Origin of the sequence: Halorubrum sp. Atlit-28R, assembly GCF_003665955.1 — an archaeon.
In the GTDB taxonomy this organism is placed as follows: Archaea; Halobacteriota; Halobacteria; order Halobacteriales; family Haloferacaceae; genus Halorubrum; species Halorubrum tropicale.
Window position 1 is genome coordinate 333267 of the sequence record NZ_QPLS01000002.1, and the last position, 55930, is coordinate 389196.

Consider the following 55930-nt stretch of genomic DNA (forward strand, 5'->3'; position numbering starts at 1 on the left):
CGATCTATCAGACTCTCCTCGACGAACTCATCGAGATGCCACGCATTCGGAAAGCGATCTGGCAAGAAACTCTATGGTAGTACTGTGGGCAAGCTTATCGTTGAGTTTCTCAAGACTCGCTCGACAACCAAGTCTTCGATTGGACTCACGAACGACTCGGCTTCGTTTCTGGCGGCAACCGGGCATTCGAGTATCTGTGAATGGTTTGAGTTCACAGTCCTCAATAATACGCTCTTGTGAAGTAGATTGTTGATAGCGGGAGCTGTGGCTGAAAGTCGAATAGAGCAAGCGAACCGCGCTAGCGGTGCCCGACATGGATTTGAGATGTCCAGCATTATCGTAGTTGACTTTACACCGGTAGGCAGGGTGGGCTCAGTCGCAGGTTACGGTGGTTTCGATAGGTCCATGACACCCACCAGCGGATGCCGTTTAGCCAATACTCCGACGATATCAGCGCCGACCGGTTCCACCCTGCCGACGCACAGGTATTAGTGAGACGACTCCGAGGCGTTCACATGGGGTCGTATGATCAAATAGTCCTCCTTGATAGCAGTGGCTGTTCATCATCCGTCCCGCGAGTAGCAACCGTCATCGAGGAAGTCGCCGGAAACGTCGAGCAACTAGCGTCAGACACCGCGGATCCCAGTGTCCGCCGCCGTGTCGATACGCCTGCGTCTGGCGAAATCGAGGTGACGAAACCGCGGTACTCGGATTCGATCAGGATAATCGGACGGTTCGACGAGGAGCTCGTACTGCCGATGGCCGGCTACGCTATCGCGGCGTTCGAAGCCATGGATCTTGAATACGCGGTCGTTGGGGACTGTGATCACGAGCAGTTCGAGCGCTCGCCGACGGTTGAGCAGGTACTCAAATTCGGCAATCTGCAGCTCATTTCCAAGCAGATCGTCGACGACATCGGCCGAGAGATACTTCGGCGAGCGCCTGTCTGCGCTCTCGATGACCGGTCCGACGGCAGTATCTACCTTTACGATCCGCCGGTCGTTCCGCGGGAAACCCGACTCACAGCACTCGACGCGGTCGCCGGCGAATTCGACGCGAGCGTCGATGCCGCAGGCCGCGGCGTCCGTGAGGGGTGTCGGGAGACGTCGTCGGAGTTCGCGACGCAGTTGGATGCGCTGGACGGGTGGAACCCCGTACTCGCGGCGAAAATATTAGCTAGAGACGGCGAGGCAGCTGTCGAGTGGCTCGCCGACGGATTGAACGCCGACTCGCCGCACGTCGAGGCGAGTGCGCTCCGAACGCTGTCACTGCTTCGGCACGGATCGGGAATCGGGGAGTTTCACGTCGCCAAGAAGCGTGTCGCCGAGTCGCGGGGGTACAATCGGGATAAGGCTATCCTCGCAGCGGGGCGGGCGGTCGGTCACCCAGGACTCAATGTCCCACCGACACCCATCGTCGACCGGCTTACCCACTCTCGTCCGGAAGTCCGGGCGGCGGCGGCGTGGTGCCTCACGGGCCCCGAGGCGCTCGCACATCGGGAGAAGGTCCTCGAACTCCGTGCCGACGACGAGCGGGTTCGAGCGGGTTTAGTGGTCGCCCTCGCGAAGGCGCGCGGATTTGAGGAACTCAGTGCCGAGGATCTCCTTCGTGAAGACGATGCGTGGATCGTCCGTGCGACCGCCGCGTGGGCACTCGGGGTCTACCGATCGCACCGGACCGCCATCCGACCCCTCGGGGTGGCACTGAAAGACGACCCACACCCGTACGTCCGAGCAGCTGCGGCCGATGCGCTCGAAACCTACGCGGGGGTGTACGACGTCTCGCGCGAGAAGCTCGGAACCGTCGCGCGGCGTGTGTTCGAGACAGACTCCGATGAACGAGTCGTGGCGGCGGCCCTGCGGATGGGGAAGTACGGACTTACTGTCGAGGATATCGCGTGTCTCGCCGTCGATAGCGGATGGATCGTCGCCCGAGAGGTCGCACGAACGCTCTCGGGCGGGGCGCGGACGGTACGGAGGAACGACGAGGCGGACGCCGATCAGTTTCGGACGAACGTCCGTGCGGCGGTCGACACGCTCGTTCAGCTCCTCGATCACGACCGGAAGGACGTTCGGAAGGCAGCCAGGAACTGTCTGACCGTCGGAATGACGAGGGATCTCGCGATCGAACTTGCTTCCTATCTCGACACCGACTCAGAAATCCAGCGGCGGGGAATCGCGCGGGCTGTCTCGTCTGCGTGGGGCGTCGAAAGGCCGGCCGCTTGGTGAGAGGTTATCGGTTTGAGAGGCCGTCCACAGAGATGAACGAGGACTGCAGAGACAGTGGTTTCAAACCTGCCACACTCACCCTCTGGCTCTTGCGCACCGATTCTATCACTTCTTATTAATTTCAGCAGCACCTCATTTCTGATTGCGGTCGGATCGACGGTAGACACCTCCCCCCGAAGCCCCAGCCACGAGGGCTCGGGCACCTTGCTGCGCGCCTCACTTGGTCGCGACCGCTCCCTTGTTACGGTGCTTACTGCGGCGTGCTTCGCCCTCACGGCTGCCCCTTTGAGCCCCGCCCCGCATCACACAGCACCCCACGCCTCCTCAGCCTCCTCGCTGGCACCCTCCGCTTCGCTCCGGGAGCCAGCGACTCCCTCGGGCGTGCGATCGCCGGCGCTACGCGCCGGCTGTCAAAGGGACCTTCGGTCCCTCGCTACTCGCGCCCTGCGGGCGCTCGTCGGCACGCGCCACCGCGGGACCGTTTATAAAGACGTGACCTCGTCAGGCGTCCGACTCAAATCCGTTCAGAACTCGAAGCCGACCGCGTCGTCGCTCGGTCGGAGCGGGCTCTTCGGATACGGCGGCTCGGCGTCGGGGTCGTTGTAGGCTCGCGGCGCCACGTCGTTCGGCGCGTCGGGGTAACACAGCGCGGCGAGCGTCTGGATCGCGGTGCGGCCGCTCGCGAGTTCGAACTGCCCGCCGCCGTACAGCTGGATCCCCTCCTCCTCGCAGTGGGCGATCGTCTCGAACAGCGATTCGAGCGTGCCGAACCGAGAGGGCTTAATGTTACACCAGCCGGGCTCGACAGGGAGGGATTCGAGGCTCTCGACGCCGTCGATCGGGTAGTCGAACGAGAGCCGGTCCGCCTGCGGCTGGACGAGCGCGCTCGTCGCGGGCGTGAACGCCGGGTCCTCCACCACCGCGGCCGGGAACGCCGCGAACACGTCGCGGTACAGCTCCGGGTCGGGCTCGACGTCCACCTCGGTCCCCTCGTACCAGCCCTTCAGATCGAGGACGCGCACGGCGTCGGTCTCCCGCAGCGTCTCGAAGGCCGACTCCGGCCACTCCGGCGTGGGGTCGAGCTTGAACTCCAACCCCGGGTCTCGCGCGAGCAGCGCCTCGACGCGGTCGGTCGAGGGCGGGTCGCCGAGCCGCGTCGAGACGACGAAGCGGACCGGTTCGGGGTCGACGCCGAGGCGCTCACCGAGCGACTCCCCGTGCTGTCTGAGGGCCAAGTCGAGCGCCGCGCTCTCGACCGCCCACCGGCGGTAGTTGCGGGACGTCTCGTTTGCGGGCTCGTGGCCGTAGAAGAGGTCGATCTCGTCGAGTCGGTCGGACAGCGCGTCGATCGTCCACTCCCCCTCGATGTCGATCGGGTCGGTGCCGGCGAGGGCGTCGTGGTCGGCGGTCTCGTAGGTGACGTCTTCCCCCCTGCCGACGACGCCGTCGCCGGAGAGCCGGTACTCCGTCGTCGTCCGCTCGAAGCCGCTCGTCGTGTTCGCCACGTGTCGTCGCCGCGAGACCGACTCGATCGTGACCGTCAGGTCCGCGATCCGCTCGTAGTGGCTCATACCCCCGTGGAGGTCGGCTGTCCACTTAAATCGGTGAGCGCGGGCGGGCTCGACGCTCCCCCCGCCGGGGTTACGACCCGGAGTCGCTCGCGCGGCCTCGCAGCGTCGCGATCCGAGTTCCGAGCGTCCAGAACAGCGGGATCACGGTGAGGACGACCGCGCCGGCGGCCGCGACCTGGAGGACGGTCGTCGTGAACCACGGCGCGCCGTCGGCGTACGGCAGCGAGGTGTGGGTCACCTCGCCGATCACGGGCACGAAGTAGTCCATCAGCAGGTCGGTTGTGTACCACGCGGTCGCGACCGCGACCGCCTTCAGCGGGAAGTCGGTGATCCGGTGGAGGACGAACGCCTGGACCACCATCGCGAGGTGGCTGAAGAACAGGAAGGCGTACAGCGCCGGACCGTTGACCGCGAGGAACTCCGGCCAGAAGACGACGAGGACGTACGGGGTCCACAGCCCGAGCTTGACGTTCCCGAAGAACGCCAGCGCGGCGAGCGTGTCGCTCGACCGCCCGAGCGCCCACGCGCCGAGCGCGATCGCGATGAGCAGCGTCGCGCCCGGGCTGTCCGGGATGAACAGCCACATCTCGGTCGGGAGAGCGCGGAACTGGAATCGGTAGTACCAGAAGCCGAACGCGGTGCCGACGAGGTTGATGGCGACGATGACCCACGCGAACCGGAAGGCGACGTCCTCCAGTCGTTGCGGGAGCGGCGCGACCCACCGCGGAAGCGACTCGCGGTCCGGCGGGTCGCGACCGAGCGCGCCGACGATGTCCATACCGCCGGCTCGGCCCGGGCGGGCAAAGTCGTGGCGGTCGCGGCGGGCGCGACCGGCGCACCCGATCGGTGTCGCGAGACCAGATCGAGCGCAGACCGAGCGCGATGCGAGCGCGCCGCGAGCTCCCGTCAGACCCCGACCGCGACGAAAAGGGCTATGGGCGCCCGGCGGAAAGGCGGGGGTATGCGCCCGCGAACGCTGCTCGCGCTGCTCCTCGTCGTCCCTCTCGTGGACGCGCTGTTCCTGATCGTGGTCGCGACGCGGCTCGGGTGGCCGGTGACGGTCGCCTTGGTCGTGTTGACGGCCGTCCTCGGGATGCTCCTGCTCCGCGCCGAGGGGCGAGCGACCCTCGCGCGCCTCCAACGGAAGGTCGCGCAGGGGAAGCCGCCGACCGACGAACTGCTCGACGGCGGGCTGCTCATCGCCGCGGGCGCGTTCCTGCTCACGCCGGGGCTCGTCACCGACGCGGTCGGCTTCCTGTTCGCGCTCCCGCTCTCTCGGGTACCGATACGCGTGGCCCTGAAGAAGTACGTCGTCGTCCCCTACATCGAACGCGAGACGGACGGCTTCCTCTCGGGCAACGTCTACATCGGCGGCTTCCCGAACGACGGCGACGGCGGCTTCACGATGGGCGGTAGCGGGTTTCCCGGTGGCGGCCCGGACGGGTTCGACGGCGGCGACGGCCCCGATACCGACGGAAGTGTCGGGGGGAACGCTGACGCCGGCGGCGGGTCGGCGGACGACGACGTTGTCGACGTGGATTTCACCGTCGAAGAGGAGGAGCGGAAGGGAACCGACTGACGACGTGGAGGTCGTGAGGGTCCGTCAAACCGCCACACGGCGGGCGGCTCACGAAAGGAAACCCTTAAAATCCTACCCGCGCAACGATTGGATGCGCTCACCTGGGCCAATAGCTCAGTCAGGTTGAGCGCTCGGCTGATAACCGGGAGGTCCACGGTTCAAATCCGTGTTGGCCCACCTGCTTCGCGAGCGGTCTTTGGCCGCTCGGTATTGGTGGGCTGGGACTCCCCAGCCACCCAATTTCGGTCTTCTACACCTAGAGAGGCACCGGTAGCGTGTCTTATCAGGGTTGGAATTCTGCTGAGGGGTATCGCATCCACGGCCTCCGAGTGCCGACCGATACCGCGATCGGCCCCCGCGATCAATCATTTGTACACCGCCCGTGAGAGAGGGGTATGGAGCAGCTGACGTGTTACGACTGTGGGGAGACGTATCCGTTCGGAGACGTGACCCGGTGTCGCTGCGGCGAGCCGCTCTGGTTCGAGACCGACGCGGCGGCGTTCGACTGGCCCGACGCGAGCGACGGTTCGCTCGGTCGAGACGCGCTCTGGCGATACGAGTCCGTCCTCCCCGCGACGACGCCGACCGGGCTCGCCGCCGCCGCGGGCGGGACGCCGCTGTTCCGTGCGCCGTCGATCGAATCGACGGACGGCCCTCGGGTCCACCTCAAGGTGGAGGGCGTCAATCCGACGGGGAGCTTCAAGGACCGCGGAACGGCCGTCGGTATCAGTCGTGTCGACGGACCGGTCGGAACGGTCTCGCACGGCAACATGGCGTTGAGCGTCGCCGCCCACGCCGCCGCGGCGGACCGGGAGGCGGTCATCCTCGTGGCCGAGGACACCCCGGACTCCCGGCTCGCGATGATCGCCCAACACGACCCGCACCTGTTCCGGGTCCACGGGGAGTACGGGCGGCTCTACCACGACACCCTCGAACACGACCTCGGCGCCGCGTTTCTCAACTCGGACGCCCCGCTCCGGGTGGCCGGACAGAAGACGGTCGCGTACGAGATCTGCGAGGCGTTCGCCCCCGACGCACCCGACGCGATCGTCTTACCGGTCAGCAGCGGCGGGCAGGCGAGCGGGGTCTGGAAGGCGCTCAGGGAACTGGACGCGGCGGGGCTTCTCACGGCGACGCCGCGGATCTACCTCGCGCAGACCGCACGTTGCGACCCGATCGCGCAGGCGTACCGTCGCGGGGCGTCGCGCGTCGAGCCGGTCACGGGCGAGCCGACGGCGGCCGTCTCGATCAACAACGCAGACCCGCCGAGCGGAAACCGGGCGCTGGCCGCCGTCGCGGAGACGGACGGCGGCGTCGTCTCCGTCCCCGAGGAGGCGATGCTCGCCGAAACGGACCGCCTCGCGGCCGACGCCGGCGTCTCGGTCGAGCCGTCTTGCGCCGTGGCCACGGCCGCCGTGCGGGACCTCGCCGCGGCCGGCGAGTTCGGTCCCGGCGACGACGTCGCCGTGATACTGACCGGGTCGGGGTACAAGTACGGGGAGACCGAGCCCGACACCTCGTCGGTTCGGGAGATCGACCGATCGGATGTCCCGGGCGCGGTCCGCGACGCGGTGTCGTAACCCGTCGGGCGCCGGCCTCGCTCCGTTGCCGCCGCCTCGTCGGTGGGTTCGGCGAGGCTCCCGCCGGCCCCGATCAAGCGGTCAAGGAGCAGCGCTCGGTCGTGGTGACCGCGGCGTCGACGAGGGGAGCCCGCGTCGGGAGTGCCGGAAGCTTACGATCGGTCGAAGGGAACGGATTCGGGAGCGACGATCGGAAGACGGGTGACACGCGCGGGCCGTGTGCGGGGAGTGAGAGCGGCAGCGGCGAGGCGGACCCACGCCGTGTATCCCGCGAAATCCCGGAACGAACCCGACCATAGGCGTTTACACGCAGCTCTCCGTCGGCGGGGCATGAATCCGTTCGACGACGGCGGCGTCTGCGAAAGTGGCTACGGGTTCCGCGTGCCCGACCGGACCGACCCCGGTGTCGCCCGGTGTCACGCGTTCGGCACCCGCGAACTGGCGCCCACCTGACCGCTCGACGGGGGGCACGGCGGCGCTGAGGGCCACTACGCTTATGCGAACCGAGTGAGTCGGTACCAACGATCATGAAGAAGCTGATCAACGACCCGGACGACGTCGTCGACGAGATGCTGGACGGCATGACGGCGGCGTATCCCGACCGCCTGCGACGCCTGCCGGACACGCAGGTGCTCGTCCGCGACGATGGGCCGATCGACGGGAAGGTAGCGCTGGTGACAGGGGGCGGCAGCGGCCACGAGCCGACCCATGCGGGGTACGTCGGCGACGGAATGCTGGACGGCGCGGCCGCGGGCGACGTGTTCTCCTCGCCGACGGCCGACGAGTTCGAGGAACTGATCGGCGCCTGCGACGCGGGCGACGGCGTCCTCGCGATCATCAAGAACTACGAGGGCGACGTGATGAACTTCGAGACCGCCATCGAGCTCGCGGAGATGGAGGGGATCGAGGTCGAGAGCGTCGTGGTGAACGACGACGTGGCAGTCGAGGACTCGCTGTACACCTCCGGGCGTCGCGGCGTCTGCGGAACGATCCTCGTCCACAAGGCCGCCGGCGCGAAGGCCGCGCAGGGCGCCGACCTGAGCGAGGTCAAGCGCGTCGCCGAGAAGGTGGTCGACAACGTCGGCACGATGGGCACCGCGCTCACCTCGTGTGTCACCCCGGAGAAGGGCGAGCCCACCTTCGATCTCGGCGACGACGAGATCGAACTCGGCATCGGGATCCACGGCGAGCCGGGCACGGAGCGCACGGACGTGATGTCGGCAGACGAGATCACCGAGCACCTGACCGAGGCGGTCCTCGACGACCTCGGCCTCGACGAGGGACAGGAGGTGCTCACGGTCGTCAACGGGATGGGCGCCACCCCGCAGATGGAGCTGTTCGTCGTCAACCGACGCCTCCAGGAGCTGCTCGGGGAGCACGGGCTGGAGACCTACGACGCGTGGGTCGGCGACTACATGACCTCGCTGGACATGGCCGGCGCGTCGATCACGGTGTGCGCGGTCGACGCCGAACTGAAGGAGCTGTTCGACGCGCCGGCCGACACCCCGGCGCTGACGGTGAAATGAGCGACGACGGGGCGGCGGTCGTCGCGGCCGTCGAGGCCGTCGCCGAGCGCATCGAGGCCGAGCGCGACCACCTCACGCAGCTGGACTCCGCGATCGGCGACGCCGACCACGGCGGGAACATGGCGCGCGGCTGGGCCCGGGCGGCCGACGCCGCGCGCGACCTCGACGACCCGGACGCCGAGACCGTCGCGAAGACGGTCGGCAAGACGCTGATGGCCGAGGTCGGCGGCGCCTCGGGTCCGCTGTTCGGCGGGTCGCTCGTGTTCGCGGCGGGCGAACTCGACGGGGGTATCAGCCCCGAGACGGCGGTCGCGTTCGCCGAGACGTACCTGGAGAAGGTCGAGGACCGCGGCGACGCGCGCGTCGGCGACCAGACGATGGTGGACGCTCTGACGCCCGCGGTCCACACGTTCAAGAAGTCGATCGAGGCCGACGACCTGCCGCCGATCGAGGCGCTCGCGAAGGCGGTCGACGCCGCCGAGCGCGGCGTCGCGTTCACCGTTCCGATCCGGGCGCGGAAGGGGCGCGCCTCCTACCTCGGCTGGCGCTCGGTCGGGCACCAGGACCCGGGGGCGACCAGCACCTTGTTCATCCTCGAAGAGCTGCTCGCGGTCGCCGCCGACCGGCTCGGCGTCGACGCCCTGGAGCCCGACGCCGCCTCGCCGACGATCCCGGACGAGGACCCCGACGACGCGGGGGTCTCGGAGGGCGACTGATGGTCGGGATCGTCGTCGTCTCGCACAGCGAGCGCGCCGCCGAGGGGATCGCCGAGATCGCCGCCGAGATGGCTGGCGACACCCGGATCGAACCGGTCGGCGGCGACGGGAAGGGCGGGATCGGCACCGTCCCCGACGCGATCGAAACGGCGATCGACGCCGCGGCCGGTTCCGAGGACGGGAGCGACGCGGTCGGGGGCGAGGAAGACGGAGGCGACGCGGACGGCGTCGTCGTCCTCGTCGACCTGGGCAGCGCGGTGATGAACGCGGACGTCGCGGTCGAGATGAGCGACGCGGAGGCCGTCATCGCGGACGCGCCCGTCCTCGAAGGCGCCGTCAACGCGGCGGTCGCGGCGACCGACCCCTCGGCCACGGTCGAGTCCGTGCGCGAGCAGGCGGAGTCCGCCCGGGACATCGAGAAGCTGTAGGGGCGGAGCCGGCCCGTTTTTCCGATTCGGCTACGCGTCGCGCTCGCCGAGCCCGAGCGCGTCCAGCACCTCGCCGCGCGTCTCGCAGGCGAGCGCCTCGTTCGCGAGGGACGCCGCGGCGTCGGCGTCGACCTCGCGGACGCGCGCCTTCACCTCGGACACCGTCACGGCGCTCATGCTGAGCTCGTCGAAGCCGAGCCCGACGAGGAGTTCCGTCAGCGCCGGGTCGCCGGCCATCTCGCCGCACATCCCGACCCAGGCGTCGCTCCCCTCCGCGGCCGCCGTCGTGCGGTCGAGCGCGCGCAGCACCGCCGGGTGGAGCGGGTCGTGGTACTCGGCGACGGCATCGTTGCCGCGGTCGGCCGCCATCACGTACTGCGCGAGGTCGTTCGTCCCGACGCTCAGGAAGTCCAGCCGCTCCGCGAGCGCGTCGGCGAGGAACGCCGCCGCGGGCGTCTCGATCATCGCACCCAGTTCGGGGACCACGTGGGCGACGCCCTCGTCGGCGAGGTCGGCCGCGACCGACTCGACGGCGTCGACCGCGCGCTCGACCTCCTCGACGCGCGTGACGAGCGGGAACATGACGGCGAGCCCGTCGCCGTCCTCGGTCGCCGCGGCGCGGAGCAGCGCGCGGAGCTGCGTCTCGAAGAGGTCCGCGTGCTCGTCGAGCGACAGCCGGACCCCGCGCCGCCCGAGGAACGGGTTCGGCTCGTCGGGGAGGTCGAGGTACGGAATCGGCTTGTCGCCGCCGACGTCGAGCGTTCGGACGACGACGCGGTCGTCCGGGAACGCCGACAGCGCGGCGGTCACGGCCTCGTACTGCTCGTCCTCGGTCGGGGGCGCCTCGCGGTCGACGAAGAGGAACTCGGTCCGGAACAGCCCGACCCCGTCCGCGCCGCGCTCGGCGGCCGGCGCCAGTTCGACCTCGCCGCCCACGTTCGCGGCGACCGCAATCGGCCGGCCGTCGGCGGTCGCGACGCGTTCGGGGATCGCGTCCGGACCGGACTCCCGCACCGCGTCGCGGCGGGCCTCGTCGGGATCGACGACGACCTCGCCGGCCTCGCCGTCGACGAGGACCGTCTCCCCCTCTGCGACCGATTCGAGGCTCTCGCCGACGCCGACGACCGCGGGGACCGCGAGCGACCGCGCGATGATCGCGGCGTGGGAGGTACGACCCCCCTCGACCGTCGCGATCCCGGCGACCGCCTCGGGGTCGAGCGCTGCGGTGTCGCTCGGCGTGAGCCGCTCCGCGAGCAGGACCGTCCCGTCGGGGAGGGCAGCGAGGTCCGCGGCGGCGGTCGACACCCCCCCGTCTCCGGCGAGGAGCGCGCGGAGCAGCCGGTCGCGGACGTCGCGCAGGTCGTCGGCGCGCTCGGCCATCCGCCCCTCCATCCCCTCGAACTGCGCGACGGCCTCGTCGAACCGGTCCGCGACGGCGTGTTCCGCGGGCGTCCCCTCGCGGATCGCGGCCTCGACGTCCTCGATTATCGTCGGGTCGTCGAGGAACTCCTCGTGGGCCTCGAACACCGCGGCCTCCTCCTCGCCGACGCGCTCGGCCGTCCGGTCGCGGGCGTCGCGGAGGTCTCCCCGCACGGCGTCGCGGGCCGCCTCGTACCGGTCCAGTTCCGCCTCGGCGTCGACTGCGTCCGGGTCCGGGCGGTCGGGGAGCGACAGGTTGGCGTCGGGGCGGTACCAGCGCGCCGCGCCGACCCCCGCACGCGGCGTGCTGCCGACGCCGGCGAGCGTCCTCACGGGGCGTCCTCCGCCTCGCCGCTGTGCGTCTCTCCCTCGTCGGTCCCCGACTCGTCCGCCTCCTCGACCGGACTCGTGAGCAGGTCGCAGACGGCGTCGAGTGCGGCCTCGGCGTCGGGCCCCTCGGCGACCACGCGGACCGACTCGCCGTGCCCGACGTTCAGCCCGCTGACGGAGAGCATGCTGTCGGCGCGGACGAGGTCTCCGTCGCCGTCGTCGGCGCGACCGATCGACACGTCGGCGTCGAATCGGTTCGCCGTCTGTACCAGCTTCGAGGCGGGTCGCGCGTGGAGGCCGGCCTCTGGTTCGACCGTGACGGTCCGTTCCATGCGGTCCGGTTGGGCCCCGGCGGGTAATAGCTGATCGGGGCGGCAGGGCCTCGACGACGCGGAGCGGCTACGGCGCCGCCTGCTTCGTCGAGACCAGTTCGATCACGTCGCGGTGGGAGAGCGCGCGGTCGGTCCCGACCTGTCGGCCGCTCCGGCAGTCGGTGCCGTGGAGGAGCCCCTCGCCGATGTCCGAGTGGATGTGGTACGCGAAGTCCTCCGTCGTGGAGCCCTCGGGGAGGATGAAGCAGTCGCGGAAGACCCCCTTCTCGTCTTTGCTCCCGTTGGCGGAGCCGGGGAAGACCGCGATACAGCCCAGCACGTCGAAGACGGCGGCTTCGAGCGCGCCCTGGACGCCCGTGCCGTCGTACTCGCCGACGAACTCGCCGATCCGATCGAGCCCGGCCGCCTGCTCGCCGGAGACGTCGCCGACGATCTCGAACTCGTCCGCGCCGGGCGTGTAGTTGACGACGCCCGCCTCGTCGGCGTTCTTCAGCGCCTTCTCGGCGTGAGCGCTCGCGGGGACGAAGGACAGGTGGTCGTAGTCGGGGTCCGACGTGATCTCCTCCCAGTTCGCCTGCGCCTCGGGGGTGTCCATCTTGTTGGCCGCGATCACCATCGGCTTCGTCCGCTTGCGGATCTCGCGGGCCAGTTCGACCTTGTCCGTCTCGTCCCACGTCTTGGGGTCGAGTTCGAGCCCCTGCGCGAGGATGGTCCGCTTCATCCGGTCTTTGTCCGTCCCGAACGCGGACATCTGCTCGGCCAGCTCCTCCTCGACGGCGGCGTCGGCGCCCTGGTACCGCGTCTCGTACTTCTCGAGGCCCCTCTCTAACACGTCGAGGTACCACGCGTCCAACTCCTCCTCCAAGAAGTCGATGTCCTCGCGGGGGTCGTGGCCCTCCGTCGCCTCGCCCTCGATGTCGGTCTTCCCCGAGAAGTCGACGACGTGGATCAGCACGTCGGTCTCGTTGAGGTCGGTGAGGAACTGGTTGCCGAGCCCGCGCCCCTCGTGGGCGCCCGGGACGAGCCCGGCCACGTCGACGAGCTTCACCGGGACGAACCGCGTCCCTTCGCGGCAGACGCCGACGCTCGGCGTACACGTCTCGTCGAACTCGGGGGCGGCGCAGTCGACGCGGACGTACGCCTCGCCGACGGTCGGGTCGATGGTGGTGAACGGGTACGCCCCCTCCGGCACGTCGTTCATGGTCGCGGCGTTGAAGAACGTCGACTTCCCCACCGAGGGCTTGCCGACGAGACCGATCCGGTAACTCATTACCGCCAGTCCGCGATCCGCGGTGAAAAGCGATGCGAGACGCGCCGTGGCGTGGGACTCGATGACGAGGGACCGCGGCGTGCGAACGGTGACGAGGGAGCGAGAAAGCGGCCCTCGTCAGGCGTCGCCGTCGGACTGGCCCGGCTCCCCGAGCGCCTCGATGGGGAGGACGTTCTGGAGCGCGGCGTGCGCGTCGTCGGCGCTCTCGAACGTCTCCTGATCGACGTGGGCGAGGAGGTCGCCGAGGTCGGCGTCGCCGTCGGCGAACAACACCGTGGTGCCGGCGAACGCCTCGGCGAGCGCGTCTCGATCGGCGGGGTACGCGTGATCTTCGAGCGTCGGTTCGAGCCGGGAGAGGGTGATCTCGTCGGACATACCGTCCCCTCGACGGGACGGAGCATAAACGCGCGCCCCGTCGCGGCCGGGGCGGGGCGACGGCGAGAAACCGGCAAGAACCGCAAAAGGTTATCCGTCGTCGGCGATATGAGTCATGTAAACATGCCCCTATACGACCGGATCCTGGTCCCGACCGACGGCTCCTCGGAGGGGGAGCTGGCGGTGTGCCACGCGCTCGACCTCGCCGCGGTCCACGGGGCCTCGGTCCGCGCCATCTACGTGGTCGACACCGCGCGGTACGCCGGGATGCCGATGGAGACGACATGGGAGGGCGTCGGCGACCTGCTGTACGACGACGGGGAGGCGGCGCTCGAAACGGTCCGCGAACTGGCCGCCGACCGCGACGTGGACGTGGAGACGGTCGTCGTCGAGGGGTCGCCCAGCCGCGAGGTCATCACCCACGCCGAGGAGGCGGGCTGCGACCTCGTCGTGATGGGCACTCACGGCCGCGGCGGCATCGACCGACTGCTCCTCGGCAGCGTCGCGGAGAAGGTCGTGCGGGGCTCGTCAATTCCGGTGTTGACGGTCCGGATCGGCGACGGGGAGGAGCCGCCGAGCGCCGCCGAGTCGGCGACGGCGGGCGAGACGGCCGGGACCGACGCCGAGGGGGCGGTCTCGGACGCGACGGAGACCGGATAGGGAGGAGGCTCGCGCTCGGCCGCTCTCCTCACTCCGCGCCGCGGAGGTGTTCGCAGTCGCCCGCGTGGACGCGCCGCCGGCCCTCGTCGGTGTCGACCACGAGCGCGCCAGGCTCGGCGACGTCGACGGCGGTGCCCTCCACGACGCCGTCGGCGGCCTCGACGCGGACGCGCCGCCCGAGCGTGCTCGCTCGCTCGCGCCACGCCGGGAGGACGCCGTCGAGCGCCCCGGGCGACGCGGTGAGCTCCGCGTAGCGTTCGAGCAGCGTCGCGGCGAACCGCCGCCGATCGACCGGGGCGCCGCGCTCGGCCGACAGCGACGTCGCGCCCGCGGGCAGCGTCTCGGGGTCGAGGTTGGCGTTGACGCCGACGCCGACGACGAGCCAGCCGACGCGGTCGGCCTCCCCCTCCATCTCCGTGAGGATCCCCGCCAGCTTCCGGCCGCCGCGGCCGCCGAGATCCGACGCGGGGGCGCTTTCCTCGGGCGTCCCGTCTCCGACCAGCACGTCGTTCGGCCACTTGATCCGCGCGTCGACGCCGGCCTGGCGGGCGGCGTCGGTCGTCGCGACCGCGGCCGCGAGCGTGAAGAGCGGCGCCCGCGCGGTCGGCACGTCGGGGCGGGTCAGGACCGACAGCCAGACGCCGCCGCTCGGCGCCACCCACTCGCGGTCGAGGCGCCCCCGGCTCCCCGTCTGCTCGTCGGCGACCACCGCGGCGTCGGTGGCGCCCGCTCCCGCGAGCTCGCGGGCCCGCTCGTTCGTCGACCCGACCCGGTCGTGGTACTCCACCGAGTAAGGGGCGTCGAGCCCGAACGCGATGCCCGGCCCGGAGTAGCCCGGGTCGTCGGGCGCGACGTAGCCGTCCGACGTCGACTCCACCGCGAAACCCTCCTCGCGGAGCCCCTCGACCGCCTTCCAGACGGCCGCCCGGGAGACGTCGAGCGACTCGGCGAGGGCGGGCCCGGAGACCGGGTCGTCGTCCGCCGCGAGGGCGTCGAGCAGCGCGCGCCGCGTGTCCATACGCCCCGATCCGGCGGCCTGGCCGAAAGCCGTTCCGGGTCTCGAACGCCGCGTCGGGTCCCCGACGCTTTGTGTCCGGGGCGCGAAGGACCGCCGATGACCGACGTGGACCGCGACGGCGACGACCGAACGGAGGCCGGGAGCCAAACCGTGTCGCTCGTCGTCGTCGACGGCGACGAGCGCGTCGACCTCGACGTGGAACGGGGACGGAACCTCCGCCGGGTCCTGCTCGACGCCGGGCTGTCGCCGTACGCGGCCGCGACTCGCCGCCTCAACTGCGGCGGGCGAGGGATCTGTGCGACCTGCGGCGTCCGCGTCAGAGAGGGACCGCCGGCCGACCACTGGCACGACCGGCTCGCCGACCGGTTCGGCTACCCCCGGCTCTCCTGTCAGATCGCGGTCGACCGCCCGATGACGGTGTCGCTCGTCGACAAGCGCGTGTGGGGCGGGCGGCGGTCCGAGGCGGGCGACGGAGAGCCGGACGGTGGCTGACGCCCGGGCCCCACACCTCGTTTCCGGTGAAACGGCGAACGGTACCGCGTCACACGGGCGGCCCGTCGAGGGGTTCCGAAGGGACGTCGCGGGCGTTCGGCCCGGTGATCGGGGGCCTTCCGACTGCCGTCGCGGCACAAAAGCCAAGTCCGCTGGCCCGAACGGTCGGGTATGCAACCCTCCAAGGAGCGCGAGTCGTCCGACGACGACCCGATGGACGACCTCGACGACCTCCTCGACGACGACCTCGGTGGCGGCGAGGGGGCGTCCGACGCCGACGCCGGCGGCGCCGCGGCCGCCGAACCGGGCGCGCGGAGCGCCGGGAACGCCGGGGACGCCGGCAGGGTCGGCGTCTCGGGCCGGTGGTTCTCGGCGAAGGCGTTCGGGCTCGCGCTCGCGACCGTCGCGGTCGGCGTGTTCGTCGGCGGGCTGATACCGCTCATCGGGGGAACGATCGGCACCGCGGGCGGCGTGTTCGTCGCCTCGTTCCTCCTCGGCCTGGCGCTCTCGACGCGCCGGTACGTCGAGACGGGGATCGCCGGCGGCGCGGCGGGCGCGGCCAGCGCGGTGACGAGCGTCCTCGGCGTCGGCTTCCTGCCCATCGGGATCGACTACCTCTCGCAGTGGGGGCTCCCGCTGGTCGCGGTCGGCGGGGGCGTCGGGCTGGCGCTCGCGCTGCTGGGGCACTACTTCGGCCGCGACCTCCGCGCGGGGCTGAGTCGGGACATCGAGGGGTAAATCCCCGCTGACGGCGCGGAGCCTTTCCGCCGGTCGCTATCCGGTCAGGCGATCGGCGTCGACGTAGTCGGCGATCTCCCGGCGCTCCAAGACGAGGAAGCCGGCGAGGATCGCGACGAATCCGACGAGCGCCGACGCGTCGACGAGGTGACCGAGCAGGAGCCAGCTGCCGACCGTGGCGACGACGGGCTCCGCGTAGCCCACGAGGTGGAGCTGCGACGGGCCGACCGCGTCGAGCAGCGCGAAGTACAGGAGGAACGCGACAACGCCGGACAGCAGCGTCAGGTACGCGAGCGACGCGATCGACGTCTGGTTCCAGACGACCGCGGCGGGCGACTCCCCGATCGCGGCGGCGGCGACGAGGAGCTGGCCCGCCCCGATGACCATCGCCCACCCCTGAAGCGCGGCGATCGGCAGGTCGGTGCGGAGGGGTCGCAGCAGGACGGCGCCGAGCGAGAAGGCCACCGCGCCCGCGAGCGCGAGGCCGACGCCGACGACCGCCGCGCTGCCGAGCCCGGCCGCCGCCGGGTCGGCGACCACGGCCACCCCGAGGACGCCGAGCGCGAACCCGCCGATCTCGACGGGGCCGAGGCGTTCGTTCGGGAGGAGCGCGGCCGCGAAGACGGCCGTCAGGACCGGAGAGAGGCTCACGACGACCGCGGCGACCGCGCCGGAGATCCGGACCTCGCCGAGGTAGAGGAGCCCGTGGTACGCCGCGATCACGAACGTCCCCGCGACGGCGACGCCGAGCCACTCGTCGCGGCCCCGCGGCGTCCACCGGTCCGCGGCGACCGCGGCGTAGCCGAGCACGACCGCGCCCGCGACGGCGTACCTGACCCCCGCGAACAGCAGCGGCGGGAAGTAGTGGAGGCCGGCCTCGATGGCGACGAAGGAGGTCCCCCACAGCGTCGCGAGGAGGAGGAACGCGGCGACGATCGCTTCCGGAGTAGAGAGGAAGTTTCTGAGTTTCACTGGCTACTCGTTCGAAATACGCGACTGTAGTTAAATTATACTCTCGAAACAGCCGACATTTGGAATGAAGAATCAGACATACGAATCAGATCCGATTCGAACACCCAACCGTGCTCGAATATTAGAGCAGACTCCAACCCTGTCGGTCGACATATACAACCGGTCGGGGGTCGATCCGGGGGTATGGACGAGCGCGACGTGCGGCTGTTGAAGGCCATCTCCGATCTCGGCACCGGGAGCCCCGAACGGCTCCACGAGGAGACCGGGATCCCGGTGTCGACGATCCACTATCGGCTGAACAACCTGCGCGAAGACGGCGTCATCGAGAACGACCTGTACGACCTTGACCACGAGGCGCTCGGGCTCGGCGTCACCGTCATCGTCGAGGTGCTCGCCAGCTACGAGGGCCCCTACGAGGAGTTCGCCGAGGAGCTGCTGGCGGTCGAGGGCGTCACGGAGGCGTTCTTCACGATGGGCGAGACGGACTTCGTCGTCCTCGCGCGGCTCTCCTCGTCGGACACCGTCGAGCGGCTGATCAGCGACTTCGAGGCGATCCCGCAGGTCGAGCGCACGAACTCGACGTTCACCATCGCGACGCTCCGCGACGAGCCGCGCGCCCCGGCGACGTACGACATCGACACGCTGATCGAGGAGCTGACGGAGTGACACGGCGCTCGGGAGCCGAGTACGGCGGGGCGGCCGCTGCGCGGATCAGTCGGGGCCGAGCGACGGTCCGACGGACCGCTCCACGAACAGCAGTGCGACGAGCCCGAGGACGACTAACGTGTACGAGAGCGCGGCGAACAGGGCGTCCTGCGTGGTCGAGTACTCTGTGGTGCGAAAGATGATCACCTTCCTGACCATCGCGATGACGCCGGTGTAGATCACGAGCCGGACGATCCGGCGGGTGTCGCTCTGCTCGATGTACGCGACGACCGTCTCGTACACCTCGACGATGATGAGCAGCAGCAGTCCGGTCTCGATGAAGCTGATGACGGTGTTGGGGTCGGTGATCTCCCCCGTGGGGACCGACTCGGCGATCTGGATCGCGAGGTCGACGACGCCGATGCCGAACAGCAGCGCGAAAAGCGCCGCTGCGGCCAGTTCGACGCCGTGGACGAACTTGTTCGTCACGTCGGAGACGCGGTCGCCGCGCGTCTTCGCGACCGCCGGGTCCGGCTCGGGGCCGGACGTCGGCGCGTCGTCCGACAGGTCGGTCCGTTGTGAGTCGTTCGGGGAGTCGGCCGGGGGAGAATCGTCCATCGAGTCTGACCTCTCGGATCGAGACACGGCCGCCCGACAAGTAAGTGGCAGGGGCCGTACCGGGGGCGATCGAGAGAACGTGACCCAGCGGGGACGACCGGGAGACGCTACGACCGCTTCCCGATCTCCTCGCGTAACACGTCGGAGACGACCTCGCCGTCCGCCTTCCCGCGGAGCGCGCCCATGGCCTCGCCCATCAGCCCGGAGAACGCGCCCATCCCCTCGGCCTCAACCTGGTCGGCGTTGCGCTCGACGACCTCGACGACGGCCTCGCGGACCTCCGCCTCGCTCACGCCTGAGAGCCCGGCCTCTTCGACCGCCTCGCTCGCCGTCAAGTCGGGGTCCTCGGCGAGCGTCGTCAGCACCTCGGGGACGCCCTCCTTCGCGAGGTCGCCGCCCTCGACGAGGTCGAACAGCGCGAGGAAGTGGTCGTCGGTGAGGTTCTCCACGGGCGCGCCGTCGCGCCGGATCTCCGTCGTCGTCGACTCCAGCGTCGACGCCGCGAAGGTGGGCTCGGCGCCGCGCTCCACGGCCGCCTCGAACAGCGGGAACCGCTGGCCGAACGCGACCTGCTCGGCGAGGCCGGCGTCGAGGCCGAACTCCGCCTCGTACCGCTCGGCCTTCTCGTCGAGCAGCTCGGGCGTCTCCACGTCGGAGGGGTCCGGCTCGACCGGCGGCACGTCCGTCTCGGGGTACATGCGTGCGGCGCCCGGCAGCGGCCGGAGGTAGCGCGTGGTCCCGTCGTCGTTCGCGCCGCGGGTCTCCTCCGGGACGCCCTCGATCGCGGTCTCGGCGCGGTCGGCGGCCGCCTCGATCGCGAGGTCGGCGGTCTCCGGGTCGGCCGCGACGATGGCGACCGCGTCGCCCTCGCCCGCGCCCACCGCGTCGCGGAGCGCGTCGACCTCCGCCTCGGTGACGCCGTACGCGGGCAGCTCGTCGGTGTGGAAGATGCCGCCCGCGCCGTGGCGCTTCGCGTGGTCGGACAGCTCCGTGCCGAGCCGCCGGTCCGGCTGGATCTCGCGGCCGACGAGGCCGTCGAAGCCGAACAGCGGGACCGCGGTCACCTTCCCGCCCGCGTCGAGCGCGCCGCGGATGACCCCGGACTCCGTGTCGGCGAAGACGTCGGTCACGTCCGAGACGTCGCCGACGCTCGCGTCGCGCTCGCGGAGTTCGTCGTGGATCGCGAGCAGCTCCGCCTGTCGGCCGACCTCGCCGCGGACGATGTCCTCGATCCCCTGGAGGTCCTGGACGCCCTTCACCTCGACGCGGGCGCCGTCCGCGATGGAGACGTTCACGTCCTGCCGAATGGTGCCGAGCCCGCGCTTGACCGCGCCCGTCGAGCGGAGCAGCATGCCGATCCGCTCGGCCGCCTGCCGGGCGCCCTCGGGGCTGCGGATGTCCGGGCCCGTCCCGATCTCGACGAGGGGGACGCCGAGGCGGTCGAGCGAGTAGACGACGCCGTCGTCGGTCTCCTCGACGCGCTTCGCGGACTCCTCTTCGAGCATGAGGTCGACGACCGACACCGACCCCGACTCCGTCTCGATCTCGCCGTCCTGCCCGAGGAGGATCGAGCGCTGGAAGCCGGAGGTGTTCGAGCCGTCGATGACGAGCTTCCGCATGACGTGCGCCTGGTCGACGACGGAGAGGTCGAGCAGGTCGGCGATCTGGAGCGCCACCGAGAGCGCCTCGCCGTCGACGCGTCTGGGCGGCTCGTCGTCCTCCTCGACGAGACAGGTTGTGTCGTACGCGAGGTAGGTGAACTCGCGGTCGACTCGGCTCTCCTCCATCGCCGCGTCGTCGAGCTCGCCCAGTTCGCTCTTCGTCGGGTGGAGCTGACGGGTTATCGACCGGTCGGCCTCGTCCGGGTCGCGCTCGACGGTCGGGGAGTCACAGAACAGCTTCGTCTCCGTGTCGAGCTGCTGGTGGATCTCCAGGCCGGCGACGAGCCCCAGCTCCTCGTAGTCGTACTCGGGGGTCGCGTCCGTACTCATTACGCCTCACTCCGACGGCGCGCGACTAAAAGGGTGGCAGTTCGCGCGAGCGATGCGGAGCAAGAAGCGACGACCGGGGTTATAAACGACGGATGCGTCGGCGCGTGCCTTCGAGCGGCCGCCGAAAGCGGTCGCGAGACGGCACGCGCGAGGTCGTCGGGTTCGCCAGACTGCCAGAGGGACCTCTGGTCCCTCGCTGGACGCGGCGACCGAGGCACCACAGCGAGCGAGGAGCGCAGCGAGCGCACCGAACACTGGCGGGTGGGGCTTTGGAGGTCCGGCCATCGATCCGAGGTCGACGGCTCTGTCGAACTCCTCGAACGGTACTATGTTCTCAGCGCCTCCCTGAATACATGGCGCGAATCAGTCAGCAGGTCCACGTTTACTGATCCGCTGGCGACCTCGATACACGAGTCGCCACGCGATGCCGGAGCCCCCCGACAGCGCCACTCGTCGATAGGCCCGGTCAGGAGCCCAGGAACTCCAACAGCACCGACCGGAACTGCTCCGGGCGCTCGATGTGGGGCGAGTGCCCGACGTCCGTGAAAGTCTCCTCGCTGTAACTGCCACCGTTGGCGGCGTAGGCCTCGAGTACGTCCCGAGTCTGGTCGTTCATCGGCTGCGGAGGATAGACGTCGTCGCCTGGCCAATCGGGCAGTTCGCCGATCTGGCCTAAATAGCCAGCGTCAAAAAAGGAGGTGTCCGAGACGATCTGGTCGGCGTCGCCCCGGACCCACAGGACCGGCGGTTGCGGTTCAATGGTAGCCAGACCCGACGCGTCGAAGTACTTCGGTGAAATCGCGTTGAGCACGCCCCGCTCGCCTGGTGCCACCCCCGGCCAGTTGTCGGATGGTACCGCGTCACCGGGATAGTTCCCGTCGCCGACGGCCGTCGCACACATCGCCTCAACGTAGGCGTCGGCCGTCTCGGAGGCAAACTCGTGGTCCGGGCCGACGTAGAACGCATGCATCACCGAGCGCGGCGAGGCGTCGGCCTCCGCGGTAACGTCTCCCTCCGCCAGACGCTCGACGAATTCGTCGTCGGCGAGGCCGCCACCTGTGCCGGCGTAATCGGGCTGGCAGGGCGTTCCATCGCGGGTCGTGCCACCGAATCCGTAGGGCGACATCGTGCTGACCAACACCAGCTCCGTCAGGGTCTCCGGATAGTCGATAGCGTACTGCATGGCGATACCGCCGCCGATGGACCAACCGACCAGCGCTACCGCCTCAACCCCGACCTCTGCGAACAGGGCCGCCAGATCCTCGGTGTAATCCTGAACGCCTCGGGTTGCGTCGACCGGTTTCGTCTCCGAGTCGCCGTACCCCCGGAGGTCAGGGGCGAGGACCCAATAGTCGTCCGGCAGGTCGGCCATCAAACCGCCCCAGAACCGTGAAGACGAAACGTTCCCATGGACCAGACAGAGTGCTGTTCCGTCGGGATCGCCCGAGACGAGGACGTTCGTCGTGAGGCGGTCCGTCTCGACGCGTCGTGACTCGACTGAATCAGGGAGTGTATCGTCCATGCCTCTCCTTCGCAAGGGAGTGATATCAATAGATGGGTCGCTCCCTCCTAGTCCCCAGTGGACGGCTTGCCTACTGGTCCCCTCAGGACTGCCGTACTCACCCTCTGTATCTCGTGAGGCGGTCCTGACAGAAGTAGCGCAAGTGTAATCCGACTCTGGTGTGTGTCTCCGTGACCACAACGGGACTCGCCGTCAATTGAACATTCGACACATCCTGTATATTTATTCTCGGGAATATTCTATACGTATGTCGTGTACCGTCGAGCCCTCCTGGCGTCGCTCGCCACTTCCCTCGCTGGGTGTTCACTGGCGCCGAGTGAACCCCCTCCAGCATCGTATCCAAGGACCAGACCAAACATCTTCATCTCCTTCGATTGGGACCCTGATCGATCAGCGCTCAGTGTCTCGTTCGAGGGCGGAAACCGGCTTACAGCCGGAAATACGGGTCGGCTTACCATCGTCACGCCAGACCTCGATGATAGTGAGACAATATGGGTCGGCCCGGCAGAAACGAACGCGAAAGCGTCGTTTCCGCTCACTCCCGAGACAGCTGTGACACACGAGCTCCCGCGGCCGGCGTCGACGAATGTGTACTGGTTCGAACCCGGGGAGGGAGACGAGGAACTCGTCGCGTATTGGGATCCCGAAACAGAATCTACGGGGGTCGACGGATGAATCGCCGTCAGTTTCTCGCCGGCGCCGGGGCAGCAGTTGTCGGCACAGCGGGTGGATACGGCGGTATTCGCGTAGGTGATATCCGTCCGTACGACATTCCGCTGCCGACAGGCGACTCACCGCGTGAGCGCATCATCGCGGCGGCGGCGTACCGTTTGGCAGCTGACCACCGAGCGATTACGCGGACTCGGGTTCTGGATGACGGGACCGAAGAGACACCGTATGATCTCGACGTGTACAGACGACGGTATCAACATTCGCGTCGCCGATACCTTCATGCGCTAACCACGTACAGAGGACCCCTAAGAAGTGCCGGCATCGACCATCGCAGTGGCATGTTCCCGCACCGGAATATCTGGGCACTACTTCATTACAGCCGAGTGTTCAGGAACCCTGAAAACCTGCCCTTGACCAAGGTCCTCTATATGACGGATGGCAAGATGGTCTCTGATCTTAACGCGCCGGTTCCAGAGGGAGACACAGTTCGTGTTTCAGACGCATGGGCTAATGTTATTGCTCCCCACCGCTATCCGACTGAGCTCGCTCCGACGGAATTTATTCGCCCGCACCGGACCAACTGGGAAACAAGTGAAGAATCATCTCAGACGGTTACCTACCGCCTATCCGACCGGGATGCGTACACGCAGGTGGTTCCATTCCCGTATCGATTACGAGACGTGGAACTCGGCGAATGCTGGATTGAGGTGACGATCAGTCGGAATACAGGCCGACTCCGGCGAATTACCGACCACCGAGTCCACACGCTCACCGAAAGTGAGGGGAGTGAGCGATCACTCACGTATCGTATCGAGACCGAGTTCGACCAGTATGAAGAAACGACTGTCCGCCCGCCGGTTGGAGATATTGATCAGGATCTCACTACCCGATTAAAATCACTCATCGTCGATTTGATCACCTACTGAGTCTCACACTGTTCAGCACCAAGACGCTGGTAGACTCAGCGTCTTGAGCTGTTATTTTCTGATGGCTCTGTCGAACTCCTCAAACGGTACTATGGTCTCGGAGCCGTGCTGAATACGGGGCGCGAGCCGGCCAAGTGGGTAGCGAACGTGTCCGCTGACACCGGGCCGCTCACGAGTCGGAACAGTCAGTGCCCGCTGATCCGACGGCGGCGCTGAGACGCCCACCCTGCGACGGCTCCGATGGGGACGAGCAAGGTACCGACCAGCGGGCTCCACGCAGTAGCGACGGTTCGGGTAACGCCGACAGCAGTCCACAGCGGCTCCGGATAGAGTTGGACTGCGTACTGTAACCCCTGCCCAGTAACGGCACTGAGGAGGAGCGGAAACAGTAGTACGTACACTCCTGTCAGTGTCGGGACGAGTGTCACGATGCCGAAAGCCGTCACACCGCCCACGAACGCTCCCTGCTTCGGAGTCGACACCCGAGACGCGACTCGTCGCCACACGGTAGTGCCCAGGACGAACCCCGAAACAAACGCGAACTGAGGCGCGTATCCGATCCAGTACTGCGCGTCCGGCGACAGGCGCAGCGGAACTACCGCCGCCACGAGCACGTAAAAGAGAGAGGCGGCGAGTGCCGCCGCCGCCGCGACGACCCCGGCACCGATACCCCGCCACCGCGTCGCCGAGCGCTGCTGCCACGCGACCATACGGCTTTGGACGCTGCGTGGGAATATAACTGAGCGCAACCGGTCGGTGACAGTTGTACTCTCCGTATCGGACGCACGCCCACTGACGGGGACGAGTAGGCGGTGAGGGCTTTGCTACATGGCCGGCGCGTGTCCCGGTGAGTCGCTACGAGGTTACTGCTCGGAACCGTAGCGACCGACTCCGACCGCGATCACCAACAGCACGAGTACGACAGGCGTGTAAACGAGGTCGCCTGTATACGCCATTATCCCCACGATCATCGCAGCGATAAAGATCACGACGTTCTTCCAGCGGGCATTCACTCGCGTCCGAATCGTTTCGTTCATGCACGGTAATGCTGTGGTGTCATCTTAGCTGTTACTCCGTTTGACTCCGTAGGGGACTGTTAGTGGTGGTAGCGGCGGTTTAACTCGGATAGAGCAGAACGAACCGAGGCGTTGCGTCGGCATAGAGACCGTTCAGTCGCTGCTGTTCGCCACGCTTCACGCTCCAGATACGGAGTATCCAGCAGTCGAGTCCCGACGCAATCGCGACTTCGAGTCGAAGCGACTTAGCTACTTGTAGGGCGGTAGCCGGACCTTTGAACGTGTTCGCGGACGGTCGCGATCGGTGATCAGTCACGACCAAACGGAACTGCCGCTCCTCGCGTAACGTCGGAAAGGAATTGTGCGTGGGTGCTGTCGTAGATACAACACCGGCATCGGTGGGGTTGTGCCCCGAGCGATGCGTGGGACCGGATTTGAACCGGCGGACCTCTACAGGACAGCGCCCTCAACGCTGCGCCGTTGGCCTGGCTTGGCTACCCACGCTCGCGGTGTTCTGTCGCGTCCCCACCTACCTTTCCCCTGATTAAAAGCCCTTCCATTCGAGGGAGCCGTGGCGGAGTTTCGCAGACCGCCGGGCGACGGACGCCGGCGCGACTCGGCGACCGCGTCCGGCAGGCGTCGACCGCAACCGGCACGGGTTTGGGGGTCGCGTCCCACCGCACGGATATGAACGACTGGGCCCGCGAGAACGTCTCCGTCCTGACCGCCGTCGCCTCCGTCGTCGCGCTCGCGCTCGTGTTCGGCGCGGTGGGCGGCGTGATCCCGAGTTCGCTGCTGCCGCGCGCGAGCGACGCCGTCCTCGCCGCGATTCCGCATTTCAACGCCGCCGTCTCCCTCACCGCCATCGCGACGATCCTGCTCGGCTGGCGGGCGATCTCGCGGGGGAACGTCGAGCGACACCGGAACTTCATGGTGACCTCCTTCGCGCTGTTCGCCGCGTTCCTCGGCGCGTACCTCTACCGGCTGATCCACGTCGGCACCACCGAGTTCCCCGGGCCGGAGCTCGTCTACTCGTACGTCTACCTCCCGTTCCTCGCGGTCCACATCCTGCTGGCCATCGTCTGCGTCCCGTTCGTCTTCCACGCGCTCTTCCTGGCCGCGACCCGCCCGTACGCGGACCTCTACCAGACGCGACACTCGCAGGTCGGGTTCGTCGGCGCCGTCCTCTGGCTGATTTCGTTCACCATGGGGATCGGCGTGTACCTGCTGCTGTACCACGTCTACTGACCGAAACCGCGACGAAGATATCGGGGCGGCTACGCGTTCCGCTCGGCCTTCCGATGGGCGGCGTAGAACAGCGGGACGAGCAGCGCGCCGGCGAACCCGAAGCCGAGCGCCAGCGTTCCGATATCGCTCGCGGAGAGTCCGCTCCCGCCGCCGGAGCCGCCGCTTCCGGAGCCGCCCTCGCCGCCGACGAGCTGATCGTCAACGGAACCGACCGCGACGGCGCCCTTCATTCCGACCGACTGGTGCGGCTCGCAGACGTAGCGGAACACGTCACCGTCGCCGGCGTCCTCGAAGGTGTACTCGAAGGTCTCCCCTTCCTCTGCCACCGGCTCGCCGCTGGAGAAGACGCCGTTCTCCTCGACGACGTTGTGGCCGCCGCCCTGCCCGGTCCACTCCCAGACGACGGTCGTGCCAGGGTCGACGAGGATAGCGGGCGGGTCGAACAGCAGGCCGTTCTCGCCCGCGCCGACCGCGACGGTGACCTCGCTCTGCCCGCGGAGGTCGCGCGTCCCCTCGTAGTTGCCGACGTTCGAGAACCAGTCGCCGTATCCGGCCGCACCGCCGCCGGAGCCGCCGTCGCCACCCTCCGCCTGCGGATCGACGAGGTCGTCGTCGACGGAGCCGACCGCGACGGACCCCTTCATCCCGATGGACTGGTGCGGGCCGCAGTAGTAGTTGAACACGTCGCCGTCGCTGGCGTCGTCGAAAGTATACTCGAAGGTCGTCCCCTCCTCCGCGACCGCCGACCCGCTGTCGAAGGTGCCGTCGTTCGCGACGACGTTGTGGCCGCCGCCTTGCCCGGTCCACTCCCAGACGACGGTCGTGCCCGGATCGATCAGGATGGCAGCGGGACCGAACAGGAGGCCGTTCTCGCCCGCGCCGACCGAGACGGTGACCTCGCTCTGCCCGCGGTAGTCGTGGGTCCCGTCGTAGTTGCTCACGTCGTCGAGCCAGCCGTCGTACTGGGCGGCCGCGGTACCGCTTCCGGCGGCGACGCCCGCGGCGACCGCCGCGCCGGCGGCCCCGGCGCGGAAGAACCCGCGGCGGCTCATCGACGCGGCGTCGTCCTCGGCAGCGTCGGCGTTCCGTGTCATAGTCGCACGTCTGATCGTGATCGTATTTAAGCCCCCGATACGTCCCGAGCGGTCGAACCGCCGCCGAACGTGTGCGGGGTCGCGTTCGAGGAGGCGCGGATCGCGACCGGGCGTTCGAGGCCCGATCCGACCGGTGAATTCGGCCGTCAGCGGGCGCTAATCGTCGGCCGGTGTCGGGTCAGAGACCGGCGCGTCGACGTCGCGGTCGGTCGCTTCGCCCTCCACGTCGAAGGGGTACTCACCGGTGACGCAACCGAGACATAGGTCGGCGCGGCTCTCGCCGAGCGCCTCCGCGACCGCGTCGATGGAGAGGTACGACAGCGAGTCGGCGCCGACCTCCTCGCGGATCTCCTCGGTCGACGCGTCGGCCGCGATCAGCTCCTCCCGGGTCGCCATGTCGATGCCGAAGTAGCAGGGCGCGAGGATCGGCGGGGCGCCGATCCGGAGGTGGACCTCCTCGGCGCCCGCCTCGCGGACCAACTCGACGAGCTGGGTCGAGGTCGTCCCGCGGACGATGGAGTCGTCGATGATGGTGACCGACTTCCCCGCCACCGTCGAGCGGATCGGGTTCAGCTTCAGGCGGACCGCGCGCTCGCGCTCGTCCTGCGTCGGCATGATGAACGTCCGGCCGACGTACCGGTTCTTCATCAGGCCCTCGGCGAACTCCACGCCGCCGTCGTCGGCCGCCCTGGGCTCGCCGTCGGCGGTCGTCTCGGCCGCGGCGTCCGCGTAGCCGGAGGCGAACGCGCGCCCGGAGTCGGGCACGGGCATCACTACGTCGGACTCGACGGCGGACTCCTCCCAGAGCTTGCGGCCGAGCTTCCGGCGGACCTCGTACACGAGGCTCTCGTCGATGACGGAGTCGGGACGGGCGAAGTAGACGTGCTCGAAGAAGCAGTGGGCGGTCGACTCGCGTTCGACCAGTTGATACGTGTCGTAGCCGGTGCCGTCGGGGTCGAGGACGACGAGTTCGCCGGGGCGCACGTCGCGGATCAGCTCGCCGTCGAGCGTGTCGATGGCGGCCGACTCGCTGGCGAGGACGTAGCCGCTGTCGACCTTCCCCAGACACAGCGGCCGGTTGCCGAGCGGGTCGCGGACGCCCAGCACGGTGTCGTCGTGGGTGATCGCCAGCGAGTAGGAGCCGTGGATGCGGTTCATCGTGTGCTTGACCGCCCGTACGAGGTCCTCTTCCAGTAGGTTCCGCGCGAGGTCGTGGGCGATCACCTCGGTGTCGCCGTCGGAGGTGAACGCGTGGCCCGCGGCCGCCAGCTCCTCGCGCACCTCGTCGGCGTTGACGAGGTTGCCGTTGTGCGAGAGCCCGAGCGAGCCGGACTTGAAGGAGACGGAGAACGGCTGCGCGCAGCTCTTGTCGAGGCTGCCGGCGGTCGGGTAGCGCACGTGGCCGATGCCGGTGCCGCCCGACAGCGACGCGAGGTCCCCCTCCTCGAAGGCGTCGCCGACGAGGCCGCGCTCGACGTGGCTGTGCTGTTGGAACCCGTCGTGCGTGACGATCCCCGCCGACTCCTGCCCGCGGTGTTGGAGCGCGTACAGCGCGTAGTACAGCGGTCGCGCGGCCTCCCGGTCCGCGAGCGAGACGCCGACGACGCCGCACTTCTCCCGCGGTTCGTCGCCGCCGTAGTCCCCACCGGCGTTCATGTACGCGAGGGTGAGGCGGGCGGCGATAAAAATCCTCGTGTTCGTGGCGTATCCCCCCGCCACTCACCGCGAGTTATACACTATTGTGTATATTTTCGGTGAGCGACCACGTGCGGTCGGGCGGTCCGACCGACGCGGCTCACGCCGTCTCGCCGCCCCCGACGAACTCGTCGAGTCGATCGAAGTACTCCTCTCTGGGTACCTGGTACGCCCCCCGGTAGTCCACGTCGCCGGCGACGAACCGCTCCGCGACGTCGACCGCGCCGGCCGCGCCGGCCTCCCGGCTCTCGTGGGTCTCCGTGACCGCCTCGATTTCGGGCTCTAAGAAGAGGACGACGTGCCACTCGTCGGTCGCGTACTGGCCCGACCCGGGCCGGGCGTTCCGGGCGCCGTTCGTCAGGTAGATCGTCGGGAGACACTCGTCGGGGAGGTCGCCGCTCCCGAAGACGTCGGGGCGGTAGACGAGGATCGCCCGCCCGCTGGGCGCCTCGTTCCACAGCCGCCAGCCGTCCGGCAGCGATTCGAAGGCCATGCGCCTCCTCGGTCGCGGAGGCTTGAAAACGTCGCGCTCGGGCCGAGTCGGCGCCTCTCGGTCGAGAGTGACTCTCAGTCGACGATGTCCGACCCGCCCGGCGGCAGGAACTCCTGTAGCTGGTCGGCGCTCGCGACCTTCCGCACGAACGACTGGTCCGCGAACCGCTCTTTCAGGGTCCGGTAGGCCATCATCGCGGCGTCGTTCTGCGCGTACATCCCCGGCTCGAAGGTGACGTGCGCGGCCGCGCGGTCGACGATCGCCGACGGCGGCCCGCCGATGGCGCGGGTGACCGGCTCGCACTGGACGCCGACCGCGATCCGGCAGGGAACGTCCTCGAAGTACGTGCGGTCGCCGCGGATCACGAAGCTCCCCTTCTCGATGTACTCGCCGCTCTCGGGCGTCTTCGACACTTGGTCCGGCTCGACCATGTACGCGTCGCCCGCGCCGCGGCCGTCCTTCCAGTCCGACGAGTAGGAGACGGCGAACTGCGCGGCCTCGCGCAGGGTCTCCTCGGAGAAGTCGACGGGGTCGGCCGACTCCGACGGCCCCGACGCCTTCAGGATCGTCACCGGTCCGCCGTGCGCCTGCGTGTGGAAGAACCGGTCGTGCTTGCTCATGTACTTCTTGACCAGCTCCTCGTTCTGGTCGGCGTTACGGCCGCCGATGACGAGGTATCCCGTGGAGGTGCGGAACCAGCGGAACCGCTCGAACCAGTCGTCCGGGCTGCGGATCGGGATCGACGACCGCGACAGCCAGTCGGTCTCGTACTCCTCGTCGGCGTCGCCCTCGCCGTCAGCGTCGTCTCCCTCGTCGGCGGCCTGCTGCTCCTCCCACTCCCGCTTCCGCTCCTTGACGGCCTCCAGCTCCTCGCGGGTCGACTCGATCGCCTCCTTCGCGCCCGCCTTCTTCTCCTCGACGCGCTTCGCCTCCCGGTAGAGCCGGTCGGCGTTGACCTCCACGCCCTCGCTGGCGTCGAGTTCGACCCGGGTCGTCCCGCCGTCGTCGCCCTCCTCGTCGAGCTCGACCGTCACGGTCCCCTCGCCGCCGTCGACGCCGACGACGGCCTGCGCGGCCTCGATCCCGCGCTCGGCGCCGGCGTCGAGCGTCGCCTCGATCTCGTCCCACGGCACCTCGTTCTCGCGGGCCTCGCGCACGGTCGAGATCACCTCGTCGACGAGGTCGTAGTTCGCGTACAGCAGCTCGGCGCGCTCGCGCTCGGCCTGCGCCTGCTCCTCGAACCCCTCGATCGCCCCCTTCTGCTGTTCGATGATCCGCTCCTGTTTGGCGATCTCCTCCTCGAAGTCCGGGCGGGAGCTGCCGGCGTCGGCGGGCGCCTCGCCGTCGTCGGTCGCCTCGCTCCCCAGCCGGTGGAAGTACTCGTCGACGGCGTCGTTGAACGAGTCGAAGCCGACGCTCGGGAGGTCCTCGTGCTCGGCGAGCGGGAACGGCGTCACGTCGACGACCCGAGGTTCGCCGCCGTCGCCGTCGGTCCCGTCGCCCTCGACCGACTCCTCGTACACGCGTGGGTCGACGTCGCCGGAGCGGAGCCGCTCGTCGATCCGGGCGAGCGCGTCGTGGAGCGCGCGGAGCTGGTCGTCGGTCGCCTCCTCGATCGGCGTCTCCTTCGGCACGCCGGCCCGCGTACACACCTCCTCGGCGTACAGGCCGCCGAGGTTCAGCTGCGTCGCGAGCGTGCGCACCACGTCGCTGTCCGACTCGCGCATGTGGCGCTCGAACCCGCCGTAGCTCACGTCGAGCGGGTTCAGCCGGGAGGCCGGGTACTCGTACTGCGAGCCGGGCGCCACGGTGCGGGACTTGAGCCGCACCGTCGACAGCGCCCCGATCACCTCGCCCGTCTCGTCGAGCGCGGCGACGTTCCCCTGCCCGAACAGCTCCGCGACGAGGGTGGTGTTCCCGTCCTCGCGCTCGAACTCGAAGGTGAGGATGCGGTCGAACTCGTACTGCTCGACGCCCGCGAAGTCCGCGCCCGACATGCGGTTCCGCAGCATCTTCGCGAAGTTGGGCGGGCGGCCCGGCGCGTCCGCGACGTGCGCCGGGTCGGCGGCGTGCGCGCGCTTCACGTCGCCCACCTCGATCATGAGCTCGACGCGGCCGCGGTCGAAGTCGCGCAGCTTCAGCCGGAGCAGGTCGTCGTCGTAGAGGTACGCCTTGTCGACCTTCGCGCCCTCGTACCGATTGAGTTCGGTGACGAGCGCGGCGAGGTCGATGCTCGACAGCTCCCGCTTCTGGTCCATACCCAAGACAGACCGGCGGGCCGGAAAAAGGCGTGTCGTTGTGGGCTTCGGCGCGACGGTCGGTTCGTCCGGCGGACGAATTCCGCGCCTCTACTTCCTGTCCGAGAGTCGTTCGACGGTGTTCAGGGCGTTGATGATCCCGGCACCGAACTCCGAGTCGCTCTTGCCGTTCGCGCCCTCGGCGCCCTTCTGGATCGCCTGTTCGACCTGACTGGCGTTCGCGTTCGGTTCGAGCTCACGCACGAGCGCGGCGAGGCCGGCGACCTGCGGGGCCGCCATGGAGGTTCCAGACTTGTACCCGTACTTACCCTGCTCGACGGGGATCGTCGAGAGGACGCCGTTCTCGGGGAAGGGAATGTCTCCGGGTTCCCCGGCCCCCTCCTCGCCCAGCGTCCGCGGGATCGTTTCGTACCAACCGCCCGGCGCGGCGATGTCGATGTCGCTCGTGCCGAAGTTCGAGTAGAACGAGAGCGTGTCGGCCGGCGACGTGGCGCTGACGGTGAACGCTGCCGGAACGCTGTTCGGGAGCGTGAAACCGCTGCCCTGGAGGCTCCCCGAGTCGTTGCCGGCGCTCCCCGTGATCACGGTCCCGCGCCGGACCGCGCTCTGGAACACGGTTTGGACCTCCGCCTTGAGCTTGTTCAGTTCCGAACCCGGCTGCTGGACGCCCGGGATCCCGAGGCTGAAGTTCGCCGCGTCCGCACCGATCTCAGCCGCGTAATCGATGCCGGCGAGGATGTCACCGAACGACGCGCCGCCGTTGGCGGGGAACACGCGGATCGGGATCAGCTCAGTGTCTGGCGCGGTGCCAACGACGCTGGATTCGCCCGTGGCGCCGACCGTTCCGGCGACGTGCGTGCCGTGAGACCCGGAGTCGTCCGGCCCGATCTCCGGCACGTCGTCGTCGACGACGAACGCGCGACCGAGGTCCTTGTTGACGTTCCCGAGGTCCGGATGGTTGAGGTCGATCCCCGTGTCGACGATTGCGACGCGCGTTCCCTCCCCTGTCGCGTACTCGTGGGCCTCGAAGACGTCGGTGATCTCCTTGTCCCACTGGAGGTCGGACAGCGCGGCGCCGTCGCTCGGCGCGCTCTCGGCGGCCACTTCGGCGTCGACTTCCGGCTCGTCGAGTTCGAGCTTCAGGTCCGGGTTCGCGGTCTTGACGCCCTTGACCGACTCGATGTCGGCGGCGGCGTCGCTCGGACCAACCGCGACCAGTACGTCGCCGTCGGCGAGCTCGTGGCGGACCTCGAACCCAGCGGCCTCGATGGCGTCGGCGACGCCGTTTCCGTTCGCACCGATGATATACTGCGTCCTGCCGTCTGCGGCCGACGCAGTTCCTGTGATCGTCGCCGTCGCGGCGAGTCCGGCAACTCCCTTCACCAAAGTTCGTCGATCGAAGTGCATGTGAGTAGCCCTCGTGTGACGAGGTACCGATACTGTAGCCTGATAACGTATAAATGTTCACTAGTGAATACTCCTGTACTAAGCTAAATCCTAGTAAACTGAACTCCTGTGGTAGACGGATAAATCGGTCGATGACGCCGCTCGACGAGAGGCGACGCTGGGCTGAAAAGGAGAGATCGGACGATGGCCTACAACCGCTTCGACACGTACGGGCCGTCCTGCCGGTAGCCGAGCTTGTTCCGGTAGTACTCGCGGGCGCCGATGCCCGAGATGACCGCGACCTTGTCGTAGCCGGCATCGCGGGCGAGTTCCTCGGCGCGTTCGAGGAGCCGCGTGCCGTACCCCTGGTGCTGCCAGTCGCCGTCGCCGCCGATGCCGACCTCGTTGCCGTACACGTGGAGCTCGCGGACCAGGGCGGCGTCTTCGAGCTCCGGGCGGATCGGGTCGCTCTCGGTCCCGGGTGCGCCGGGCTGGTCGGGCGCGAACGAGGGGAATCGCAGTCGGCAGAAGCCGACGAGCAGGTCCCGGACGGGGTCCTCGAAGGAGATAAAGTACTCCGTGCCGCCGCCGGCCTCGTAGGTGAGCACGTCGAGTTCCACGTCGTCCGGGTCCGGGTCGGCGTCGTTGTGCCCGACCTCGCGGGCGCGGATGTCGCGCTGGACGATCCCCTTCTCCTCAGCGCGCTGCGCCGCGAGCTGTCGGAGGTTCGACTTCTGGACGCCGGCGTCGATGAAGTCCGCGGGGATGTCGCGCTGGACGCGCTGGAGCCGCGTGTACTTCGGGATCTGGTCCATCACGTCGGCGACGAGGTCGGCCGCCTCCTCGCTGGTGAGCGGGTCGAAGTCGTCGCGGCGCCACCGATCGTACACGCGGGTCCCCTCGACGACGAGGGTGGGGTAGATCTTCAGGTAGTCGGGCCGCCAGTCGGGGTTCTCGAACAGCTGGCGGAAGTCCTCCAGACACATCTCGCGGGTCATCCCCGGCTGGCCGGGCATCATGTGGAAGCCGACCTTGAACGCCGCGTCGCGGAGGCGGCGGTTCGCGTTGCGGGAGGCCTCGTTGCCGTGCCCGCGATGCATCTCGCGGTTGATCCGCTCGTAGGTGGTCTGGACGCCGACCTCGACCTTCGTGCCGCCCAGGTCGAGCATGCGGTCGATCTGCTCGGGGTCACACCAGTCGGGCTTCGTCTCGAACGTCGTCCCGATGTTGCGGATCGCGTTCGTCTCGTTCTCGGCGATCACGTCTTCGAGGTACTCGAACTCGGTGTCCTCCGGCGCGGGCGCGAACGACTCGCCCTCGGCGGGCTCCGGCTCCTTGTCGAGGTCGTAGTCGTTCATCGCCTGGAGCGCGCGCTTCACGAACCACTCCTGGTAGTCGTGCGAGCGCGCCGTCATCGTTCCCCCCATCAGGATGAGTTCCACCTTGTCGACCGGGTGGCCGATCTTCCGGAGCTGTTCGAGCCGGAGGGTGACCTGTCCGTACGGGTCGTAGTCGTTCTGCTCGCCGCGGGCCGCAGCGGGCTCGTGGCCCGTGTACGACTGCGCCGAGGAGAACTCGGAGGCCGGGCCGCCGGGGCAGTAGAGGCACTTCCCGTGCGGGCACAGCTTCGGCGAGGTCATGATCGCGACGGGGGAGACGCCCGAGGCGGTCCGGACGGGCTTGCGCTGGACCACCTCAATCACGTCGTCGCGCGCTTCGGCGGGAGCGTGGTCCAGTATCTCGGTGTTCTTCGGCACCTTCGGGGAGCCGAACTCCGAGCAGGCGTCGAGCTTGGCGCGTTCGAGGTCGTCGCGCTCGATCTCGCCCGCGAGGATGCGGTCGACGAGGTGTTCGCAGGTGCGGACGAACGCCTCCGAGTCGGTGCCGTCCCCGGAAGCGGCGTCGTCGGCGTCGCCCGCCGCGTCGGTACTCATTACGCCTCGATCGACGGGTTTCGGAGTTAAGCGTGTCGCACCGGGGAAACCGGCCGGTTTTAGGCCGCCACCCGCGTAGCGGGGGCCGTGTTACGGAAGGACCTCCTGCGCGTCTCCCGGGCGGGCGGCGGCTACCGTCCGCGGTTCGCCGGCCGGGAGCACCGCCCGCTCGCGGCCCGCGTACTCGGGACGTTCGAGTCGCACGTCGGCGAGCGCCGCGGCGACCTCGACGACGCGCTGGCGGACCTGGAGGCCGACGCGGCGGCGCGGAACGGCGACTTCAAGCTCGTCCGCGGGCTCGCGGCGCTCGTCGAGCGCGAGTGCGAGTTCGAGACGCGCGCGCCGGTCCCGCCGCGCCGCGTTCGGCGCGCGGCGTTCGAGGCGGCCGAGGCGGTCGGCGTCGCGAGCGAGGCGGACCGCGAGGTCGCGGTCGAACGCGCCGCGGACGCGCTGGGGATCGAGCCCGGCGACGTAGCGGCGTCGCTGTACGCCGACCGCGACGTGGAACGGGTGCTCGTCGACGCCGACGTGCGCTGGGACCCGGACGCCCTGTTGGAGCAGTACGATCTCTCCTTGGCCCAGACGGCGCTGTTCGACGCCACCGAGGTCCGGGTGCGGTCGAACGACCCGAAGCGGCTGGTCTCGGCGGTGAAGCGCCTGCGGTTGATGTACGAGGTCGAGCGGACGCCCGAGGGGAGGGAACTCGTCGTCACCGGCCCCGACGCGCTGTTCTCGCGGACGAGGCGGTACGGGACCGCCTTCGCGCGGTTGCTCCGGACGGTCGCAAAGTCGGCGGAGTGGTCGCTGGAGGCGACGATAGACGACCGCGGCCGCGAGCGCACGATGCGCCTCTCGGACGGCGACGTGACGGTACCGGCCGTCGAGCCCGTCGCGGAGCCCGACTTCGACAGCGGGGTCGAGGCGGACTTCGCCGGCCGGTTCCGCGGGCTCGACCTCGACTGGACGCTCGTCCGCGAGCCGGAGCCGCTGGAGGCGGGCGCGAGCGTGATGATCCCCGACTTCGCGTTCGACTACGCCCACGCCGACTTCCGGCTGTTCTTCGAGGTGATGGGCTTCTGGACCCCCGAGTACGTCGACAAGAAGCTCGGGCAGCTGGCGGACGTGGAAGACGTGGACCTGCTGGTCGCCGTCGACGAGAGCCTCGGCGTCGGCGAGGAGATAGCCGCACGCGACCACCGCGTCGTCACCTACTCCGGGACGGTGCGGGTGAAGGACGTGGTCGACGTGCTCCGCGAGTACGAGGCCGACTTCGCCGCGGACGCGGCCGCGGACCTCCCCGACGCGCTGTCGCCCGAGGCGGACGTGATCGGACTCGACGACCTCGCGGACGAGCACGGGGTGAGCGTCGGCGCGATCGAGGGCAAGTCGTTCCCCGACCACGATCGGATCGGGCGGACGCTCGCGCGGCCGGCGGTACTGGAGGCGGTCGGGGGAGAGATCGACGCCGGGATGGCGCTCTCCGAGGCCGAGTCGGTCCTCGACGAGTACGGCGTCGACGACGCGAGCGCCGCGCTCTCGCGGCTCGGCTACCGGGTCGAGTGGGAGGGCCTCGGCGGGGGGACCGTGCGGGAGAAGGAGTCGTGACGGCGGTCGGTCACTCCGCGACCGGGAGGTCCGCGCGGCTGCCCTTCGGTACCACCGAGCGCAGTTCGTCGTAGAGGTACAGCCCGACGCCGATCGGGACCGACTCGCCGGCGACCTCGTGGGTCGCGATCAGGTACCCCCAGTCGCCGTCCCACTCGGGCAGGTCCTGGTCGTCCCCGGCGGCGAAGGCGACCGCCCGCTCCGGGCCGAGTTCGATCACGTTCTTCGTCGCGCGCGATCCGAACCGCGAGACCGCCCGCCCCGTCGGCTTCCAGTGCTCCTGTCGCGTCCGGAGGAACGTCATGCCGACCGCCTCGACCTCGCTGGGGTCGGTCGCCTCGCCGTTGAAGATCCAGATCTTCCCGGCCCCCTTCTCCCAGAAGGAGTACCCGGCGAAGGTGTCCCGACCGATCCCGAACCGCTCTTCCCACCAGTCGAGGACCTCCTCGCGGCTCGCGCGGCCCTCGACCGCGCGGTCGGCGGGCGTCTCGGGAAGCCGGTCGAACTGCTGCCCGTCGTTGGCGGGCGCGTCGTCGCTCATGCGTCCACCTCCCCGCCGTCGGCGACCGCGCCCCCGTCGCCGGCCGCTCCGCCCACGCGTAGCTTCGCGCAGAAGAACCCGCCCGTGTCGTTGCGGTGGGGGTAGATCCGCTTCGCGCGCGTCACCGACTCGTCGTACGCCTCGCCGTCCCAGTCGGTCACGCCGGGGTCTGTGTCGAGCGGGAGGTCGAAGTCGACCAGCTCGCAGTCCTCGCTCGCGAGGACGTGGTCGAGGACGGCCTCGTTCTCCTCGGGCGCGAACGTACACGTGGAGTAGACGACGACGCCGCCGGGGCGGGTCGCCTGGACCGCCCGCGCCAGGACGCCCTTCTGGATCCCCGCGACCGCGTGGACGTGGTCGAGCGTCCACTGGTCCAAGACGTCCGGGTTCTTGCGACAGGTGCCCTCGCAGGAGCAGGGCGCGTCGACCAGCGCGCGGTCGAACTCGTCGAACGCGAGCGGCTTCGTCGAGAAGTTGCGGGCGTCCTGGTTCGTGACGATCGTATTCGTGATCCCGAGGCGCTCGGCGTTGTGCCGGAGCGCGGAGAGCCGCCCGAGGTTGTTGTCGTTGGCGACGACGGTGCCCTCGTCGTCCATGGCGTCCGCGATCTGCGTCGTCTTGCTGCCGGGCGCCGCGCAGGCGTCCCAGACGCGCTCGCCCGGTTGCGGGTCGAGCGCGAGCCCGGGCAGCACGGACACCTCCTCCTGGCCGTGCGTCCAGCCGTGGACGTACGGCCAGTTGCCGCCGGGGTTCCCGTCCGGGAGCCGGAACAGGCCGTCGTGCCAGTCGACCGGCTCGTAGGCGACGCCCGCCTCGTCGAACGCCTCGCGGACGCGGGCCGGCGTCGCCGCGATGCCGTTCGTGCGCACGACCGATGGGAGGGGCCGGTCGCACGCCGCCCGGAACGCGTCGACGTCGTCGACGAGCGGCTCGTAACGGTCGAGCGGATTCATAGCCCCCCTTTCGCGTCGGGGCGTTAGACGGTTTCGGGACTCGGGCGGCGTCGTCCCGCGCCACATCTTTAGGTCCGCCCCGGGCGTACGGGCGCCATGGCACGCATTACCGTCCTCGACGACGGCGTCTCGCTGGACGCGCCCACCCTGATCGAGGGGTTCCCCGGCGTCGGCCTCGTCGGCAAGATAGCGACCGACCACCTGATCGACGTCCACGGGATGACCCACTACGCGAACGTCCACTGCGACGGGCTCCCGCCGGTGGCCGTCTACCGCGAGTCCGAAACGGCCGCGACGACGCCGGTGCGGTTGTACGCGGACCCGGATAACGACCTCGTCGCGCTCCGCAGCGACGTGCCGGTGAACCCGAGCGCGGCGACGGAGGTCGCGGCGTGCCTCGGATCGTGGTTCGATGAGATCGACCTGTTCCCGGTCTTCCTGTCGGGTCTCGGCCGCGAGAAGGACGAGGCGCCGCCGGAGCTGTACGGGATCGCCACCGGCGACGGCGGCGAGGCGCTGGCTCGGGCCGACGTGGCCGAGCCGTCCGAGTCCGGACTCGTCTCCGGCCCCACGGGAGCGATGCTCGCGGCCGCGCTGGAGCACGGCCGCGACGCGGTCGGCCTCGTCGTCGAGTCCGACCCGCGGTTCCCCGACCCGGAGGCGGCGCGGGTGCTCATCGCCGACGGCATCGACCCGATCGCCGGGATCGAGACGCCGACGGAAGGGCTGGTCGAACAGGCGACCGAGATCCGGGACGCGAAACAACAGCTCGCCGAGCGGATGCGAGAGGCGACCGAAGAGAGCTCGCAGGCCGAGCCGCTGAAGATGTTCCAGTAGCGGTTCGCGATCGGGGGCTATCGACCGCCCGCGTCACCGTCGTCGCCCTCCAGCTCGTCGAGGATCGGCCGGTACTTCAGCTGGACCTCGTCCCACTCCCGGTCGGGGTCGGAGTCGGAGACGATGCCGACGCCCGCGAACAGCGTGGCGCGCCGGCGGGTCGCGACCGCAGAGCGGATCGCGACCGCGAACGCGCCGTTGCCCGCGGCGTCGATCCAGCCGACCGGCGCGGCGTACCAGCCGCGGTCGAACGGCTCCGTCTCGCGGATCGTCGCCAGCGCGCGGTCCGGCGGCAGCCCGCCGACCGCCGGCGTCGGGTGGAGCGCCTCGACCAGGTCGAGCACGTGGCGGTCCGCGTCCAGCTCGGCGGTGATCGGCGTGTGGAGGTGTTGGACCGTCGCGAGGCGACGGACGCGACGCTCGCCCGCGGAGATGGACGCCGCGAACGGCTCCAGTTGGTCCCGGACCGTCTCCGCGACCAGCTCGTGTTCGTGGACGTTCTTCTCGTCGTCGAGGAGCTCCCGCGCGAGCCACTCGTCCTCGCTCGGCGTCTCGCCGCGGCCGGTCGTCCCGGCGAGCGCGTCGGTCTCGACGGTACGGCCGCGCAGCGAGACCAGCCGCTCGGGCGTGGCGCCGAAGAAGGCGCTCTCGCCGGCCTCGGGCTCGAACCAGTAGCGGTGGCAGTCCGGGTACTTCTCCGCGAGGCGCTCCAGCGTCGCCGCGCGCGGGAAGTCGGCCGCGAGGTCGGCCTCCAGCGCCTGGGCCAACACCACCTTCCGGAGGTCGCCGTCGCGGATCCGGTCGACCGCCGCGACGACGCTCTCGCGCCAGGCCTCGGGGCTCGTGGTCCGCCGGCTCTCGCTGATCCCGGGCCGGGGTGGCCGGTCCCCGCGGCCGTCAGCGTCGCCACCCGGCGCCTCGCCGACGCCGTCGAGGGCGGCGAAGCGGTCGACCTCGCTCGCCAGCCGGTCCTCGACCGCGGAGACGTCGGCGTCGTCGCCGACCGCGTTGACCGTCAGCCACGCGCCGTTGTCCGCGACGGTCAGCTGGACGCGGGGCAGCACGAACCGGGCCTCCGGGAACGGCGTCCACGGGTCGCCGTCGCAGGCCCCCTCGTGGAAGGCGAAGCCGCCGAAGACCCTTGGGCGGGCCGCCTCGGTGCCGGCGTGGACGTCGCCTGACTCGAACAGCTCGGTCGTCGCGTCGCGGATCGCCGCGAAGCGGTCGCCGCCGGCGGCGGTCAGGGTGGCCGCCGCGCCGCCGCCGATCACCAGCGCGTCGCCGGGCGCGCTCCAGGTCGTTCGCGGCGCCGGAAGCGCGTCGAACGCCGCCGCGAACGCCGGTTCGTCGATCGCCGTGGTCCGGCTGACCAGCGGCGGTGACGACCGAGAGCGCGCCCCTTTCATACGTACCGAGTCGGGGCCGTGGACCCTTTATCCTGACTATCGGGGCGGAGCGGACGGGGGAGATCCGAGCGGCGAAACAAACGGGCGACGGACCCCGCGCGATCAGCTGTAACGCTCCTCGTTCCAGGGGTTCGCCGTGTCGCTGTACCCGCGCTTCTCCCAGTAGCCGAGCTCGGGCTCCGTCAGGAGCTCCACGCCCGAGACCCACTTCGCGCCCTTGTAGGCGTACTTGTGCGGGGTGACGACGCGGATCGGGCCGCCGTGGTCCGCCGGGAGGTCATCGCCGTCGAAGCCGTACGCCAGCTGGACGCCCGGCTTCGTACACTCGTCGAGCGGGAGGTCGGTCGTGTAGCCGTCGAGCGAGTGGAACATGACGTGTTCGGCGTCGTCGCGGACGCCCGCGAGGGCGGCGAGGTCAGCGAACGCGACGCCGGTGAACTCGCAGTCGAACTTGCTCCACCCCGTCACGCAGTGGAAGTCCTGTCGCTGTGTGACGGCCGGGAGGTCGCGGAACTCGTCGAGCGAGAACGAGCGCGGCTCCTCGACGGCGCCCCACACCTCCAGTTCGAACGTCTCCGGGTCCCACGACGGCGTGCCGCTCTTCGAGAGGACGGGGAAGCCGTCGGTCTCGCGCTGGCCCGGCGGGAGCCGGTCGTCGCCGTACTCGCGGTAGAGGTCGGTGAGGTCCTCGGCGGCCTCGACGCCGGAGTCGGTCATGGAACCCGGTTCGGCCCGGACCGACGTATGGATGTCGCTCCCGGAGCCGGGCGGGCGACCGAGTGCGCCGCGTTCGGCGAGCCCCCGTCGGTCGAGGCGTGAATGCCGCGCGGCGTTCGCACAATTCCAAGGCAAATTTTGAGGACGGAAAATGAACTTTTCTGTCGTCGTTTTGCGTTTTCATATCGGCGGATCTGCGACGCCAATTTTATATACGCCATGCCATAAGAGCCGGACAGCAAATGCCACGAGTGAAGATAACCGTGCCGGAGCATCTGGAGATGCAGATAGCCCAGATGGTCGAGGAGGGGGAGTTCCTCAACCGGGAGGAGGCGGTCGAGGAGCTGCTGTCGACTGGCATCAAGGCGTACAAGACGAGCGGCCCGCGAGACGACGACGACTCCAACGGATTCGAAGACGAGGGGATGATGGGCCACGAAGACGAGTACGTCTTCTGAGCGAACGACGCTCCTCAGCGGCAGTCTCCGCGGCGCGGAACCGTGCGTACCCCCCTCAACAACCCTTATAGGGCCCACATCCCGTATCTGTGGGTATGCACAAGGACGAGCTGCTCGAACTCCACGAACAGATGGTGACGATCATGGAGCACTTCCGCGCGCAGGAGTCCGTCGACGGCTCGCTGTTCGACCCGTACGACGAGCTCGACGTCGACCCCTCGCACGTCCACAAGTCGAAGAGCGAGCACAAGCACGCGGTGTTCGTCCTCGGGAACGCCCTGGCGAACGCGATGAGCGAAGACGAGTTCTCGCCCGCCGGCCGCGTCGGCAAGCGGATGGAGGAGCTCGCCGACGACGCCGAGAACAAGATCTGAGGGCCCGTTCCGGAACCCTCGGCCCGAGCCAGCTCCTTCCGGACCCCCCGCCTTCGCGCCGACGCCCGATCCCCGCTCCCGAGTTCCGTCCGTCGCCGCCCGTCTCCGGTCCCCGCTCCCGACCCCCGTATTGATGTGTGCGCGGCCCCGTCGAACCTGACATGGTCGCAGAGGCGCTGACGGCGGACGCCGTTCACCTCGCCGCCGGGGGCGTCGCGCTCGCCGTCGCGCTCGCCGTCGTGTACTTCGTCGACCGCCCGAGCGGCGACTGGACGCGGGCGCTCCGGTCCCGACTCCTCCTCGGCGTCCCGTGGGGGACGCTGGTCGTGATGGCGGGCGTGGTGGGGGTGTACCTGTTCGTCCAGTCCGGCCTCGACAACCCGAACCGGCCGGTCGTCATCCCGTTCCGGTCGTGGTCGTACTTCTACCCGGAGGGGCTCGTCTGGTCGAGTTTCGCGCACGCGGGCCGCGGCCACATCACCGGCAACCTCCTCGCCGCTATCGTCGCCGGCGGCCTCTCGGAGTACGCGTACGGCCACTTCCCCGACGGTCGTGAGGTCGGGGAGGCGGACCGGCTCGCCGTCCGCCTTCGACGCCTGCCGAGTCGCGTGTGGGCGCTCCCGAGCCGAGCGCGGCGCCTTCCTCAGCGAATCCGAGCGGCGCCGGGTCGGCTCGCCGCCGTCGAGTCGCCCGCGGCGAACCCGTACGTCCGGGCGTTCCTGATCGTGCCCGGCGCCGCGGTCGCGTTCGGCCTCGTCTCCGCGCTGTTCGCGCTGGGGCCGGTGATCGGCTTCTCCGTCGTCGTGTTCGCGTACTGGGGGTTCGCGCTCGTCTCGCGCCCCGTCGCCGCGGTCGTCGCGATGGCCGGAACGACGCTCGTCGGCGTCCTCTACGACGCCGTCCGGGTCCCGGTGGCGTTCGCGGAGGCGTCCCCCTCCTACGGCGTGCCGGGGTGGGCGAACGTCGCGATACAGGGCCACGCGCTCGGGGTCATCGGCGGCGCGCTGGTCGCGGTCGTCCTGCTCCGGCGCCGCGGCCGAGCCCGGAACGGTGAGGGTCGGAGTGCCGACTCGGACGTGGCCGCGGGGCGGTGGCGGCACCACCCGGTCGCGACCGCCGACGGCGGCGGGACTCGCGCGGACGCGACGGAGCGGTCGGCGCTCGTCGTCTTCGGCGCGCTGCTCCTGTTCGGCGCGTCGCGCCGGCTGTGGGCGGTGTACTGGTACCTCGGCAACGAGCGCTACGAGCTGTACCGCGCGGTCGGCGTCGGGCTGCTCGCCCTGCTCGCGGCGATAGTCGCCGTCGCGGCCGTCTCGCGGGACGAGCCCATCTGGCCGGCCCGGGCGGTCCCGGACCCCGAGACGATCCGGGGCGGGATCCGGTCGGCGACGCCGGCGGCGGTCGGCCTCCTGCTGCTCGTCGCGGCGCTGGCGGTCGTCGCCGGGCCGGCCGTCGTCCCGAACCTCGTCGCGGTCGACGACGGCGACCTCCCCGGCGACCCGGTCGAGGTGGAGGGGTATCAGGTGACGTACGCGGAGGACGTGGAGAACCGGCTCGTTGGCGTCGTCGACGTCGAGGCGTTCGGCCGGTCGACGTCGGTCAACACCTCGGGGGTGATCGTCACCAACCCCGACCGCGAGATATGGACGACGGCCGTCTCGAAGGGGAACCTCGCGTTCTGGGGGTACCGCGCGGTCGACGTGGGCGGGACCGGCTGGCGCGAGACCGTGTGGGTCCAGCGGGTCGGCTGGGTGGCGGCGAACGGGGGGCCGACGTACCGGGTCGACGCGGTCCGTAACGAGACCCGACGGACGCTGTTCACGAGCGAACCGGCGCGCGCCGAGCCCCGGATCGACGGCCGCACCGTCGTCGTCGCGGCCGCGCGCGGGAGCTTCGAGCTGACGGTGATCGGCGGCAGCGGCAACAACGTCACGGCGCCGCTCCCGGCCGCGAACGAGTCGGTGACGGTTCGGGGGATCACCCTCGTGCGCGAGGGCGACGTCCTGTTCGCGGAGCGCGGCGAGACGCGGGTCCGGATCGCGCAGCGGGAGCGGTACGAGGGGCGTCAGTAGTCGAGACCGGCCGAACCGGAGCGGCGAGTGAGGAGCCTACGACCACTCGATCCGGTACACTTCGGTCTCGATGTCGCGCGCCGCGTCGGTGTGGTGGTCGAACTGCGCGTCGATCCGGAACTCGGCCACGAAGGCGTGGGTCACCTCGCCGCCCTCGTCGGCGGCGAACGCCTCGACGAACTCCCGGCTCCCGCCGTTGTGGACCGAGTAGGAGACGTCGGCGAGGTCGCTCGCGACCGCGAGGAACTCCCGGTCGGCGTTGCGGTTCCCGTCCTGCGCGCCGAACGGCGGGTTCATCACGACGGTCGCCGGCTCCGCGACGGCGAGCGGGGGGCGCGTGGCGTCGCCGCGGACCCAGTGGACCGGCGCGCTGGCGGCGACGCGACGCTCGTTGGCCCGCGCGGTCGCGAGCGCGCCGCCGTCGAGTTCGAGGCCGACGACGCGGGCGGGACCGCGCAGCGCCGCGGCCAGCGCGAGCATCCCGGTCCCCGCGCCGAGGTCGATCACGGTCCGGCCGTCGACGTCGCCGTGGAGGTCGGCGAGGTGGACGACGTGGGCGGCCAGCTCCGGGGGCGTCGGGTACTGTTCGAGGGCGGCGTCCGGGCGCTCGAAGCCGGCGACGACGCCGAGCTTGGCCGCGAGCGACCGCTTCGTCGCCATCGGTCAGGCGGCGCCGTCGACGCGGACGAACTCGACGCCCTCGCGGTCGGCCCGTTCGGCGAGCGCCGCGAGCGCCGTGCGGGCCTCCTCGCACGGCTCGTCCTCGACGGCGACCTCGATCCGCCCGGCGCCGAGGAACGACGCCGCCCGGACGAGCCCGCGGAGGCGGTCGGCCTCGCGCTGGCGTTCGAGCGTGCCCTCGGCGTCGAACGCCGCCTCGGTCGCGACGGCGGCGGGCTGGTAGCCCCGGGCGGCGAGCCCCTGCTTGAGGTCGCGGAGGTGGTCGGGCGCGGTGCTGTCGAGGTCGGCCGCGTCGATGACGACCGGATCGACGTCTGCGGGGCGACAGCCGCGCAGCGTGCGTTCGATGCCGGACGAGGAGGTGGTACTCATACAATCCTATTGGCATAGGTTATACAAAAATCTTTATAGATGTTTGAAGGTAATAACTAGAGGTCAGGCGACGAGACGGGACGGCGACGAGCACGTCGAGCGCGGCGAGTGAGCGTCTCCGAGCGTCGGAATTCGCCCGCAGTGGGGCCGCGACCTCGGGCCCTGAAATCCGGCGGCGAATCCGACCCCGGACCGCGGTCACGTTTCGTGCGTCACGGCGGCGGAGCGAGACGGGTCGCGGCCCGGGCCGATCCGACCCCGTATTCCCGGATTCGTCGGTAAACGCGCTCTTCGAGCGGTTAACCGGGTGACCGAGCGCCCGCTTATCATAAGGATCGTTGATGGGGGTGGACAAGGCTTAAATGTGCGACTGACCACAAACCTTTTAATGGAACGTCCGAGTCGCCAGCGGCAACAGGAGCGGGACACGGAGCAGGAAACGGACGAATCGACGGTCTCCTGTCCGGAGTGTGACTCGGAGGACATCGTCACCGACGCCGACCAGGAACTCGTCTGCGAGGACTGCGGCCTCGTGCTGGACGAGCGCAACATCGACCGCGGGCCGGAGTGGCGCGCGTTCAACCACAACGAGCGGCAGTCCAAGTCGCGCGTCGGCGCTCCGATCACGGAGACGATGCACGACAAGGGGCTGACGACGACCATCGACTGGAAGGACAAGGACGCCTACGGCCGGTCGCTCTCCTCGGAGAAGCGCTCGCAGATGCACCGGCTGCGGAAGTGGCAGGAGCGAATTCGGACGAAGGACGCGGGCGAGCGCAACCTCCAGTTCGCGCTCTCCGAGATCGACCGCATGGCCAGCGCGCTCGGCGTCCCGCGGTCGGTACGCGAGGTCGCGTCCGTCATCTATCGCCGCGCGCTCAACGAGGACCTCATTCGGGGGCGATCAATCGAGGGCGTCTCCACCGCCGCGCTGTACGCCGCCTGCCGACAGGAGGGGATCCCCCGCAGCCTCGACGAAGTCGCCGACGTCTCGCGGGTCCCTCAAAAGGAGATCGGCCGGACGTACCGCTACATCTCCCAGGAGCTCGGCCTGGAGCTGAAGCCGGTCGACCCGAAGCAGTTCGTCCCCCGGTTCGCGTCCGCGCTCCAGCTCTCCGAGGAGGTCCAGTCGAAGGCGACCGAGATAATCGACGTCTCCGCGGAGCAGGGGCTCCTCTCCGGGAAGTCGCCCACCGGCTTCGCGGCCGCCGCCATCTACGCCGCGTCGCTGCTCTGTAACGAGAAGAAGACCCAGCGCGAGGTCGCCGACGTCGCGCAGGTCACCGAGGTCACCATCCGCAACCGGTACCAAGAGCAGATCGAAGCGATGGGGTTCCGGTAGAGAGGCGGCGCCGCCGCGGGGCTACCGCGGCGCGAGACAGTTGATCGGGTTTTTAATCGCTACCGGTCGAACTACGGGGTGAGATGTACTCAGAGATCCTCGTTCCCACCGACGGCAGCCCGGCGTCGGACGCCGCGATCGAACACGCGATCGACCTCGCGGACCGATACGACGCCCGCCTCCACGCGCTGTACGTCGTCGACGGTGCGGCGTACTCCAGCCTCGAGGCGGGCGCGGAGATCGTCGTCGAGGCGCTCGAATCGGAGGGCGAGGAGGCGACGACCCGCGTCGCGGAGGCCGCCGCGGACGCCGGCGTCGAGTGCGTCACCAGCGTCACGTCCGGGACCGCCTACCGGTCCATACACAACTACGTCGACGACCACGACATCGACGTCGTGGTGATGGGGACCCACGGGCGGAAGGGGATCGACCGCTACCTGCTCGGGAGCGTCACGGAGCGGGTCGTCCGCACGTCGGACGTACCGGTGTTGACCGTGCGACAGTCGACAGATGAGTAGTCGCACCGCACTCGGCAGACGGGGGTGACACCGATGCGCGACTGGCTCTCCCATCGGGTGGTCTCGTCGCCGGACGACACCGCCCTGATCCGCGCCGAGGACGGCGAGGCGTGGAGCTACACCGACCTCGACCGGCTGGTCGCCGAGACGGCCGGTCGGCTCGTCGCGCACGGGCTCGGCGAGGGCGATCGGATCGGCGTGCTGACGCCCCCGTACGTCGGCACCGTCGGCCTCGTCCACGCGACGATGCGGATCGGGGCGACGTTCGTCCCGCTCGGCCAGGAGCTGACCGCGCGCGAGATCGCCGCGCGGATCGACCGGACCGACCTCGACGCCGTCGTCTGCGCGGAGCCGACGGAGCCGACGGCCACCGACGCGGCGGCGGAGATAGAGGGGGTCCCCGTCTACTCCGTCGACGACCCGACGAGCGCCGAGGTCACCGGGATCCACGACGTCGACCCGGCGGCGCTCGACCCGCCGACGTGGTCGTTCGACGACCCGCTCTGCGTGCTGTTCACCTCGGGGACGACCGGCGAGCCCAAGCCCGTGCCGCTGACCGCTGGCAACGTGTACAGCTCGGCGGTCGCCTCGGCGTTCCGGCTGGGGGTCGAGGCCGACGACCGCTGGCTCGTGTCGCTGTCGCTCCACCACATGGGCGGGCTCGCGCCGGTGTACCGGTCGGTCATGTACGGGGCGACGCTCGTGTTGCGCGAGGGGTTCGACGCCGGCGGCACCGCGGACGACATCGACGCCTACGACGTGACCGGCGTCTCGCTCGTCCCGACGATGCTCAAGCGGATGCTCGACCGACGGGGGACGCTGTCGGACTCGCTCCGCGTGGTCCTGCTCGGCGGCGCGCCCGCGCCGGCGGAGCTGTTGGAGCGGTGTCGCGACTACTCGATCCCCGTCTACCCGACGTACGGGATGACCGAGGCGGCCTCGCAGATCACCACCGCGACGCCGCGACAGACCAGGGACCGGATCGGAACGGTCGGCCGGCCCCTCTTCGGCACCGACGTGACGGTCGTCGGCGAGGACGGCGACCCTGTCGAGCCCGGCGAGACCGGCGAGGTCGTCGTCAGGGGACCGACGATCACGTCGGGGTACCTCGCGCAGCGCGACGGCGACCGGTCCGAAGCGGACGACGACGGCGGCGAGTCGGTCCCCGACGACATCGACCTGAACGGGATCGATCCCGCGGCCGTCGACCGGTCGGACTTCGGACCGTACGGGCTCCACACCGGCGACGTCGGCCGGTTCGACGAGGAGGGGTACCTCCACGTGCTCAACCGGGTCGACGACCGTATCATCACCGGCGGCGAGAACGTCGAGCCCGGCGAGGTCGGGGACGTGCTCCGGGGGTACGCCGAGGTCGAGGACGTGGCGGTCGTCGGCCTCGACGACGAGGTGTGGGGCGAGCGCGTCGCGGCGCTCGTCGCCGTCGGCGACCGGTTCCCTGACGGGGCGGGCGTCGCGGGGGACGCCGCGAACGGGGAGCCCGAACCGACGGCGACCGACGTACCGGAGGGGGAGTCGGCAGATCCGGCCGACGACGCGACGGGCTCCGACGACGCGACGCCGGTCGTCGGGGGCGAGGGCGTCGGCCCCGCACCGATCGACGAGGGCGCGTTCGTCGACTACGCTCGGGAGCGCCTCGCCGGCTTCAAGATCCCGAAGACGGTCGCGTACGTCGAGGATCTCCCACGGACCGTCTCGGGGACGGTCGACAGGGAGGCGACGCGGGCGCTCCTCCGCGAGCGCGGGACGGACCCCCGGAAGAGCACCGACGCGGACCTTGAGACGGCGGGGTTCAAGCCCGCGGACCCCGCCGAGCCGACCGGGCCGGCGGAGGCGGCGGCTCCGGACGGCGCGAGCATCTCGGAGTCCGACGCCGATCGCCCCGAAGAGGTCGAAATCGCCGACGCGGAGGAGGTCGCGGCCGGACCGACGGGCGAGGACGAGACCGAGAAGGAGACAGCGGAGACCGAGGGAGAAGGCGACGCGGACGCCGAGGAGTCGGGCGACACGGACGCGGTCGGCGACGGATAAACTCACCCAGAGTTCTTCGTTGTTCCACCGACGTTTTGCCCGCGGAGCTCTGAGGAGTCGTATGGAGCTGCTCGACGACAGCATCGTGCCGGAGCGCGCGCGAGACGTCAAACAGGAGGCGCGGGAGTTCGCCGACGAGTACATCGCCCCGAACGCGGAGGCGTACTACGAGTCCGGCGAGTACCCGTGGGAAGTGCTCGAAGCGGGGATGGACGCCGGGCTCGTCGCCCAGGACATCGGCGAGGAGTACGGCGGGAAGGGGTTCGACCTGGCGCAGGTGCTGGCCATCGCGGAGGAGTTCTACCGCGCCGACGCCGGCATCGCGCTCACGCTCCAGCTCGCCAGCTTCGGCGCCGAGATGGTCGAGGATTACGGGACCGAGGAACAGAAGGAGAAGTACCTCCGCCCGGTCGCCGAGAACGACCAGATCTCCGGGCTCGCGGTCTCCGAGCCGCAGACCGGCTCCGACCTGGCGGGCATGACGACGAAGGCCGAGAAGGTCGAGGGCGGCTACGAACTGACCGGCGAGAAGTACTGGGTCGGCAACGCTGTCGAGGCCGACTGGCTGACCGTCTACGCGAAGACCGGCGAGAGCGACGACCGCTACTCCAACTACACGCTGTTCATCGTCGAGACCGACTCCGACGGCTACGAGGCTGAGCACATCCCGGAGAAGATGGGGATGCGCGCGTCCAAGCAGGGCCACATCGTCTTCGATGACTGCTTCGTGCCCGAGGAGAACGTCGTCGGCAGCGAGGGCGGCGGCTTCTACGTACTCGCGGACTTCTTCAACCACGGCCGCGTCATCGTCGGGGGGCACGGGCTCGGGCTCGCCGCCGCCGCCATCGAGGAGGCGGAGGCGTTCATCGACGAGCGCGAGGCGTTCGGCCGCACCATCGACGACTTCCAGGCCGTCCAGCACACCATCTCGGACATGCGTATCGGGTTCGAGTCGGCGCGGGCGCTCAACTGGCGCGCCTGCGAGAAGGTCGCGAACGGTGAGGACGCCGGCTACTGGGCCGCGCTGGCGAAGACCAAGTCGACGGAGGTCGCCACCGACTGCGCCGAGAAGGGCATGAAGCTCCACGGCGGCCGCTCGATCCTGACCGAGCGCCGGATCGCCCGCGTCTACCGCGACGTGCGCATCCCGGTGATCTACGAGGGCGCCAACGACATCCAGCGCAACCTCATCTACCGGCAGTCGCGATAGGCGGGTAGATCAGACGGTCGCCGCCAGCCGCCGCAGGGCCTCGCCGCCGCCCGTCGCGAGCGGGTCGCCGTGTCCCACGCAGGCGACCTCGAACGACGGGGCGCGCGCCGCGAGGTCGCGCACGCTCGTCGCCACCGCGTCCGTGTCGTAGCTGATCAGCCAGCCGGATGGTTCGAGGTCGCCGTCCGACGCCGAGGTGAGGTCGCCGAGGAGGCCGACACCGAGTTCCCCGCTGACGTACGCGACGTGACCCGGCGTGTGGCCGGGCGAGTGGTACGCCGTGAACGACCCGATCCGCTCGCCGTCGCGGACGCCGACGACGTCGAGGTCGGCGCGGTCCGTGACGAGGTCGCCGAGTCGCTGGATCAGGCCCTTGTGATTCCGGATCGGCGGTGACCGCGACCCGCGAAGCAGCTGAGCGTCGAAGCCGTACGCGCGGACCGGCGCGTCGAGGTCGGGCGCGAGCGCCGCCAGCGTCCCGACGTGGTCGAGGTCGTAGTGGGTGAGCAGGACGCGGCCGACCTCCGAGACGGCGACGCCGGCCTCGTCGAGCCCGTCCCGGATCGCGGCCTCGTCCCACGGAGTCCCGGCGTCGACGAGCGTCGGCACGTCGTCGAAGACGAGGTACGCGTTGACGCCGCGACACTCGATCCGCCAGACGCCCTCGGCGATCTCGGTTGCCATGGCATCCCTACGGGAGCCGGAGGCAAGAGCGCTCGCGTGCCGGATCGCGCCGCCGAGACGGCGGGGAGACATCGGGGCGCCGGGAAAGACATCGGGGCGCCGGGACGGGCGACGAAAACGCCAAGGCGCCGGGGCGACACCACGTGGTATGCGACTGGAGGACTACTGGGGGATCGGCCCAAAGACGAGCGAGCGGCTCACCGAGGCGCTCGGGACCGAACGGGCCGTCGAGGCGATCGAGTCGGCGGACGTCCGCGCGCTCGTCGACGCCGGCCTCCACCGCGGCCGCGCGACCCGCATCCTCCGCCGGGCGAACGGCGAGGCCGGGATGGACGTCCTCGCGACGGGCGACGCGCGCTCGGTGTACGACGACCTCCTCGGGCTCGCGGCCGACGCGGCGCTGACCGCGCACGCGGCCGACCGGATCAGGGTGATGACCCCCCTCCTCGACCGCGACGCCGTCGAGGAGCGCCTCGACCGGGTCGTCGCCGCCCGCGACGCGTGGGACGGCCTCGACGACGACGCGCGCGAGGCCGTCGCGGAGGCGTTCGCCGCCTACGACGAGGCGGACGGGTCGGACCTCGCCGCGGTCGAAACGGCGGTCGCGCTCCGCGAAGCGGGGCTGACTGACGGCCCGTTCGCGGACGTGGGCGCGCTCGACGGCGACCGCCTGCGCGACGCGGCCGACGCGCTCGCCGACGTACGAGGCTCGATCGACCCCGCCGGCGACCTCGACGGCGACGACATCGAGATCGCGGCCGGCGCCGACGCGGAGCTGGACCGGCTGCGCGAGCAGCTCGCCGCCGCGCGCGACCTCGCGGACTCCGCGTTCGACGTGCTCGAAACCGTCCGCGACGGGAGCCTCCGGGACTTCGAGGCGCTGGAGGCGGCGACGGTCGACCACGTCGCGCGCGAGACCGGCGTCGAGCCGGCGACGGTCCGGTCGGCGGCGCCCGACGAGGCGCTCGACGCGGCCGACTTCGTCTCCGGGACGCTGCGCGACCTCGTCGGCGAACTGGAGGCCGCCGTCGACGAGCGCGAGGCCGCGGTCGCGGCCGACATCCGCGAGCGGCTCGGCGACGAGTCGGGCGCCGGCGAGGACACCGCGGTCGCCCGCGCCGCGACGGCGGTCTCGGACGCGGCGTTCCTGCTCTCGCTGGGGCGGTTCGCGGCCGAGAACGGGCACGTCCGACCGGCACTCGTCGACGACGGTATCGCCGTGCGCGGGGCGCGGAACCCCTTCCTCGGGGGCGACGTTCAGCCGGTCTCGTACGGCGTCGGCTCTCACTCGCTCGCGGGCGAAGCGGGCGTCGCGAGCGCGGACGCGCCGCCGACCGGCGACCGCGTGAGCGTCCTCACCGGAGCGAACTCCGGCGGGAAGACGACCCTTCTGGAGACGCTCTGTGCGGTCGCGCTGCTCGCGTCGATGGGGCTGCCCGTGCCCGCTGACGCGGCCGAGGTCGGGACGTTCGACCGGATCGTCTTCCATCGCCGGCATGCCTCCTTCAACGCCGGCGTGCTAGAGTCGACGCTGAAGTCGGTCGTCCCCCCGCTCGTCGCCGAGGGGCGGACGCTCATGCTCGTCGACGAGTTCGAGGCGATCACGGAGCCGGGCCGGGCCGCCGACCTGCTCAACGGCCTCGTCACGCTGACGGTCGACCGCGGCGCGCTCGGCGTCTACGTCACCCACCTCGCGGAGGACCTGAGCCCGCTGCCCGACGCCGCCCGGATCGACGGCATCTTCGCGGAGGGGCTGACGAACGACCTGGAGCTCCGCGTCGACTACCAGCCGCGGTTCGAGACGGTCGGGAAGTCCACGCCGGAGTTCATCGTCTCGCGGCTCGTCGCGAACGCCGGCGACCGCGGGGTCCGCGCGGGCTTCGAACACCTCGCCGGCGCGGTCGGCGAGGAGGCGGTCCAGCGAACGCTCTCGGACGCCGAGTGGGCGGCGAACGATGACTGACGACGAGGGGAGTCGGGGCGTGGGCCCCGACCGGATCCGGTCGGTCGCGGTCCACCGCGAGGACGTGGCGAACGCGCTCGAAGCGACGCTGCGGAGCGACCGCGAGGTCGTCCTCCGCGCGACGCCGCCCTTCTCGGGGCGGATGCGGGCCCGACTCCACGCGCTCGACGCGGGAGGCGGCGACGGGGAAGCCGGCGACGGGGCTCCCGCGCCGCTCCACATCGACCCGCGCGCGCTGGTGGCCGAGGCGCCGCCGTACCCCGAGGTCGACGACACGGCGGCGGAACACCCCGACGCGGACCTCGCGGCGCGGCGGAAGCGACACGCAGAGGCGGTCGAGGACTGGCGCGAAACGGTGCGCGAACGCGTCGCCGAGACGGTCGAGATCGAGGTCGACGGCGAGACGCGCACCGTCGACGTGACCGCGCTGGGGTAGAAGGAGTCCGCGGTCCGCGACCTGACGCGGCTGCGGCGCGCTACAGGCGGAGCCGCTCGACGGCGGTCCCCGCCGCCTCGAAGTCGTCGTCGGTCGCGGCCGCGACCACGACCGTGTCGGCGTCGGTGTCCGCGTCGAGGTCGACCTCGAACGCGCCGTCGGCGTCGGGGGCGACGAGCCGGGACGTCTGCCGCGTGTGAACTGCCACGCGCTCGGCGTCCGTCTCACCGGCGATGACGACCGAATCTTCCACGAACTCGGCAGTGGCCATCAGGTCGGGACCGGCCGGGCGGTCGCGGTCGACGTAGCGGTCGCGGACGACGGTCGGCGTCTCGACCGGCTCGCCCGCGTCGACGCCGTGCGCCAGCCGGACGAAGCCGGCCATCGACCACGCAAGGGGGGTCGCCCCCCCGGTGCCCTCGCCGAACTCCCAGCCGTACTTCGTCGGGTGCTCGCGGTCCCACACCTGCTCGGGGAGCATCAGCCCGGAGTTGCCGAAGCCAGCCATCGTCTCCAGCAGCGCCTCGGGTTCGAGCGCGTCCTCGTCGGTGCCGCCGAAGGCGTCGGGGCCGTCGCCGCGAGCGCGGAGCTCGTACTCCCCGCGCTCGCCGGTGAAGATGGGCCAGAGGCGGCCGCGGCCGTCGCCGGTCCCGGCCCACGGCGCGCCGGGGTCCCCGACCGCGATCTCGCCGTACGCGTCGCCGACGTAGCGGTACCAGGCGGGGCCGTGGGGGGTGTCGACGCGGATCGAATCGTCGACGACGGCGACGGAGTTCCGGACCACGGGGTCGTCGGCGGACTTAATCCCCAGCCGGACGAGTTCGAGGAAGCCGCCGTCGACGATCTCACGCTCGTCGTACGTCGGACCGTCGTTGGCGATCGTGCGCGGGCGACCGGACTCGGGGTCGCCGTCGGCCGTGATCCGGAGGTAGTACGGGGTCCGCTCGTGGCGGTCGGTGCCGGTCGCGGTCGCGCACCAGTCCTCGACGCGGGCGGTCCAGTCGTCGGCGAGCGCGAGCCACGCGAGCGCGTCGGCGCGGAGCGACTCGGGCGACTCGGCCGCCCCGCTCCCCGCCTCGTCGGCCCCGTCGCGCCGGTCGGCCTCCGCGAGCGCGAGCGCGGCGCCGCAGACGAGACCCGCGATCTCGGCCGCGATGCTCGACGGCGAGTAGCCCGCCTCCTCCTCCCAGCGCTCCTGGGCAGTCTCGGGGCCGTTCTCGGCGATGTAATCGAGCGAGCGGGCGACCTGGTCGTAGGTGTAGTCCGCGTCCGCGAGGGTCACGCCGCGCTCGTACAGCTGCCACGCCATCACGGAGGGGAAGCCGATGTTGTCCATCTGCTCGCCGCCCCACCGGGTCCGCCCGTCGATGTAGGTGTTCTGCGGGAGGAAGCCGTCGTCGTCCTGCTGCGTGTTGTAGAGGTACGCCAGGGCGTCGGCGCCTCGTTCGAGGTCGTCTATCTCGATCAGCGCCGTGAACACCTGGTAGAGGTCCCGCGACCAGACGAAGTTGTAGCCGTAGCCGCGGTCCTCGGCGGCGTACTCGGTCTCGCCCCACGGGACCGAGGGGCTCGCGATCCCCGCGCCGTCGTGGGCCTTGTCCTCGACGGCCGCGAGCGTCATCAGCGCGAAGCGGTACTGCGCCGCGAGGTCGGGGTCGTCCGCGACCGAGTTGGGGAGCTCGCGGTCCGCGAGCCACGAGCGCCACGTCTCGGCGTACGCGTCTGCGGCGTCGTCGAAGCCGCGCGCGAGCGCCCCCTCGGCCTCGCCCAGCGCGGCCGCGGTGTCGGCGTCCTCGGCGAACCCGAGCGCGACCGTGTCGACGACGCGCTCGCCGCTGCCGACGAGGCCGGCCAAAACGACGTTGCCGACCGCCTCGGCCGACTCGTCGTCGCGCTCGCCGTCGCCGAACAGCGCGTCCGCCGCCTCGCCGCCGGCCGCGAGCGCGCTCGCCCAGTCGAACCCGTCGCCGCTCGCCAGCGCGAGCGCGGGGTCGAACGGCTCGCCCTCGTCGTCGACGAGCTTGCCCGGGTCGCGGTCGGGGTCGTCCTTGCGCGCGATCAGGTGCGCGCCGCGGTCGCCGTCGACGCGCTCGGCGCGGTCGTTCGTGCCGACGTTGGCGATGGTGACGTCCGCGAGCGCGTACACGTCGTACTCGCGGCTCCCCTCGAACCGCACGTCCGCGAGGATCGCCGTCCCGTCGGTGTCGACGGCGTACTCGACCCGAAGCGTCCAGGAGTGGCCGTGGCCGTCGCCGGTCTCGCGGATCCGCTGGACGTAGGCGAGCGCGTCGTCGGCCGCCGGCTCCGTCGTCCGCTCGATCGTCTCCGTCGCCGAGACGTGGCCCGTCTCGTCGAACGTGCGGATCGCGTACTCGGAGTCGGGGTCGGCGACGAGGAAGTCGAACGTGCGGACGTTCATCACGTCGATCCGCGGGAACCGCGCCTCGGTGAGCGCCCCCTCGGTGAGCGTGAACCACACCGGGACCGGGTCCTCGGCGTCGTAGTCGCCCGGCGTGCCGAGGCCGAACTTCCGGCCGGTCGTCCAGTGCGGACCCGTCTCGGGCCCGCTCTCGCGGTCGTGCGGGACCGGGAGCTCGCCGTGGCTCGCCAGCGTCACCGTCGCGTCGATGCGGAGCGCGTGCGACCACGCGATGGGCGTCGCGCTGTCGAGGTCGCCGTCGTCGAACGCCTGCTCCGCGAACAGCCCCGCCTCGTTGACGAAGGGGCCGTCCGGGCCGCACAGCTCGTACAGGTCGCGGGCGTCCGCGAACAGCGGGCCGGCGGCCCCGCCGCGCTCGTCGACGACGCCCGCGAGCGTCGCCGCGGCCGTCGCGCCCCACAGCGTCGCGATGGACCACACCTTCGCGGCGCCCTGTTCGGCCGTGCGCCAGTCATCGCCGGTGAACCTGACGAGCCCCTCGACCGAGGCGGTCTCGCGCCGGAGCGCGTCGATCGTCTGCCGGACGTGCGTGTTGACCCG

The 55930-nt window shown here is 70.1% G+C and carries 52 protein-coding genes, 2 tRNA genes and 1 pseudogene (2 of these 55 only partly in view); 27 read left to right on the forward strand and 28 right to left on the reverse strand.

Going from position 1 to position 55930, the window contains the following annotated elements; translation table 11 throughout:
- Positions 1-59, forward strand: a pseudogene (locus DVK06_RS05195) (IS5/IS1182 family transposase); its annotated part reaches 102 nt to the left of the window's first position; the annotation flags it as partial.
- Positions 60-515: 456 nt separating this feature from the next.
- Positions 516-2228, forward strand: a complete 1713-nt coding sequence (locus DVK06_RS05200; protein WP_158600063.1) for a HEAT repeat domain-containing protein — start codon at positions 516-518, stop codon at positions 2226-2228.
- A gap of 524 nt (positions 2229-2752) precedes the next feature.
- Here the strand turns inward: DVK06_RS05200 and DVK06_RS05205 are convergent.
- Positions 2753-3799, reverse strand: coding sequence for a hypothetical protein (locus DVK06_RS05205; RefSeq protein ID WP_121599554.1), 1047 nt, complete (start codon positions 3797-3799; stop codon positions 2753-2755).
- 70 nt (positions 3800-3869) lie between these two features.
- Positions 3870-4577, reverse strand: coding sequence for a DUF1405 domain-containing protein (locus tag DVK06_RS05210; protein ID WP_053771426.1), 708 nt, complete (start codon positions 4575-4577; stop codon positions 3870-3872).
- 183 nt (positions 4578-4760) lie between these two features.
- On the opposite strand from DVK06_RS05210, the gene DVK06_RS05215 reads away from it, so the two are divergent.
- The 7 genes from DVK06_RS05215 to DVK06_RS05240 all read left to right on the forward strand — a co-directional run bounded on the left by DVK06_RS05215 (position 4761) and on the right by DVK06_RS05240 (position 9628).
- Positions 4761-5378 carry an FxsA family protein gene (locus DVK06_RS05215; RefSeq protein WP_121599555.1) on the forward strand — a complete coding sequence of 206 codons (618 nt, stop codon included), beginning with the start codon at positions 4761-4763 and terminating at the stop codon, positions 5376-5378.
- A gap of 103 nt (positions 5379-5481) precedes the next feature.
- A tRNA-Ile gene (locus tag DVK06_RS05220) sits at positions 5482-5555 on the forward strand.
- Positions 5556-5773: 218 nt separating this feature from the next.
- Entirely contained in the window at positions 5774-6958 is a 1185-nt protein-coding gene (locus tag DVK06_RS05225) for a pyridoxal-phosphate dependent enzyme (protein ID WP_053771428.1), read from the forward strand.
- A gap of 330 nt (positions 6959-7288) precedes the next feature.
- Positions 7289-7411 carry a hypothetical protein gene (locus DVK06_RS19565; protein ID WP_255410354.1) on the forward strand — a complete coding sequence of 41 codons (123 nt, stop codon included), beginning with the start codon at positions 7289-7291 and terminating at the stop codon, positions 7409-7411.
- A 74-nt stretch (positions 7412-7485) separates the two neighbouring features.
- Positions 7486-8484 carry a dihydroxyacetone kinase subunit DhaK gene (gene dhaK / locus DVK06_RS05230; protein ID WP_053771429.1) on the forward strand — a complete coding sequence of 333 codons (999 nt, stop codon included), beginning with the start codon at positions 7486-7488 and terminating at the stop codon, positions 8482-8484.
- On the forward strand, positions 8481-9200 hold the full coding sequence (dhaL, locus tag DVK06_RS05235) for a dihydroxyacetone kinase subunit DhaL (protein ID WP_121599556.1): 720 nt from the start codon (positions 8481-8483) through the stop codon (positions 9198-9200). The genes dhaK and dhaL overlap by 4 nt, the downstream gene beginning before the upstream one ends.
- Positions 9200-9628 carry a PTS-dependent dihydroxyacetone kinase phosphotransferase subunit DhaM gene (locus tag DVK06_RS05240; RefSeq protein ID WP_053771431.1) on the forward strand — a complete coding sequence of 143 codons (429 nt, stop codon included), beginning with the start codon at positions 9200-9202 and terminating at the stop codon, positions 9626-9628. Before dhaL ends, DVK06_RS05240 begins: the two co-directional genes overlap by 1 nt.
- A gap of 30 nt (positions 9629-9658) precedes the next feature.
- Here DVK06_RS05240 and ptsP read toward each other — a convergent pair whose 3' ends face one another.
- The 4 genes from ptsP to DVK06_RS05260 all read right to left on the reverse strand — a co-directional run bounded on the left by ptsP (position 9659) and on the right by DVK06_RS05260 (position 13354).
- Positions 9659-11380 (reverse strand): phosphoenolpyruvate--protein phosphotransferase, encoded by a 1722-nt coding sequence (gene ptsP, locus DVK06_RS05245; protein WP_121599557.1) that lies wholly within the window; start codon positions 11378-11380, stop codon positions 9659-9661.
- A complete protein-coding gene (locus DVK06_RS05250; RefSeq protein ID WP_121599558.1) occupies positions 11377-11709 on the reverse strand; it encodes an HPr family phosphocarrier protein in 333 nt (110 codons plus the stop codon). The genes ptsP and DVK06_RS05250 overlap by 4 nt, the downstream gene beginning before the upstream one ends.
- Before the next feature lie 67 nt (positions 11710-11776).
- Positions 11777-12979, reverse strand: a complete 1203-nt coding sequence (locus tag DVK06_RS05255) for a redox-regulated ATPase YchF (RefSeq protein WP_121599559.1) — start codon at positions 12977-12979, stop codon at positions 11777-11779.
- 117 nt (positions 12980-13096) lie between these two features.
- On the reverse strand, positions 13097-13354 hold the full coding sequence (locus DVK06_RS05260; RefSeq protein ID WP_053771435.1) for a hypothetical protein: 258 nt from the start codon (positions 13352-13354) through the stop codon (positions 13097-13099).
- A gap of 123 nt (positions 13355-13477) precedes the next feature.
- On the opposite strand from DVK06_RS05260, the gene DVK06_RS05265 reads away from it, so the two are divergent.
- Positions 13478-14014: a universal stress protein gene (locus DVK06_RS05265; RefSeq protein ID WP_121599560.1), complete on the forward strand. Its 537-nt coding sequence runs from the start codon at positions 13478-13480 to the stop codon at positions 14012-14014.
- Positions 14015-14042: 28 nt separating this feature from the next.
- On the opposite strand, the gene DVK06_RS05270 is transcribed toward DVK06_RS05265, so the two are convergent.
- Positions 14043-15032, reverse strand: coding sequence for a biotin--[acetyl-CoA-carboxylase] ligase (locus tag DVK06_RS05270; protein ID WP_121599561.1), 990 nt, complete (start codon positions 15030-15032; stop codon positions 14043-14045).
- 96 nt (positions 15033-15128) lie between these two features.
- On the opposite strand from DVK06_RS05270, the gene DVK06_RS05275 reads away from it, so the two are divergent.
- Positions 15129-15524 carry a 2Fe-2S iron-sulfur cluster-binding protein gene (locus DVK06_RS05275; protein ID WP_121599562.1) on the forward strand — a complete coding sequence of 132 codons (396 nt, stop codon included), beginning with the start codon at positions 15129-15131 and terminating at the stop codon, positions 15522-15524.
- A gap of 171 nt (positions 15525-15695) precedes the next feature.
- Positions 15696-16262, forward strand: a complete 567-nt coding sequence (locus tag DVK06_RS05280; RefSeq protein ID WP_121599563.1) for a hypothetical protein — start codon at positions 15696-15698, stop codon at positions 16260-16262.
- 36 nt (positions 16263-16298) lie between these two features.
- Here DVK06_RS05280 and DVK06_RS05285 read toward each other — a convergent pair whose 3' ends face one another.
- Positions 16299-17234: a DMT family transporter gene (locus DVK06_RS05285; RefSeq protein ID WP_121599564.1), complete on the reverse strand. Its 936-nt coding sequence runs from the start codon at positions 17232-17234 to the stop codon at positions 16299-16301.
- A gap of 183 nt (positions 17235-17417) precedes the next feature.
- Between DVK06_RS05285 and DVK06_RS05290 the strand changes: the two genes are divergently transcribed.
- Positions 17418-17900, forward strand: coding sequence for an Lrp/AsnC family transcriptional regulator (locus tag DVK06_RS05290; protein WP_121599565.1), 483 nt, complete (start codon positions 17418-17420; stop codon positions 17898-17900).
- A gap of 45 nt (positions 17901-17945) precedes the next feature.
- On the opposite strand, the gene DVK06_RS05295 is transcribed toward DVK06_RS05290, so the two are convergent.
- The 3 genes from DVK06_RS05295 to DVK06_RS05305 form a co-directional block, all read right to left on the reverse strand.
- A complete protein-coding gene (locus DVK06_RS05295; RefSeq protein ID WP_053771441.1) occupies positions 17946-18497 on the reverse strand; it encodes a phosphate-starvation-inducible PsiE family protein in 552 nt (183 codons plus the stop codon).
- A gap of 107 nt (positions 18498-18604) precedes the next feature.
- On the reverse strand, positions 18605-20488 hold the full coding sequence (gene gatE, locus DVK06_RS05300; RefSeq protein WP_121599566.1) for a Glu-tRNA(Gln) amidotransferase subunit GatE: 1884 nt from the start codon (positions 20486-20488) through the stop codon (positions 18605-18607).
- Between the two features lie 466 nt (positions 20489-20954).
- On the reverse strand, positions 20955-22010 hold the full coding sequence (locus DVK06_RS05305) for an alpha/beta fold hydrolase (protein ID WP_121599567.1): 1056 nt from the start codon (positions 22008-22010) through the stop codon (positions 20955-20957).
- 252 nt (positions 22011-22262) lie between these two features.
- Here DVK06_RS05305 and DVK06_RS18190 point away from each other — a divergent pair, with 252 nt between their 5' ends.
- Together DVK06_RS18190 and DVK06_RS05310 are read left to right on the forward strand one after the other, a co-directional pair.
- A complete protein-coding gene (locus DVK06_RS18190) occupies positions 22263-22685 on the forward strand; it encodes a hypothetical protein (protein ID WP_147438051.1) in 423 nt (140 codons plus the stop codon).
- Positions 22682-23608 (forward strand): hypothetical protein, encoded by a 927-nt coding sequence (locus DVK06_RS05310; RefSeq protein WP_121599568.1) that lies wholly within the window; start codon positions 22682-22684, stop codon positions 23606-23608. The genes DVK06_RS18190 and DVK06_RS05310 overlap by 4 nt, the downstream gene beginning before the upstream one ends.
- 185 nt (positions 23609-23793) lie before the next feature.
- Here the strand turns inward: DVK06_RS05310 and DVK06_RS05315 are convergent, their stop codons facing one another.
- From DVK06_RS05315 to DVK06_RS05320, 3 genes are all read right to left on the reverse strand, one after another.
- Positions 23794-24318, reverse strand: a complete 525-nt coding sequence (locus tag DVK06_RS05315; RefSeq protein ID WP_121599569.1) for a hypothetical protein — start codon at positions 24316-24318, stop codon at positions 23794-23796.
- Between the two features lie 153 nt (positions 24319-24471).
- Entirely contained in the window at positions 24472-24645 is a 174-nt protein-coding gene (locus DVK06_RS18630) for a hypothetical protein (protein WP_158295113.1), read from the reverse strand.
- A gap of 398 nt (positions 24646-25043) precedes the next feature.
- Positions 25044-25128, reverse strand: a tRNA-Leu gene (locus tag DVK06_RS05320).
- Between the two features lie 183 nt (positions 25129-25311).
- Between DVK06_RS05320 and DVK06_RS05325 the strand changes: the two genes are divergently transcribed.
- Positions 25312-25872, forward strand: a complete 561-nt coding sequence (locus tag DVK06_RS05325; protein WP_053771445.1) for a DUF420 domain-containing protein — start codon at positions 25312-25314, stop codon at positions 25870-25872.
- A 29-nt stretch (positions 25873-25901) separates the two neighbouring features.
- Here DVK06_RS05325 and DVK06_RS05330 read toward each other — a convergent pair whose 3' ends face one another.
- From DVK06_RS05330 to DVK06_RS05355, 6 genes are all read right to left on the reverse strand, one after another.
- The gene (locus tag DVK06_RS05330) at positions 25902-26966 is read right to left on the reverse strand and encodes a halocyanin domain-containing protein (RefSeq protein ID WP_053771446.1); all 1065 of its coding nucleotides are present in this window, start codon (positions 26964-26966) and stop codon (positions 25902-25904) included.
- Positions 26967-27122: 156 nt separating this feature from the next.
- A complete protein-coding gene (gene purF / locus DVK06_RS05335) occupies positions 27123-28622 on the reverse strand; it encodes an amidophosphoribosyltransferase (RefSeq protein WP_121599570.1) in 1500 nt (499 codons plus the stop codon).
- Positions 28623-28761: 139 nt separating this feature from the next.
- Positions 28762-29154 (reverse strand): DUF5820 family protein, encoded by a 393-nt coding sequence (locus DVK06_RS05340; protein ID WP_121599571.1) that lies wholly within the window; start codon positions 29152-29154, stop codon positions 28762-28764.
- Positions 29155-29228: 74 nt separating this feature from the next.
- Positions 29229-31412, reverse strand: a complete 2184-nt coding sequence (gene rqcH, locus DVK06_RS05345; protein ID WP_121599572.1) for a ribosome rescue protein RqcH — start codon at positions 31410-31412, stop codon at positions 29229-29231.
- Between the two features lie 90 nt (positions 31413-31502).
- Complete coding sequence (locus DVK06_RS05350) at positions 31503-32795, reverse strand: S8 family serine peptidase (RefSeq protein WP_233561611.1); 1293 nt, start codon at positions 32793-32795, stop codon at positions 31503-31505.
- Positions 32796-33007: 212 nt separating this feature from the next.
- Positions 33008-34732: a tRNA uridine(34) 5-carboxymethylaminomethyl modification radical SAM/GNAT enzyme Elp3 gene (locus tag DVK06_RS05355; RefSeq protein WP_121599574.1), complete on the reverse strand. Its 1725-nt coding sequence runs from the start codon at positions 34730-34732 to the stop codon at positions 33008-33010.
- An 87-nt stretch (positions 34733-34819) separates the two neighbouring features.
- Here DVK06_RS05355 and DVK06_RS05360 point away from each other — a divergent pair, with 87 nt between their 5' ends.
- The gene (locus tag DVK06_RS05360; protein WP_053771452.1) at positions 34820-36337 is read left to right on the forward strand and encodes a DUF790 family protein; all 1518 of its coding nucleotides are present in this window, start codon (positions 34820-34822) and stop codon (positions 36335-36337) included.
- Positions 36338-36347: 10 nt separating this feature from the next.
- On the opposite strand, the gene DVK06_RS05365 is transcribed toward DVK06_RS05360, so the two are convergent.
- Together DVK06_RS05365 and DVK06_RS05370 are read right to left on the reverse strand one after the other, a co-directional pair.
- Positions 36348-36878 (reverse strand): hypothetical protein, encoded by a 531-nt coding sequence (locus DVK06_RS05365; RefSeq protein ID WP_121599575.1) that lies wholly within the window; start codon positions 36876-36878, stop codon positions 36348-36350.
- Entirely contained in the window at positions 36875-37831 is a 957-nt protein-coding gene (locus DVK06_RS05370) for an RsmB/NOP family class I SAM-dependent RNA methyltransferase (RefSeq protein WP_121599576.1), read from the reverse strand. Before DVK06_RS05370 ends, DVK06_RS05365 begins: the two co-directional genes overlap by 4 nt.
- 96 nt (positions 37832-37927) lie before the next feature.
- Here DVK06_RS05370 and DVK06_RS05375 point away from each other — a divergent pair, with 96 nt between their 5' ends.
- On the forward strand, positions 37928-38668 hold the full coding sequence (locus DVK06_RS05375; RefSeq protein WP_121599577.1) for a proteasome assembly chaperone family protein: 741 nt from the start codon (positions 37928-37930) through the stop codon (positions 38666-38668).
- Between the two features lie 17 nt (positions 38669-38685).
- Here DVK06_RS05375 and DVK06_RS05380 read toward each other — a convergent pair whose 3' ends face one another.
- Together DVK06_RS05380 and DVK06_RS05385 are read right to left on the reverse strand one after the other, a co-directional pair.
- Complete coding sequence (locus tag DVK06_RS05380) at positions 38686-40074, reverse strand: isochorismate synthase MenF (RefSeq protein ID WP_121599578.1); 1389 nt, start codon at positions 40072-40074, stop codon at positions 38686-38688.
- A gap of 102 nt (positions 40075-40176) precedes the next feature.
- Entirely contained in the window at positions 40177-40791 is a 615-nt protein-coding gene (locus DVK06_RS05385; protein ID WP_121599579.1) for a sulfite oxidase-like oxidoreductase, read from the reverse strand.
- A 242-nt stretch (positions 40792-41033) separates the two neighbouring features.
- On the opposite strand from DVK06_RS05385, the gene DVK06_RS05390 reads away from it, so the two are divergent.
- From DVK06_RS05390 to DVK06_RS05400, 3 genes are all read left to right on the forward strand, one after another.
- Positions 41034-41249, forward strand: coding sequence for a ribbon-helix-helix domain-containing protein (locus DVK06_RS05390; protein ID WP_004598554.1), 216 nt, complete (start codon positions 41034-41036; stop codon positions 41247-41249).
- Positions 41250-41344: 95 nt separating this feature from the next.
- A complete protein-coding gene (locus DVK06_RS05395; RefSeq protein WP_053771458.1) occupies positions 41345-41623 on the forward strand; it encodes a UPF0058 family protein in 279 nt (92 codons plus the stop codon).
- A 161-nt stretch (positions 41624-41784) separates the two neighbouring features.
- Complete coding sequence (locus DVK06_RS05400; protein ID WP_121599580.1) at positions 41785-43695, forward strand: rhomboid family intramembrane serine protease; 1911 nt, start codon at positions 41785-41787, stop codon at positions 43693-43695.
- A 36-nt stretch (positions 43696-43731) separates the two neighbouring features.
- On the opposite strand, the gene DVK06_RS05405 is transcribed toward DVK06_RS05400, so the two are convergent.
- Together DVK06_RS05405 and DVK06_RS05410 are read right to left on the reverse strand one after the other, a co-directional pair.
- Positions 43732-44355, reverse strand: a complete 624-nt coding sequence (locus DVK06_RS05405) for an METTL5 family protein (protein WP_121599581.1) — start codon at positions 44353-44355, stop codon at positions 43732-43734.
- Positions 44356-44358: 3 nt separating this feature from the next.
- Positions 44359-44748: a hypothetical protein gene (locus DVK06_RS05410; RefSeq protein WP_121599582.1), complete on the reverse strand. Its 390-nt coding sequence runs from the start codon at positions 44746-44748 to the stop codon at positions 44359-44361.
- Between the two features lie 388 nt (positions 44749-45136).
- Between DVK06_RS05410 and DVK06_RS05415 the strand changes: the two genes are divergently transcribed.
- The 4 genes from DVK06_RS05415 (at position 45137) to DVK06_RS05430 (ending at position 49867) form a co-directional block, all read left to right on the forward strand.
- Positions 45137-46090 (forward strand): transcription initiation factor IIB family protein, encoded by a 954-nt coding sequence (locus DVK06_RS05415; RefSeq protein ID WP_053771462.1) that lies wholly within the window; start codon positions 45137-45139, stop codon positions 46088-46090.
- Positions 46091-46173: 83 nt separating this feature from the next.
- Complete coding sequence (locus tag DVK06_RS05420) at positions 46174-46608, forward strand: universal stress protein (protein ID WP_121599583.1); 435 nt, start codon at positions 46174-46176, stop codon at positions 46606-46608.
- 33 nt (positions 46609-46641) lie between these two features.
- On the forward strand, positions 46642-48657 hold the full coding sequence (locus DVK06_RS05425) for a class I adenylate-forming enzyme family protein (protein ID WP_121599584.1): 2016 nt from the start codon (positions 46642-46644) through the stop codon (positions 48655-48657).
- Between the two features lie 61 nt (positions 48658-48718).
- A complete protein-coding gene (locus DVK06_RS05430) occupies positions 48719-49867 on the forward strand; it encodes an acyl-CoA dehydrogenase family protein (RefSeq protein WP_121599585.1) in 1149 nt (382 codons plus the stop codon).
- Positions 49868-49876: 9 nt separating this feature from the next.
- On the opposite strand, the gene DVK06_RS05435 is transcribed toward DVK06_RS05430, so the two are convergent.
- Complete coding sequence (locus DVK06_RS05435) at positions 49877-50551, reverse strand: MBL fold metallo-hydrolase (protein ID WP_121599586.1); 675 nt, start codon at positions 50549-50551, stop codon at positions 49877-49879.
- Between the two features lie 148 nt (positions 50552-50699).
- Between DVK06_RS05435 and DVK06_RS05440 the strand changes: the two genes are divergently transcribed.
- Together DVK06_RS05440 and DVK06_RS05445 are read left to right on the forward strand one after the other, a co-directional pair.
- Complete coding sequence (locus DVK06_RS05440; protein WP_121599587.1) at positions 50700-52514, forward strand: DNA mismatch repair protein; 1815 nt, start codon at positions 50700-50702, stop codon at positions 52512-52514.
- Entirely contained in the window at positions 52507-52950 is a 444-nt protein-coding gene (locus tag DVK06_RS05445; protein ID WP_121599588.1) for a hypothetical protein, read from the forward strand. The genes DVK06_RS05440 and DVK06_RS05445 overlap by 8 nt, the downstream gene beginning before the upstream one ends.
- Positions 52951-52990: 40 nt before the next feature.
- Here DVK06_RS05445 and DVK06_RS05450 read toward each other — a convergent pair whose 3' ends face one another.
- A protein-coding gene (locus tag DVK06_RS05450) for a glycoside hydrolase family 15 protein (RefSeq protein ID WP_199718583.1) crosses the window boundary here: on the reverse strand, positions 52991-55930 show its 3' portion. 1776 nt of this gene lie beyond the right edge of the window; the window shows 2940 of its 4716 coding nt (coding positions 1777-4716); its start codon lies off the right edge, out of view — the gene reads right to left on this strand; it ends in the stop codon at positions 52991-52993.

Bases quoted from the DNA above. Each gene is read 5' to 3' on its own strand.
- DVK06_RS05200 (WP_158600063.1), top strand. From the start codon at position 516: ATGGGGTCGTATGATCAAATAGTCCTCCTTGATAGCAGTGGCTGTTCA.
- DVK06_RS05205 (WP_121599554.1), bottom strand. From the start codon at position 3,799: ATGAGCCACTACGAGCGGATCGCGGACCTGACGGTCACGATCGAGTCG.
- DVK06_RS05210 (WP_053771426.1), bottom strand. From the start codon at position 4,577: ATGGACATCGTCGGCGCGCTCGGTCGCGACCCGCCGGACCGCGAGTCG.
- DVK06_RS05215 (WP_121599555.1), top strand. From the start codon at position 4,761: ATGCGCCCGCGAACGCTGCTCGCGCTGCTCCTCGTCGTCCCTCTCGTG.
- DVK06_RS05225 (WP_053771428.1), top strand. From the start codon at position 5,774: ATGGAGCAGCTGACGTGTTACGACTGTGGGGAGACGTATCCGTTCGGA.
- DVK06_RS19565 (WP_255410354.1), top strand. From the start codon at position 7,289: ATGAATCCGTTCGACGACGGCGGCGTCTGCGAAAGTGGCTACGGGTTC.
- dhaK (WP_053771429.1), top strand. From the start codon at position 7,486: ATGAAGAAGCTGATCAACGACCCGGACGACGTCGTCGACGAGATGCTG.
- dhaL (WP_121599556.1), top strand. From the start codon at position 8,481: ATGAGCGACGACGGGGCGGCGGTCGTCGCGGCCGTCGAGGCCGTCGCC.
- DVK06_RS05240 (WP_053771431.1), top strand. From the start codon at position 9,200: ATGGTCGGGATCGTCGTCGTCTCGCACAGCGAGCGCGCCGCCGAGGGG.
- DVK06_RS05250 (WP_121599558.1), bottom strand. From the start codon at position 11,709: ATGGAACGGACCGTCACGGTCGAACCAGAGGCCGGCCTCCACGCGCGA.
- DVK06_RS05255 (WP_121599559.1), bottom strand. From the start codon at position 12,979: ATGAGTTACCGGATCGGTCTCGTCGGCAAGCCCTCGGTGGGGAAGTCG.
- DVK06_RS05260 (WP_053771435.1), bottom strand. From the start codon at position 13,354: ATGTCCGACGAGATCACCCTCTCCCGGCTCGAACCGACGCTCGAAGAT.
- DVK06_RS05265 (WP_121599560.1), top strand. From the start codon at position 13,478: ATGCCCCTATACGACCGGATCCTGGTCCCGACCGACGGCTCCTCGGAG.
- DVK06_RS05270 (WP_121599561.1), bottom strand. From the start codon at position 15,032: ATGGACACGCGGCGCGCGCTGCTCGACGCCCTCGCGGCGGACGACGAC.
- DVK06_RS05275 (WP_121599562.1), top strand. From the start codon at position 15,129: ATGACCGACGTGGACCGCGACGGCGACGACCGAACGGAGGCCGGGAGC.
- DVK06_RS05280 (WP_121599563.1), top strand. From the start codon at position 15,696: ATGCAACCCTCCAAGGAGCGCGAGTCGTCCGACGACGACCCGATGGAC.
- DVK06_RS05290 (WP_121599565.1), top strand. From the start codon at position 17,418: ATGGACGAGCGCGACGTGCGGCTGTTGAAGGCCATCTCCGATCTCGGC.
- DVK06_RS05295 (WP_053771441.1), bottom strand. From the start codon at position 18,497: ATGGACGATTCTCCCCCGGCCGACTCCCCGAACGACTCACAACGGACC.
- gatE (WP_121599566.1), bottom strand. From the start codon at position 20,488: ATGAGTACGGACGCGACCCCCGAGTACGACTACGAGGAGCTGGGGCTC.
- DVK06_RS05305 (WP_121599567.1), bottom strand. From the start codon at position 22,010: ATGGACGATACACTCCCTGATTCAGTCGAGTCACGACGCGTCGAGACG.
- DVK06_RS05310 (WP_121599568.1), top strand. From the start codon at position 22,682: ATGAATCGCCGTCAGTTTCTCGCCGGCGCCGGGGCAGCAGTTGTCGGC.
- DVK06_RS05315 (WP_121599569.1), bottom strand. From the start codon at position 24,318: ATGGTCGCGTGGCAGCAGCGCTCGGCGACGCGGTGGCGGGGTATCGGT.
- DVK06_RS18630 (WP_158295113.1), bottom strand. From the start codon at position 24,645: ATGAACGAAACGATTCGGACGCGAGTGAATGCCCGCTGGAAGAACGTC.
- DVK06_RS05325 (WP_053771445.1), top strand. From the start codon at position 25,312: ATGAACGACTGGGCCCGCGAGAACGTCTCCGTCCTGACCGCCGTCGCC.
- DVK06_RS05330 (WP_053771446.1), bottom strand. From the start codon at position 26,966: ATGACACGGAACGCCGACGCTGCCGAGGACGACGCCGCGTCGATGAGC.
- purF (WP_121599570.1), bottom strand. From the start codon at position 28,622: ATGAACGCCGGTGGGGACTACGGCGGCGACGAACCGCGGGAGAAGTGC.
- DVK06_RS05340 (WP_121599571.1), bottom strand. From the start codon at position 29,154: ATGGCCTTCGAATCGCTGCCGGACGGCTGGCGGCTGTGGAACGAGGCG.
- rqcH (WP_121599572.1), bottom strand. From the start codon at position 31,412: ATGGACCAGAAGCGGGAGCTGTCGAGCATCGACCTCGCCGCGCTCGTC.
- DVK06_RS05355 (WP_121599574.1), bottom strand. From the start codon at position 34,732: ATGAGTACCGACGCGGCGGGCGACGCCGACGACGCCGCTTCCGGGGAC.
- DVK06_RS05365 (WP_121599575.1), bottom strand. From the start codon at position 36,878: ATGAGCGACGACGCGCCCGCCAACGACGGGCAGCAGTTCGACCGGCTT.
- DVK06_RS05370 (WP_121599576.1), bottom strand. From the start codon at position 37,831: ATGAATCCGCTCGACCGTTACGAGCCGCTCGTCGACGACGTCGACGCG.
- DVK06_RS05375 (WP_121599577.1), top strand. From the start codon at position 37,928: ATGGCACGCATTACCGTCCTCGACGACGGCGTCTCGCTGGACGCGCCC.
- DVK06_RS05380 (WP_121599578.1), bottom strand. From the start codon at position 40,074: ATGAAAGGGGCGCGCTCTCGGTCGTCACCGCCGCTGGTCAGCCGGACC.
- DVK06_RS05385 (WP_121599579.1), bottom strand. From the start codon at position 40,791: ATGACCGACTCCGGCGTCGAGGCCGCCGAGGACCTCACCGACCTCTAC.
- DVK06_RS05390 (WP_004598554.1), top strand. From the start codon at position 41,034: ATGCCACGAGTGAAGATAACCGTGCCGGAGCATCTGGAGATGCAGATA.
- DVK06_RS05395 (WP_053771458.1), top strand. From the start codon at position 41,345: ATGCACAAGGACGAGCTGCTCGAACTCCACGAACAGATGGTGACGATC.
- DVK06_RS05400 (WP_121599580.1), top strand. From the start codon at position 41,785: ATGGTCGCAGAGGCGCTGACGGCGGACGCCGTTCACCTCGCCGCCGGG.
- DVK06_RS05405 (WP_121599581.1), bottom strand. From the start codon at position 44,355: ATGGCGACGAAGCGGTCGCTCGCGGCCAAGCTCGGCGTCGTCGCCGGC.
- DVK06_RS05410 (WP_121599582.1), bottom strand. From the start codon at position 44,748: ATGAGTACCACCTCCTCGTCCGGCATCGAACGCACGCTGCGCGGCTGT.
- DVK06_RS05415 (WP_053771462.1), top strand. From the start codon at position 45,137: ATGGAACGTCCGAGTCGCCAGCGGCAACAGGAGCGGGACACGGAGCAG.
- DVK06_RS05420 (WP_121599583.1), top strand. From the start codon at position 46,174: ATGTACTCAGAGATCCTCGTTCCCACCGACGGCAGCCCGGCGTCGGAC.
- DVK06_RS05425 (WP_121599584.1), top strand. From the start codon at position 46,642: ATGCGCGACTGGCTCTCCCATCGGGTGGTCTCGTCGCCGGACGACACC.
- DVK06_RS05430 (WP_121599585.1), top strand. From the start codon at position 48,719: ATGGAGCTGCTCGACGACAGCATCGTGCCGGAGCGCGCGCGAGACGTC.
- DVK06_RS05435 (WP_121599586.1), bottom strand. From the start codon at position 50,551: ATGGCAACCGAGATCGCCGAGGGCGTCTGGCGGATCGAGTGTCGCGGC.
- DVK06_RS05440 (WP_121599587.1), top strand. From the start codon at position 50,700: ATGCGACTGGAGGACTACTGGGGGATCGGCCCAAAGACGAGCGAGCGG.
- DVK06_RS05445 (WP_121599588.1), top strand. From the start codon at position 52,507: ATGACTGACGACGAGGGGAGTCGGGGCGTGGGCCCCGACCGGATCCGG.